The following is a 42,851-nucleotide window of genomic DNA, read 5'->3' on the forward strand; positions in this document are numbered from 1 at the left end:
AGCTCTGGAAAGGAGGTGATCCAGCCGCACCTTCCGATACGGCTACCTTGTTACGACTTCACCCCAGTCATGAATCCTACCGTGGTGACCGTCCTCCTTGCGGTTAGACTAGCCACTTCTGGTAAAACCCACTCCCATGGTGTGACGGGCGGTGTGTACAAGACCCGGGAACGTATTCACCGCGGCATGCTGATCCGCGATTACTAGCGATTCCAGCTTCATGCACTCGAGTTGCAGAGTGCAATCCGGACTACGATCGGTTTTCTGGGATTAGCTCCCCCTCGCGGGTTGGCAACCCTCTGTTCCGACCATTGTATGACGTGTGAAGCCCTACCCATAAGGGCCATGAGGACTTGACGTCATCCCCACCTTCCTCCGGTTTGTCACCGGCAGTCTCCTTAGAGTGCTCTTGCGTAGCAACTAAGGACAAGGGTTGCGCTCGTTGCGGGACTTAACCCAACATCTCACGACACGAGCTGACGACAGCCATGCAGCACCTGTGCGCCGGTTCTCTTTCGAGCACTCCCACCTCTCAGCAGGATTCCGACCATGTCAAGGGTAGGTAAGGTTTTTCGCGTTGCATCGAATTAATCCACATCATCCACCGCTTGTGCGGGTCCCCGTCAATTCCTTTGAGTTTTAATCTTGCGACCGTACTCCCCAGGCGGTCAACTTCACGCGTTAGCTACGTTACTAAGGAAATGAATCCCCAACAACTAGTTGACATCGTTTAGGGCGTGGACTACCAGGGTATCTAATCCTGTTTGCTCCCCACGCTTTCGTGCATGAGCGTCAGTATTGGCCCAGGGGGCTGCCTTCGCCATCGGTATTCCTCCACATCTCTACGCATTTCACTGCTACACGTGGAATTCTACCCCCCTCTGCCATACTCTAGCCTGCCAGTCACCAATGCAGTTCCCAGGTTGAGCCCGGGGATTTCACATCGGTCTTAGCAAACCGCCTGCGCACGCTTTACGCCCAGTAATTCCGATTAACGCTTGCACCCTACGTATTACCGCGGCTGCTGGCACGTAGTTAGCCGGTGCTTATTCTTCCGGTACCGTCATCCCCCGACTGTATTAGAGCCAAGGATTTCTTTCCGGACAAAAGTGCTTTACAACCCGAAGGCCTTCTTCACACACGCGGCATTGCTGGATCAGGCTTTCGCCCATTGTCCAAAATTCCCCACTGCTGCCTCCCGTAGGAGTCTGGGCCGTGTCTCAGTCCCAGTGTGGCTGGTCGTCCTCTCAGACCAGCTACTGATCGTCGCCTTGGTAGGCCTTTACCCCACCAACTAGCTAATCAGCCATCGGCCAACCCTATAGCGCGAGGCCCGAAGGTCCCCCGCTTTCATCCGTAGATCGTATGCGGTATTAATCCGGCTTTCGCCGGGCTATCCCCCACTACAGGACATGTTCCGATGTATTACTCACCCGTTCGCCACTCGCCACCAGGTGCAAGCACCCGTGCTGCCGTTCGACTTGCATGTGTAAGGCATGCCGCCAGCGTTCAATCTGAGCCAGGATCAAACTCTTCAGTTTAAACCTGTTACTGTTTTCGGTTCGGTTAAGAACCGGTCGCTCACTCAAAGCTGACAGGAATATGAATCACTTCATAAACCTGACTTACTTTAGTGTGAGACTCTTGATACTTTTGCTATCTGATCCGAAGATCAGCTCGCTTCCATCAAGCGCCCACACTTATCGGCTGTTAATTTTTAAAGAGCAATCTGCGAGGAACTTCGCGTTTCTCAGCAGCGCTGCGTTTTCAGCAGCAGAGAAGCGAGATTATTAACCGTTTTTTAAAACTCGTCAACAACTTTTTTAACTACTTCGTTGCGACGACTACGGTTTAATTTCGTATGTACTGGAGTTGCTAAAACCAACTTCAACAGCACCGCTTCCCTTCTTCCCCCGCGCTGCGTTTCCGTTAGCGCGAAAGAGGCGTGATTCTAAGCACCTGCCCCCGTCTCCGCAACCCCTTTCGTGAAATATTTTTGACATGCTATGCCGGGAGTAGCCGAGCCTACCCAGTGGTCATATATAAGCGGCACGGCAAGAGCAGCCCCGGTCGCCCGTGTACCGCCCCGCCGCCGCGAACTCAACCTTCCGTCAGTTACCGCCCCACCATCGCCCTCACCACACCGTCCCGCCGAATCAGTCCGTGATACAGCGCCGCCGCAAAGTGCGCAAGGAACGTCAGGAAGAACAGATAGGCCAGCACGCGATGCGCGACCCTCAGCCAGGCGAACGTCACCGGATCAGCCGACACCAGCGCCGGCAGCTGCACGCCGCCGCCCAACGTCACCGGATACCCGCCCGCCGACAACATCGCCCACCCGATCAGCGGCATCGCGACCATCAGCGCATACAGCACGAGATGCGATCCGTGCGCGGCCACCTTCTGCCACCACGGCAGATCCTCGGGTAACGCCGGCGGCTTCGACAACACCCGCACCACGATCCGCACGCACACCAGCACCAGCACGGCCACACCCAGCGGCTTGTGAATCGCCACCAGAACCTCATGCCGCCCGGAAACGGACGCCACCATCCCCACCCCGATGAACAGCATCGCGATGATCATCGCGGCCATCACCCAGTGCAGCACCCTCGCGGGCAAACCAAACGTCGCAGAAGTCTTCATCACCGTCCCTCCGAACTCAACCTGGCCACACCCGCCACACCGGCCTCTTCACTCGTCCTGCGCAGATACGAATCCGCATAAGCAGCCGAGCGCGCCGCCAGCAACGGATCCCCCGACACCTGGATCCCCTGCGGCAGCACCGTCGGGTCGTAATTCACATCCCGGCACGGCCCGCTGTCCTGCGCCTCCACGCGGTCGAGCACGAGCGTGCCCGCGTCGATCGTCGTGCGCTGCGCGGGCCAGACCTTCGTGGCGTCGTCCACCGGATCGCCGGGCTCCGCCAGCGTGACCAGCAGCTTCCACTTCTGCGCACCCGCCGCGATGCGCTGCGTCACGTCCTGCTGCAACACGTTCGGGTCCGCCGCCGTCGCGACGTCGCCGGCGCCGGCCGTCTGCTCCGGCACGACGCGCCACCGCACCGCCTGGCGCTTGCCGGCCGCGTCGACGAAGTAGAACGCGTTCAATCCGTAATAGCTTTCGGTGACGTAGCTCGCGCTCGGCTTCGCACCCTTCACCCATTGCAGGAACGCGCCCGCCTCCGGGTGCGCGCCGAAAAACGCCTTTACCTTCGCCGGGTCGGGCTTGCCCGTCTTCGGATCGGGCCGGGTCGCCATCAATTGCGCGTAGAACGCCTGCGGCGTCGCCACCGGAAACACGGGCATCGCGTTCATCCCGGTTCGCCATTGCTCGCCATCGGGCGCGGTGAGCTTCAGCGCGAGGCTGCGGATCGGCACGCTGCTGTCGGGCGCGTACGGGTTCCCGCCCGGCAACGCGAAGCGCCCGACCACCGGCGTGCGCACCGCCTTGAAGAACGGCGCGACCGAATATGCGCTCGCGGCGCCGTTGCCTTCGAAGTAACCGGTCACGCACACGCCCTTCGCGTGATTGCGCCGGAAGCCCGGGTGAATGCCGCCGCCGGCCGTCTGCAATGCGTCGACGATCCGGTGCGGGGTCAGACGCGCCGGCGCGAGCCATCCGCCGACATACCCGAACGCCACGGCCACGCCGGCCACCGCGCCGCCGATCGCGGCCCAGCGCCACCACCCGCGCCCGGGCTCGCGCTGCGGCGAAGAAGAGGAAGAAGATCGCTCCATGAATGTGCTCCCGACCATCAGGTCATTGTCGAACCCGCGTAGGACGCCACCCGCGCCGCTTTATTCCACGAAAATTTTTTTCCTATGCTGGTGGAATACGCGGCGCCCACCGGCGTCCTACGCTGCATCCCGACCCATTCGGCAACCGGCCCGGCCATGCCCTCTACCGCCCTCGACGACGATGTACTGCGCGAACTCATCCCCAGGCTGCGACGCTTCGCGCTCTGGCTCGCGCGCGACGTCCACGCGGCCGACGATCTCGTCCAGTCGACGCTCGAGCGCGCACTGTCGCGCTGGACGAGCCGCCGCGACGACGCGTCGCTGCGCAGCTGGCTCTTCACGATCCTGTACCGGCAGTTTCTCGACGGCAAACGCAGCGCGAAGCGCTACGCGTGGCTGCTCGGGCGCATCCGCGACGACGACGAAGCGCACTGGCCGTCCGCCGAACGCGAATTCGCGGCGCGCGCGACGCTCGAAGCGTTCGGCCGGCTCTCCGACGAACAGCGCAGCCTGCTGCTGCTCGTCGCGGTCGAGGGCTTCACCTATCAGGAAGTCGCCGACCTGCTCGAGGTGCCGATCGGCACCGTGATGTCGCGGCTCTCCCGCGCGCGCCAGGCGCTGCGCCAGCTCAGCGACGGCGAGCTTCCTGCTCCTTCTTTGCGATTGATGAAGAAATGAACACGCCTCCGAACGAACACGACCTCCAGGCCTACGTCGACGGCCAGCTCGACGACGATGCGCGCGCCGCGGTCGAGCGTTATCTCGCGCTGCATCCGGCGCGCGCGGAACAGGTGAAGCAATGGCAGCAGGATGCGCAGCGGTTGCGGGCCGCGCTGGAAAGCGTGCGGATGCCGGCGGATAACCTTGCGCTGGATCCTGCCGCCATTCGCGGCAGGCAGGCGGAGCGCACACGGATGCGGTTCGCGATCGCGGCTTCGTTCGTATTCTGCGTCGGGCTGGGGACATTCGGCGGATGGCAGGCGCGCGGATGGAACGCGGCGCCGCCCATCGCACCGATGAGCGATGCAGTCGAGGCTTACCGGATGATGGTGGTCGATCAGACGGCGAAGGTGGATTACCGGCCGACCGGTGCGGGCGATTTGCAGGGGTGGCTCACCCGGCGCGTCGGGGCATCGGCGCGGCTGCCGGATCTGAGCGCTGCGGGGTTCAGGCCGGTCGGTGGGCGGTTGTTCACGACGGACAGCGGGGCCACGGCTGCGATGGTGCTCTATGAAGACGAGGCCGGGCGGACGCTGAGCTTCTATCTGCGGCCGGCAGAATCGAAACATCGCCTGCTGCCGGCCGGGCAACGTGTGGATGGCGCGTTGCTCGCGCGGTACGGGTCGGTGAACGGGCTCAACTATGCGGTGGTCGGGCCGGCCGGGAGCCTCGCGGAGAAAGCGGTCGTGCAGGCGCTCGATCGGCAGACTTGAAGTAGCAGGATGCGCGCCCGGTTGGCGGTTGGGGGCGGCCGCCAGCGCGTTTTGTGTTTTGTGGCGCGGCCCCGCGGGCTTGAACGGGCGCACGCTCACCGCTCGCTTGCACAGTGTTTCGACTGACTTTCCCTGGCTGTTATTCACATCGAAGCCGCTCCGGTGCCCTCACCTTTGGGAATCACAGGGTTTCGAGTCGCTGCGGAGCAGGATGTCCACATCGATCACGGGTAAGCGATCCGGCTTCCAAGGAAGGCTACGATCCTGTCCGTCCAGGTAGAGTCGCCACCGAGACCTGGCTGCCGGCAAGCATCTTGTTCGCTCGACGTACGAACACCCAGTGCCAAACCCAGAGGAAAACTGCAACGCCACCGGCGATGGAGCCAAGGGTATCGGGTATCAACGAAACAACCTGCGCAAGACACCACCCGATGCCACTGATCCGGCCGAACGAGCGCAGACCCGACAGCGCCGGATTGATACGAGACTCCGCTTCCAGGGACTTCGCAACGTTGGAAATAATGAAGAAATCCTCGATGAAGTTGTACGGCAAGAGGAACATGAGCCAGACGCTGTCGGGTTTGGCCGCACGCGATCCTTGGTTGACCGATTTCAGGGTAGTCCTCAGGTCGCTCGCGTAGGCATAGACCAGAGCCAGGAAAACCGTGATGACGACGATGCCGCCGATTGTCCCAAGCCTCTCCATTTCGCCGAGAACGCCACCGTCTTCTGAAGGATGGATAAGGGGATAGGCGAGCCCAAAGGCAATGGGGAGGCTCAGCATGGCTTTGAGAATGATCCGCGCAGTTGCGCTCATGTGTATCCGATGGATAGGTGCGTTGTCACCGGCAGCATAGCGAACGATCATCCTCGCCGTGCGACTTTGTCCTGGTATATGCCGCCTTCTCTCGCGACGCCAGTCGAGTCGGTGTCTGAACCGCACCGGGAATCGTGGAGGCCGGTCAGCTTGATCGTGGTGACGCTACATGCTGATATCGTTCGGTTCGCTCACCTTGGGTCTGCACAGCGTTTCGAGTTGCGTGGATGCGTGATATCCACAACCCGGGAGGTGACGCAAACATCCTCACCACATTCGCGTACCCTCACCCGTTGAATGCACAGGATTTCGAGTGTCCTGGCTGCTCGATATCCACATGGCACTCGATCACGGCGGATCGCGCGAACATTCTCCCCATCACCTGCTCCATTCCGGAAAAACCCTGTCCAACAAGGCATTCGGGCTGATTCACACGGTCGAGTGCATGGCGCTCACCTGTCCGAGGCACAGCGATTCGACTGGTTGAGCGTGAAGGTTGTCCACATGCGGCACGTCGGCAAGCGCACGAACGTGATGCTCTTTCCCCCGCGCTCGCATCGTGGAGCCGGCATTTCTGCACTCAGTCGCGGGCTCACGTATCCGGATCGGCTTGTCACGGTCAGAATTCGCCGGGATCCGCCCTCCGCTTGCGATCCGAGCGCATGCTCACCTATTGCTCGCACAGCATTTCACGTCATTTGCGCCGCGGTTACCCACATACGAAGGCTGACCACCTTCACCGCCGCCCAGGTCACTTGGTCAGATGAACCTTGAGAATCTCGCCGGTCTCCGGGGAGATGACGTATCCCATCGACGTTCCGAGCGGACTCGCATTGCCGAGCCCGCGCATGCCGGGAGGCATCTTCGCCAGAAACGTCACGCCGATGACGTGGTCGTCCGGTTTCGGATCGACTGTCGCGGCACTTTCGTCCGTGATCCAGATCTCGAAGTTGCGCGGATCCTGCCCGGTTTGCGCGAAGTCGTCATAGGCGGCCTTCAGGCCGAGCAGCGTCGCGGTATTGAGCCGGACGGAACATCGATCGACCTCGCCGAAATTCAGCTTGCTCATGGCGTTCTCCGGATATCACGGGTTCGGGCTCGCCTGCGGCGCTTGCCGCGGCTCGAGGAAATACTGCGATTCGTCGGGAATGACGCCGTTCACGTAACGCCGGTCTTCCCATAACAATCGCCAGCACGTCGGGATGAACAATCCCGGGAATTCGTCCGTCAGGTGCGGCGCACGCGTGCCCCGAGTGAAGTAATTGAAGCAACCTCCATTACGCAAACCGGGCATGACGATCGGCACGAGGCCCGGCCGCCTCGACCATTTGACGACGACAGGCTCCCAGATGCCGTCGCAAGGCACTTTCCGGCCGGTCCAGATGACCGGGCCCACCGCTTCTGGAACCGCGGGCAGCTCCTCCGGAAACACCGGGTACGAAAGCGTGTGGAAGTTGCGCTCATGGGCATCCGGGGACAACAGCTGTCTTGCCGAGCGCAGACGCGCGAGGTTGCCGATTCGATCGTCCGAATCGAACGGCGCATACTCCATCTGGTATTCCGATGCGTGCAGCAGTCGGGCCAGCGCGTCGATCTTCGGCGGGTATGGGGCAATCTGCCCACCGCGATCCCAGTAATCGGGATTAGGGTAGAAATACGCGTCCAGAAGGCGGTATTGCCGGTACACGTGCTTGAACGGCCCACCGCTCCGCCAGCCAATCCGGTTCCCTCGAGCCAGCTCGGTCAGCCCTCGATCGTAAGCCGCGAGAATGTCGGCGATGATCGGAAAGTGCTTGTCATGAATGCCATCCGGATCGTCATCGGGCCACGTGTTCACTGCATGCTCGTACGCGTTCGCGAAGCGCTCGAATGCCTCGCGCTTGCGCGTCCAGAGCGACAGGCTCGTCAGGCGTTGCAGCAGCCAGAAAATCTTGCGCCGGGTAGCGTCGTCCGTCATGTCGTACTGCTCGATCGCAAACGGCGCCGGTTGCCTGCCCGTCATGCCCTCTCCTTTGCGTTCACGCCGGCGCAGCGTCATCGCCCAGGCCGCTGCGTTTCAACACCTCCCGCAGGCACACCGGACACACATACTCACCGGCGTCCCGCAGCCGCACGAACATGGCCGGGTCGTCGATCCGGAACGTCGAATCGACGATGTCGATATCCGGCCCGAGCACCTTGCGCAAAAAGGCTTCGTCGAACCAATACTTGGGCTCGTGCTTCACACGGGCATCGATCACCCGCACGACGTGACAATCACGGATTACATCGATCGTGAGAATCGCCGTTTCGATATCCGGCGACGACCGCGTCGGCCGGATCAGCCCGTGAAGTTCGCATCGCGCGAAATCGCTCGGCCACTTTGCATTCGCCGCGACGACGGACGTATCGAACGCCTGCTCTTTCGTCGTCGGTTGATGAGGCACCTCGCCGGAACGCACGAGCAGTTCGTCCAGACACGCCAGACAGACATAGGCGCGCAAGCGCTCCAATGCCGCGATCTTCGGAAATGCCCTCACGTGCGCGACCCGATCGACGAAGATCGCATCGACCTCGTGCTCGTCGAGCTCCGCGCGCAACATCCACATCTCCCGGCTGTATCTCGGCCGGTCGAGCGAGACCTTCACGAGTTCGCCGGGCACACACTGTGCGCGCAGCCTGATGCGTGCGTCCACACCCTTCGACGTTGTCGCCGTGGAAGCGCGTCCGTGTCGATGGCAAACGATCGGTCCCATTACTCACTCCAGTTGCGAGCGCCGCTTGCGTCGCCCTGTTCTTTCTTCGGTTTCGTCGCACCGTGGAAGACATCGAGCGATCGCACACCGCATTCATCGCGTTTCGATGACGCACTGTCTCGGCCCGCGCCAGGCGATCGCACATTCCCCGCGACGGGATTGCCGAGCGAAGCCCAATCGTGCCAGCCCATCGGCGACGGCGACCACCTCGGTCACGACAACCGCAACACGGCCGGCAATCTCCGTCACCAGCATTTCGTCGACAGGTGCCTTCATCGATCGCTTTGTCCTTCGTCGTTCGTCGCGCGCCAGTCAATCCACTCGACCGCGAGCGCGAGGAGTTCCGGCAAATTGCCCGGGCCGCCGTAGCCGGCGAATTCAGCGCTGGTCGCGCGCACGGATATCCAGTCCGACTCGTCGCGCTCGATCGACAGATCGATCACCTTGCCGGACGTCGCGCCGTCGAGCTTTACCTTCCATCCCGGATTGTCCAGCGTGACGACCTCGATGCCGTGCGCGTGTTCCCAGACGCCATCGCAACGCGATTCGTACCAGCGCTGCAGCGCAGTCAAAGAATCAATCATGTGCCTGTGCCTCTCGTCATCCGGTTCACACCGTTGCGAGCCATCCGACGATGTCTTCGATGTCTTGGCGAGACAGCTTTCCGACGCGATCGACAAACACCCCGTAGCCGAGATCGAACTTCACGTTGAATCGCTCGCCTTTGTAGCGGCAGCACAGGACGTCGGCTTCCGGGATCGACACGCGTTGCTCGAACACGATGTCGCCCGGATGTTGCTGCATTCGATGTACGACTGTGTCGATGTCGAGCGTGTCGAGCCTGGACAACGAAGAATCGGTCATGTGTCGTGAGCCTGTCCGCCGGGTCTTTGCATCCTCGATGCCGGCGATTCTACAGACATGACGGTTCGCACATCACCCACGCGCTTCACAGCTTCCCGATTCGTTCTTCTGTTCGCCGCACGCAGTGCATATCCCGGGCGGATCACAGTCGACGGACTGTGCTTATCCAAAGGTGTTAACAGGGTTCGTATATATACGTAGTGATAGTTAACAAGCGCTGTGCCTCACAGTGGATAACCTCCGTAACGCACTGAATTTTCAGCGCGAAGCGGGATGCATAACCATGGGTGTCGCACGTGAACAGCTCCGCGCAGCACAGAACAACTTTTCGTCGATTCACAGACTCGCCGACATATCCTCAATCGTTCCACTGTGAATCCAGAGGCTTGCCGGACGGTTATCCAGAGGGCAATGTGGATAACATCACCGCGCATCGACACGTTTTGCTGTGATGCGAAGCGGTGAAGGCGACGTGCCCGGCATCGCCAGGCACCGTCGATCGTTTGCCCCCGCACGCGCCGATTCAAAAAATTTTCACGAAAGGGCTTGTGCTCCTCAAAAACCCTCTCTATAATTCGCGGCTTCTTAGGCTCGTAGCTCAGTTGGTTAGAGCACCACCTTGACATGGTGGGGGTCGTTGGTTCGAATCCAATCGAGCCTACCAACGAACAAAATGAAGGGGTCCGGCAGCGCAAATTGCCTACAGGCAACGCGGCTCGCCAAACATACAAACGCCACGCGGCAACCTCGCGTGGCGTTTTTCTTTTTCCGGCCGAAACAACGCGAAACGACGCATATCGCCCCGATGCGTTGCGCGATCCACGGCATCGCATCTCCACCGACATCCTGGCCCGTGACGCTACGACCTGCGCTGCACGGCGGGTAGAATCGTGTGCGACCGAAGCGGCTGCTCCGTTCGATTTTCACCGCACCCGACCACATCAAAACAACAACGCGCGACCCGCGCGACTGAGAGCACCCGACCATGTCCGACGTCACGACCGCCGCATCGCTAGCGAGCAACGACGAAATCGCCGCTTATGTCGGCAAGAAGGCTGCCTGGTTCGAGCGGAAATGGACGATCGCCGCGTCGCGCAAGAACCGGCAGTCGTGGAACTGGGCAGCCTGTTTCCTGGGCCCGGTCTGGATGGCGTATCGATGCATGTACTGGCAGGCCGCGGCTGTCCTCGGCGCGTCGCTCGCGATCACGCTGGTCGAGCTGCTGTTCTTCCCGACATACTTCGAATCGAGCACGCTCGACCCGGTCACGATCGGGATCGCGGTTTCGCTCGGCTGGTACGGGAACGGCCTCTACAAGGCGCACGTCGAGCGCCGGATCGACAAGCTGCGCCCGAACGCGACGTCGCGCGAATCGTTTCTCGCGTTGCTGGAAGCGCAGGGCGGCACGAACTGGCTCGCGGCGACCGGTTTCGCGATCGCGACGCCGTTGCTCGGCTTCCTGATGATCGTGATCCGCAACGTCGTGGTCGGCACGTATTGATCGCACGAGTACGAGCGCGAGCACGAACCGGCGGCCGGTAAAGCAGGGCGGCAGGACGGTGAACAGCGCGCATCGCGGCCGTGCTTGCGCACGGCACCCGACGCGCAATCCCGCCGCCCTCAATGCAGGTGCTTCAACTTGTCAGGATTGCGCACGACATAGATCGCGACGATCTTTCCGTCCTCGATCTCGAGCGCCGTGGTCTGCAGCTCGCCATCGGATTCCAGCGTGACGAAACCCGGCAGCCCGTTGACGAACCCGGCACGCACGAGCTTCGATGCATGTGTCGCAAACAGCTCGGCCAGATACTCGTGCACCTTCATCACGCGTTCGAAGCCGAACACCGGCTTGCCCGCCGCCGAGCGCTTGCCGCCACCGTCCGAATGCAGGCTCACGTCCTCGGCGAGCATCGCGCCGAGCGTGCGCATGTCGCCGCTGCGTGACGCGGCAAAAAACGCTTCCGCCAATTCGATCCCGCGCTGTTTCTCGACATGAAAGCGCGGCCGCGCCTCGCGCACATGCGTGCGGGCCCGCGCGGCGAGCTGCCGGCACGCGGCCGGGTCGCGCTGGATCGTCGTGGCCACTTCGTCGAACTCGAGGCCGAACACGTCGTGCAGCAGGAACGCCGCGCGTTCGAGCGGCGAGAGCCGTTCGAGCGCGAGCAGCAGCGGCAGCGTGACGTCTTCCTGTTCGTCTTCCTCGACGACCGGCTCGGGCAGCCACGGGCCGATATAGGTCTCGCGCTGGTGCCGTGCGGACTTCAGCTGGTCGAGGCACATGCGCATCACCATGCGGCGCAGGAACGCCTCGGGCACGCGCACCTCGGTACGGTCGACGTCCATCCAGCGGATGAACGCTTCCTGCACCATGTCCTCGGCATCCGCGACGGAACCGAGCATCCGGTACGCAACGCGGATCAGCGTGCGACGCAGCGGGTCGAAGCTCGCCGCCGCGTCGGCCTGTGCTTCGGCGCTGCCCCTGGCCGGGTCGAGGGTCGCCATCAGGCCACCATCTTCGCGGCGGCGGCCTTCGCGTCGGCCGGGTCGATCCACAGCCCGAAGCCGACGGCGAGCCGGTTCCAGCCGTTGATCACGTTGATCATCAGCGTGAGCTTCACCTGTTCCTCCTGGCTGAAGTGGTCGTTCAGCGCCGCGTAGGCTGCTTCGTGTGCGGCGTGGCCCTCCGACAGCCGCGTGAGCGCTTCGGTCCAGCCGAGCGCCGCGCGTTCGCGGTCGGTGTAGCAGGGCGCTTCGCGCCACGCGGCAAGCAGATAGATGCGCTGCTCGGTCTCGCCTTGCTCGCGCGCCTCGGCCGTGTGCATGTTAATGCAGTTCGCGCACGCGTTGATCTGCGATGCGCGGATCTTGACGAGCTCGATCAGCGTCGGCTCGAGGCTCCCGGCAGCGGCGACCGATACGGTCATCCAGTTCTTCATCAGTGCGGGGGCGGCGGCAAACGGATTGAGTTTCGCAGTCATGGTCCTTCTCCTTTCGTGTGGGTTCCGGTGACATGACGAGCGAGCCCCCCGCGTGTGTGACATCGGCGAAAAATTTTTTCGAAGCGCGTTTGGCCGCGGACCCGGACGAAGGGCGGGGCGGTTCATCGTCGTGCCGGTCGCGGCGCACGCACACGTTCGTCAGACAAATCCGGGCATCTCGGGGCATTCACTCACGATCGCTGCGCGGATGTCATGGGGCGTCAGCAGCCCGCCTGCGCGGACCAGCGCGTCGCGCACGGCGTTTACGCCCGAACCGGCAGGCCTGCCCGGCGTGTCACGCGTGCGACACGCGCGCAGCCAACACTTTCATTTCTCTTTCGTTCGCGTTTCACTGGCATCCCGATTCGCAGCATTCACATTTCTGGACCATACTGTTCTGCACGGGCAGATGAAGTGACGCCGCATTCGCGGCCCGGCGCGCGCGCCGGCTGCCCGTCGACGCAGCAGCAGGTTGCACGTCAGCCGCGCGCATCATGCGCAAGGCTTTCCCTTTTCCGGCAACGCAACGCAGCGAATCGCGACGTGGACGGTAAACCGATGAGCCTCCTTGCATCACAGCTTCAGCGCCGTTACCAGGACGTGCGCACCCATAGCGTCGCGTTGACCGCGACGCTGTCCGCCGAAGACCAGGCCGTGCAGTCGATGCCCGACGCGAGTCCGACGAAATGGCATCTCGCGCATACGACCTGGTTCTTCGAAACCGTCGTGCTGATGCGCCGCGTGCCCGGCTACGCGCCGTTCGACGACGCATTCCAGTTCCTCTTCAATTCCTATTACGAAGCGCTCGGCCCGCGCCATCCGCGGCCGCAGCGCGGGCTGCTCACGCGCCCGTCGCTCGACGAGGTGCATGCGTACCGGCAATACGTCGACGACGCGATGCTGCGCGCGCTCGCCGGTGCCGATGCGGCGCTGCTCGATACGATCGCGCCCGAGATCGTGCTCGGCCTGCATCACGAGCAGCAGCACCAGGAACTGATCGTCACCGACATGCTGCACGCGTTCTCGTGCAACCCGCTGAAGCCGGCGTTCCGGCCGCGCAACGGGGCGGACGCGGACGCGATGGCCGCGGGCGATGCGGGCGCGCTGCACTGGCTTCACCAGCCGGGCGGGCTCGTCGAGATCGGCCACGACGGCGATGCGTTCTCGTTCGACAACGAACGGCCGCGTCATACGGCGCTCGTGCGGCCGTACGAGATCGCGAACCGCCTCGTGACGAACGCGGAGTTCGCGGCGTTCGTCGCCGACGGCGGCTACACCCGCCCCGAGTTCTGGCTGTCCGACGGCTGGGCCACGGTGCAGCGGGAAGGGTGGCAAGGGCCCGCGTACTGGCTGCCCGACGACGACGATGCGGCCGCCACGCGCGTCCGTCGCACGTTCGGCCTGCACGGCATCGAACCGCTCGCGCCCGACGCACCGGTGTGCCACGTGAGCTTCTACGAAGCGGCCGCGTACGCGGAATGGGCCGGCGCCCGCCTGCCGACCGAATTCGAATGGGAAGCCGCGTTCCCCGCCGAAGGCATCCGGCAGATGCTCGGGCACGTGTGGCAATGGACGCGTTCGTCCTACGAGCCGTACCCGGGCTTTCGGCCGCTCGCGGGCGTCGCGGCCGAATACAACGGCAAGTTCATGGTCGGCCAGCAGGTCCTGCGCGGCAGCAGCATCGCGACGCCGCCCGGGCACGAACGGCCGACGTACCGCAATTTCTTTCCGCCGGCCGCGCGCTGGCAATTCACGGGGGTGCGACTTGCGCGAGACGTCTGACCAGACGGCCACGAGCGGTGGCCAGCAACCCGCCCGCGATTCGCGGCCGAGCGCGTTCGAGCGCGACCTGATCGACGGACTGTCGCGCACGCCGCGCAGCATTCCGCCGAAATACTTCTACGATACGGCCGGCTCCGCGCTGTTCGATCGCATCTGCGAACTGCCGGAGTATTACCCGACCCGTACCGAGCTCGGCATCCTGCGCGATCGCGCGGCCGAGATCGTGCGGCGCGTCGGCCCGCATGCGGAACTCGTCGAATTCGGCGCCGGCTCGCTCGAGAAGATCCGCGTGCTGCTCGACGCGTTCGCGGGCAACTATGCGAACGCGCCGGCGCGCTACGTGCCGGTCGACATCTCGGCGGACTACCTGCATGGCGCGGCCGCGCGGCTGCGGTCGGCCTATCCGTGGCTCGACGTCGCGCCGATCGCCGCCGACTACACGAAGGCCGAGCAACTGGCCGCGCTGACCGCGACACCGGCGCGGCGCATCGGTTTCTTTCCGGGCTCGACGATCGGCAATTTCTCGCGGGACGAAGCCGACGCATTCCTGCGCGATGCCGCACGGCTGCTGCGCGGCGGCGGCCTGCTGGTCGGCGCCGATCTCGTGAAGGACGCGCGCACGCTGCACGACGCGTACAACGATGCGCAGGGCGTCACCGCGCAGTTCAACCTGAACCTGCTGGTGCGCGCGAACGCGGAGCTCGGCGCGGATTTCGACGTCGACGCGTTCTCGCATTGCGCGTTCTACGACAGCGAGCGGCAGCGCATCGAGATGCATCTCGTCAGCGATGTCGCGCAGACGGTGCACGTGCGCGGCCACACGTTCCGCTTCGAAGCCGGCGAGCGCATCCATACGGAGAATTCGCACAAGTTCACGATCGACGGCTTCCATGCGATCGCGCGCCGCGCGGGATTCGCGCCCGATACCGTGTGGACCGACGCGGACAACCTGTTCAGCGTGCACTGGCTGCGCAGCGTCGACGATATCCGCGCGTAACGCCTGCTGTTGCGAACCGCTCGCGCCGCGCGGTGCGGGCGGTTCGCGTCCCGCGCACGCCGGCGAGCTCGATCGAATCGCCCGGTTTCGTGCCGAAACGCCCTTTTTACCGGCCCGATGCATTGCCGCAACGGTGTTTCGAGTACGGCCTCTCCCTTGTCCCGCAAGGCTTTGCAGGCATCCGTAAACGTCCGTTACCTGTCTCGCATACCCGTTTCACCTGTGTCTGTGTCCGGTGCCTAGACTCCGAACCGTATTCACATGACGCACGACACGTGCAGGGAGTCGCGAGATGAGCAAGAAACTTATTCTCGGTGCAGTTCTCGGTGTAGCGGCGCTGGCAGCCTCGGGCGTCGCGTCGGCCCACGTCGACCTGTCGGTCGGCATCGGCGTGCCGGGCGTCTACGCGGCGCCGGCACCGGTCTACGTCGCGCCGCCGCCGCCTGTCATGTACGCGCCGGTCGGCTACCGCGATGACGGCTGGCGTGGCGATGGCTGGCGTCGGCGCGAATGGCGCGAACACGAATGGCGCCGCCGTGAATGGCGCGAGCACGAGTGGCGCGACCATGGCGGCTGGCGCGGCGGCCGCTGGGACTAAGCGGCCCGGCTGATCACCACGAGAGGAGAGTGACAACATGATGCCCATTCGTCACATCAGGCTGTGTGCCGCCGCCGCTGTCGTGGCGCTCGCAACGATCGGCAGCGCGCATGCGGCGGGCTGCATGAAGGGTGCGGTGGTCGGCGGGGTCGCCGGCCACTACGCGGGGCACCACGCGGTCGTCGGTGCGGTCGGCGGCTGTATCGTCGGCCACCACATGGCGAAGAAGCAGGCGCAGGAGCAGGCCGCGCAGCACAAGGCCGCCGCGCAGGGCATGCAGCCCACGCAGTAAGCACTTCACCACCGGGGCGGCGCCCACGCGCCGCCACCGCCTGCTTCGTTCCCCGTTCATGCAACACCCGGATTGATCCGACGAATGTGCACCGCGCGCACCGTTACGATCATTTACAACGTCGTGTGGCGCAAATTTGGCGCGTTCATAGAATGCAGTCACACGAACGCGCTCCAGGGAGCACAAGATGAAACAGCAACGATATCTGTCCGTATTGACGGCCGCGCTGCTCGCGCTCGGCTCGGTGTCCGCCTACGCGGCGGCCGGCGGCAATGGCGGTGGCAACGGTGGCGGTCATGGCGCAGGCGGCTCGGGCGGCAACGCGGGCGGCATGTCCGGCGGCCACATGAGCGGCCAGGCGCTGAGCAACTCGAACGGCATGCACGCGGGGGACCGCGACAAGGGCCTGTCGCGCGCAGCCGACCGCTCGGATACGATCGCCGATCGCGCCGGCGTGCAGCCGGGTCATGGTCACACGCATGGGCATGCGCATGGCCATGCCACGCATGCGTCGACATCCACGCATCGTTCGCATCACAACGCATTCGGCCGCACGCTGTAAGCGCGGCGCACGCATGCGGGAGAAGGGCGCTTCGGCGCCCTTTTTTCATCGAGGCAACGCATCGCCGCCGTCGCGCGGAAACGTCGTGCCGACCCGATTTGCAACCAGCCGTAACCGCGTCGTACTCGCGCAGGAACACGGATCGCCTTCACGCGGATGACGGAAGAGAAACCGGCGCGTGAAGAGGGCGCCGAGAGGGTGTCCGGCACGCTCACCAACGCAGAAAAAAGGGCGGCTCATCGCCGCCCTTCGTATCACCGCCCGGCGCCTGCCAGCGGCACCGCAGGTTCGAACAACGCATCGGCCAGCCTGACGCGCACGAAGCGCGCCGCGCCGTCGCCGTCCACCAGTGCACGGAAATGCGCTTCGCCGCACGCGAGCTTCGCACGCTCGTGCTCGCTCGGCACATGGCCGTCCGTATTCGGCGTATCGACGACGAAGTACAGCCGCTCGCCGCCGTCCTGCTCCGCGAGCACGGCCCAGTCCGGGTGATAGCTGCCGAGCGGTGTCTGCACGCGGAACCACGCGGGCAGCTTCGCGTACAGCTTCACGCCGTCGTGTGCCTCGAGCGCATCGGCGAACGCGCGCTCCGCGTCCGTCTCGCACACGACCGCTTCGTGGATCGACTTCTGCGCGTCGGGCCGCAGGTTGCGCAGGTAACCCGTCAGCGCCTCGCTTTCGAACGATTCGAGCGCATGCACATGGCGCTCGCCGAGCTTGCGATACGCGATGCCCGCGACGAGCGCGAGCCGCTTGCAGCGGTTGATCGCATCGGCCGCGACCGCGATGAACTGCTGCGGATTCACGCGAAAATCGTCGAGCCGGCCGCTGTCGGCCAGGATCGTCGCAAGCGAACGGCGCGTGAGCTGCGTGCGGTCCTGCAGCTCGGTGAGCAGGTCGGGCAGCGGCAGCTCGCCTTCGTCGAGCAGCACCGTGCCGGCGCCGGCCACCTCGATCGCCTCGATGCCGGCCTTGCCGATATCGATCTCGGCCTTGCGCCACTGCAGCCGGGCGCGCGCGATGTCCGGCGCGTCGTGCAGCGCGGCCGCGCAGTCGCGCACGAGCTTCGCGTTGTCGAACTCGACGCGGTACACGGTGCGATGACGGATGCGGTCCCACAACGCGCGGAAATCCTCGCCGAACACGACGGCCTTGCCCGACGCATCGCGCCGCAGCGCGATCGCACGGCGCTCGTCCGCGTTGCGCACGGCAAAACGGCCCGACAGCTTGCGCAGCGTCGCGACGATCGGCGCGCGCAGCATCTCGAACGCCTCGGGCAGCACCAGCGCGCTCTGGCGCAGCGCATCCTTCAGCCGGTCGAGCACCTTGCCCTGCGCATCGACGTAACCCTGCTCGTGCAGATGATTCCACAGCACGCGCGACAGCTCGATGCCGAGCGCATGCGCGGGCGCGTCGCCTTCCTGGACGGGCAGCGCCGCGAACTGGTGTTCCTCGACGATCCCGAAACGGATGCCCGTATCGGCCTCGATTTCCTTCTGCAGGTTCTCCGCGAACGACTCGTAGCGCTCGGTCGCGATCACGGTGAGCGTGTTTACGCCCGGGTCGCGCACGCGTTCGCCGTCCTGGTCGACGGCGAGGCGCAACCCGCGGCCGAGCGTCTGGCGGCGCTCGCGCTCGGTCTGGATGTCGCGCAGCGTGCAGATCTGGAACACGTTCGGGTTGTCCCAGCCTTCCTTCAGCGCCGAGTGCGAGAAGATGAACTTCAGCGGCGTGTCGAACGACAGCAGCGCTTCCTTCTCGCGCATGATCAGGCCGTACGCGCGTTCCGCGTTCTCGCGGGCCGCCGCGCTGCTTTCGCTCGTGTCGGTCCAGCCGCCCTTGCGGTCGATCGAGAAGTAGCCGTTGTGCGCACGCTCGACTTCGAGTGCGACGTCGACGCCGTCGAACAGCGCACGGTAGGCCGGCACGCGCGCCGCGCGCGCATATTCCTCTTCGAAGATCAGCGCGTAGTCGCCCTTCACGGGCACACCGTTCTCGTCGTAGCGGCGATAACGCTCGACCGAATCGACGAAGAACAGCGACAGCACCTTCACGCCGCGCTCCGCGAGGCGCAGTTCCTTGTCGAGATGCTCGCGGATCGTGCGGCGGATCATCTCGCGCTGCACGGCGAGCGTATCGATGTCGCCGAACGCCTCGCCGAGCGACAGGAACGCCTCGCCTTCCGGATGGCGCAGCTCGACGTACTCGGCGCCCTTCACCGCATGCACCTCGCCGATCCGCAGCCCCGCATACAGCGCGCGCCGGGTCAGGCGTTCGAGATCGTCGCCGTCGGTGGCCGTCACGATCTGGCGCTTCACGCCGGCCGCCGTCGCGACGTCGAGCTCGACGCGCGCGCTGATCGCGCCGCGCCGGTTCGACACGCCGACGAGCCGCACATACGGCTTGTTGTGCGCATCCTCGACGATCGCCGACGCGATCTCGATCTGCTTCACGAGCTTGCGTTCGTAAGCGTCGACCGCGTCGAGCCGGTACACCATGTGATGGCGATCGACGTGCGTGGCCGAATAGCGCAGCGTGCAGAGCGGCGCCATCGCGGCGAGCGCTTCGCGCCCGCGCCCCTCGAGCCCGCCGTCGACGCTTTGCGGCTCGTCGACGATCACGATCGGCCGCGTCGCACGGATCAGGTCGATCGGCTTCTCGCCGCCGGTCTTCTCGCTGTCCTTGTAGAGGTTGTTGATTTCCTTCTTGTTGATCGCGGCAACCGTCATCACCATGATCTGGATCGCCGCGCTCGCCGCGAAGTGGCGCACCTGGCCGAGCTTCGCGGAGTCGTACAGGAAGTAGTCGTACGGCACGCCCGCGTACAGCGCGCGGAAGTGATCCTCGGTGATGGAAAGCGTCTTGTGCACGCCTTCCTTGATCGCGATCGACGGCACGACGATCACGAACTTCGTGAAGCCGTAGCGGCGGTTGAGCTCGAAGATCGTGCGCAGGTACACGTAGGTCTTGCCGGTGCCGGTCTCCATCTCGACGGTGAAGTCGCGCGAGCCGGGCAGGCCGGACGGCGGCAGCCCGCCGCGCAGCTGCACGTCGGCGAGATTGCGCGCGAGCGCGTCGTCGGTCAGCGACAGCCGGTTGCCGACGCCCTGTTCCGACACCGCGAAGCCGAGCGAGCCTTGCGCGGCGGCCGTCGTGCCGGGCGCGGCGTTCGCGAGCACGCTGAAGTCGCCGCGATACGATTCCTGGCCGCGAAACAGGTCGCAGACGGCGTCGATCGCCTCGCGCTGGTAGTCGAGATCCGCTTCGAAATGCAGCCGCATCACAGGCTCCGCACGCGCTTCACGCCGTGCTGTTCGAGCAGCGCGGCGAGATTGAGCTTCGCAACGTCGTCGACGAAGCCGTTGTCGCGGAACAGGCACGTGACGTCGTGCGTCGTGCCGGTCGCGTCGAGCAGGTCGACGATGCCGTCGGCGAGCGGGCCCGCGTCGTCGCGCGTGATGCGCGCATCGAAGCACGCGACGATCGCGCGGCCGATCAGGTGCACGGTCTTGCCCGCCACCTGGTGATGCTCGACCGGCGTGCACAGGTCGAGGCCAAGCTTCAGCGTCAGTTCGGCGAGCAGGTCGTCTTCGGTGCGGCCGGTCTTCACGTGCTCGACGGATGCGAAGAGCGCGTGATCGAAGTCGTCGCGGCGCGGATCCCACTCGATCACGTTGGTCGTGTCGAGCCGGTACACGCGGAAACCGAGGTCGCCATAGCTTTCCGGGTAATCGCGCGCGACCTGCTGCGCGGCGCGGCGCAGGCGTTCCTTGGTGATTTCGGCGAGCGTCAGCGGCTTTTTCAGCTTCGCGCAGAAATCGGCGGCCGCCAGCTGCGTCTTGTCGCGGCGGTCGAGCGCCTCGGGCAACTGCACGAGGATGTAACGGCGCGCGCCGCCGTCGGTCGCGTTCACCTGCATCACCGCGTGGCCGGTCGAGCCGGAGCCCGCGAAGCAGTCGAGCACGATGTCGTCGCCGCGCGTGCACCAGCCGATCACGGCCGCCGCGAAATCGACCGGCTTCGGCAGGTCGAACGGGATGCCGAGCGTCTTCAGGAGCGCGTCGTCGGAGCCGGCGAACGGCAGCACCGACGGCACGTTCTCGTACATGTTCTCGTCGAGGTAGTAGATCCGCTGCGGCTGCGTGGTTTCATCCGCGCCGAACTCGATCTGGCCGCGCTCGATCAGCGCCTGCATCGTCGCGGGCGGGTTGCGCCAGCCGCGCGCCGGCATCGCGCACGGCTTGCCGGTGACCGGGTGGATCAGCGGCGTGAAATACTCTTCGGGCGCCTTCTTCTTGTTCGGCCAGGCCATCGACACGAGACGGTACACGCGCCCGTCGGCCGACAGCCGGTCGTACATCACCTCGCCGCCCGACAGGTTGGTCTGCGCCTTCATCCACGCGCGGTACGCCTTTTGCGCGTCCTTCGCGTTGCCGCTGCGGTACACAGCGTCGTGCGCGGCGTCGAGCATGCGCTGCGCATTGCGCTTCGGGCGCTTGAGCGGGGCCCGTTCGAGCAGCGTCTCGGCATTGCGCGCGAACAGCACCAGCGATTCGTGCTGGTACGCGACGCCGCGTGCGTCGCCCTTCGGGTTGCGCTTGTCCCACACGGCGACGCCCAGTTCGTTCTCCTCGCCGAAGATCTCGCGCAGCATCAGCACCAGCGCGTGCACTTCGTGCTCGTCGATGTGCACCGCGATCAGCCCTTCGTCGGACAGCAGCGCGTGCGCGAGCTTCAGCCGCGGATACATCATGTTCAGCCAGTCGGTGTGGAACCGGCCGTTCGCCTCGGTGTTGGTGCTGCGCTTCACGCCGCCCTGGGTCTGCCCCGTCATCGCCAGGTAGTGGCGGATGCTGTCGCTGAAGTCGTCCGGATAGACGAAATCGCTGCCGGTGTTGTACGGCGGGTCGATGTAGACGAGCTTCACCTTGCCGGCGTAACTCTTGTGCAGCAGCTTCATCACGTCGAGGTTGTCGCCCTCGATCACGAGATGGCGCGTGTCGTCCCATGCGACGCTGTCGTCGGGGCAGGGCCGCAGCGTGCCGGTCGACGGCGTGAGCGCGGCCTGGCGCGCGCTGCGCTTGCCATGCCAGTGGAAGCCGTAGCGTTCTTCGGCGTCGCCGACCGTGCGATCGCCGACCAGCGCCTTCAGCACGTCGATGTCGACCGACGCGCCGCCGGGGCCTTCGGTCACGAGTTCGGGGAACAGCGCCTTCAGGCGCGCGACGTTGTCGGCGGTGAAATCGGTCGACATCGCCTGCGGGCTGGCCGCATCGAGTTTCTGCATCGTCTTTTCCATCGGAGCCCGGCCGCGCGCGCCAGGACGTCGGGCGCGCTCACGGCACCGGCGGCAATGGCCACCCGGGCAAACCCGAAACGCTATCGAGTCGACCGGCCGAGGTCAAGCGCCGATGTGGGCCGAGCGTGCGCGCATCGGCCGCGATCGCCCGCCCCACGGGCCGCAAGCGGCTTCGGGCCGGTTGTCGCACGGGCGGCCGGCGGCCGTTGTCCGGGCACCCCGGAGCGCCGCGGAAAGGACGAAAAAAAGGGCACGGTCGGCGCGAAGCGCCGGCGTGCCCGTATGGAGACATCCCGGAGGGAGGGAAAGGCGGGATACCGCAAGCCCCGCCCGGATGGCCGGCCCGCAGGTCAGAAACGCGTGCGGATGCCCGACGTCAGTTCGAGCTGGTTCTTCGCGCCGAACGTCGACGACACCGTGTAGCCGCCGTGCAGCTTCATGTAGTCGCCGGCCAGGTACACCTCGGTGCGCTTGCTCAGGTGATAGAACACCGACCCGTAGATCGTCTCCTTGAAGCCGTTGGCGACGCCGTTGGTCAGGCTGAACGCGCCGAGGTTCGCGTTCGGCGTGAAGCCGTCGGCGTTGTTCGCGGCGTTCTTGATGCGCATCTGCTGGTAGCCGAGCTCGTAGTCGAGCGCGCCCTTCGGCGCGATCTTCATCGACACCGTCCACGAATCGTCGTGACGCTGGCCGAGCGGGCCCTGGTCGCCGTTGTAGCGGAAGTAGCCGGCGTTCAGGCGCACGATGTCGAACGTGTAGTTGCCGCCGACCGAGAACGTCTGGTTCCTGAAGCCGTTGTGGTTCACGTGGTTGTAGAAGCCCGACACGTTGAACGGGCCGCCGTTGTAGCCGAGCGCGGCCTGATACGCGGAGCCGGTCGCGAACGAGGTCGAGTTGCTGAACTGGTAGCCGGCGCTCGCGAAGATGCCGTTGCTGAACAGCTTCTTCCACGCGACGCCGTTGTTGTAGCGCGTGCCGGTCGGGCCGGCCGCGTAGAAGATCATCTGCTTGAAGTTGTTCGAGTTGGTCCAGCCGCCTTCCTCGGTCGACAGCCTCGCGGAGCCGTACGCATCGCCGTAGATCGCCGCCGAGTCGCGCGCGATCGTGTTCTGGAAGCCGGCCGTCAGCTTGCCGAAGCGCTCGTCCTCGACGCCCACCCATGCGTCGCGGTCGAAGATCTGGCCTTCGTCTTCCATCTGGCCGTTCGCGACCACGAATTCGCTTTCGAGGCGGAAGATGATCTTCGTGCCGCCGCCGATGTCTTCGGCGCCGCGCAGGCCCCAGCGGCTGCCGCTGAACCACGGCTCGCCTTCGTTGCCCATCCCGATCACATGCTTGCCGTTCGCGTCGGCGTGGGTCCGGTAGGTCGGAAAGCTCAGGTCCATCAGGCCGTAGAGCTGCACGCTCGACTGCGCTTGCGCGTGGGTACCGGCGCACAGGCCTGCCGCCGCGATGGAAAGGGCAAGGGTTTTTCGTTTCAAGATCGTCTCCTCCGAGCTGCCGCATTGAAATCTGTTCGTTGGCAGTACGCAATGTATGCCGGATGTTGACGGCCACAGCGAGGGGGCCGACATCTAGCATCGTAGAGGGGGCAATCCTTCACGCCGCTTTCCCGGACTCGGGAATCGGATCGGTGAAAACACCGAACGCGCAACGATCACGGCGCGGGCAGGCGTGCGCAAGCGGGCCTGCCGGGTGTCCGGCTGGCCTGGCCAACCTTTCGTGCTACGAATCGACGTCCGGTGCGGCGGGTGCGTGCCCGTCAGTCGTGCGCGCTCTTCATGCGCAGGATGTAACCCAGCCCGCGCAGCGTGATGATCTCGGCCGTGCTGCCCGCGAGATGCTTGCGCAGCCGGTGAATATAGATGTCGATCGCGTCGGCGCTCGGCTCGTCGTCGAGCGCGAACACGCTGTCCATCAGCCGCGCCTTCGATACCGTCTTGTTCTGCTGCAGCATCAGCGTCTCGAGGATCGCGTGCTCGCGGCGGCGCAGCGTGAGCACCGTTTCGCCGCAGCGGAATTCGCGCGTGCCGAATGCATAGACGAGATCGCCGCACACGAGCTGCGTCGTGCCGACGCCGGCCTGCCGGCGGATCAGCGCGCGAATCCGTGCGACCAGTTCGCGCGATTCGAACGGCTTCACGACGTAGTCGTCGGCGCCTGCGCCGAAACAGTCGACCTTGTCGTCGACCGAGCCGTGCGCGGTCAGCATCAGCACCGGCACGTTGTCGTTGCGGCGGCGCAGCCGCGCGAGCACTTCCTTGCCGCTGATGCCCGGCAGGCGCATGTCGAGCAGCACCGCGTCGTAGCGTTCGGTCTTCAGCACCGTGTCGGCGCGCTCGCCGTCGCCGACGGAATCGACCGCGAAGTCCTCGCCGCGCAGCAGGTTCACGATCCAGTGCGCGAGTTCGGCGTTGTCTTCGACCAGCAGGAGTTTCATGGCGACTTCTCTTCAGGCGTAGGCGGGCAGCCGCACGGTCACGACGATACCGCGATTGCCGGCCCCCGGCGCGAGCGACGCGCTGCCGCCGTGCGCCTGCGCGATTTCACGGACGATCGCGAGCCCGAGGCCCGAGCCTTCGGTGTCGGCCGACACGCGGTAGAACCGCTTGAACACGTGCGGCCGCGCTTCGGCCGGGATGCCGGGGCCGTTGTCGATCACGTCGAGCACGATCGCGTCACCGTCGCGGCGTGCGGCCACCGTCACGCAGCCGCCGGGCTGCGTGTAGCGCACCGCGTTGTCGACGAGGTTCATCACCAGCGCGGTCAGCAGGCTGTCGCTGCCCGCGACGTCGAGCCGCTCGCCGAGATCGGCGCCGAGATCGATATGGCGCCGCTGCGCGAGCACGATCGTTTCCTCGAGCACGCTCGATACGACGGCCGCGAGATCGACGCGCTGGGTCAGCAGCGTCGACGGCGTGGCCTCCGCATGCGCGAGCAACAGCAGCTTGTCGGTCACGTCGGCCATCTTGCGGCTGCTGCGCTGCATGCTGTCGAGCACCGACGCGAGTTCCGGATCGTCGTGCCCGCGCCGCTGCGCGTACTGGATCTGCGTGTCGAGCACCGCGATCGGCGTGCGCAACTGGTGTGCGGCATCCGCGATGAAGCGGCGCTGCGTGGCCGTGTGCATGTTCAGCCGCGCGATGCACTGGTTGATCGCATCGACGATCGGCCGCAGCTCGTTCTGCAGCCGCTCGGGGCGGATCGGCTCCAGCTCCATCGGCCCGCGGTCGGCCACGTCGTCCTTCAGCTTCATCAGCGGGCGCATCTCGAAGGTGAGGCCGAGGTACACGAGCCCCATCGCGAGCATCAGCATCAGCGACAGGCGCACGAGCTGCGGCCGCCAGATCGTGGCGACCATCGCGCGATGCGAGCGCGTCGTCTTCGCGACGACCACCGTGACCGTCTCGACCTGCCCTTCGTCGTACAGCTGGCGATCGTAGGCCACCGCGCGCAGCGGCACGCCGTCGAGCGACGTGTCGTACAGCGTCGGCTCGACGCCGTGCTGCGCGGGCACGTCGAGTGCCGGCGTGCCCGCGAGCAGGCGGCCGTGCCCGTCGATCACCTTGTAGAACACCGAATCGCGCGACGGCGATTCGAAGATCTCCAGCGCGGCCGGCGGCACGTCGGCGACCGGCAGCCCGTTGCGCCATTCGACGTCCTCGCCGATCGTGCGCGCGGATGCGACGAGCGCGCTGTCCTGCACGAGCGCGGCCGTGGTCCGCGCGGTGTCGTACGACATCGCGCCCGCGATCAGTACGAACACCGCGAGCGGCAGCAGCAGCCACCACAGCAATCGCCCGCGCAGGCTGTGCGCCATCCTGTTGCGCTCCTTTTCCGGAATGCCGAACCGCGCCGGGAGCGCCGGCGCGGTCGGAAGTGTCATGTCAGGCGTGCGCCGGCGGCGTTCAGAACGCCGCGGGCCGCCACTTCAGCAGCCGCTTCTCGAGCCAGGTCAGCAGGTAGTCGGCGGCCAGCGCGACCACGGCCAGCACGATCATCGCCGCGAACACGCCGCTCGCGTTGAACGCGCCTTGGGCGGTGGAGATTAGCAAACCGATGCCCTGCTTGGAACCCAGGAATTCGCCGACGACCGCGCCGACCAGCGCGAAACCGAAGCTCACGTGCAGGCTCGCGAGAATCCACGAGAGCGCGGACGGGATCACGACCGACGTCGTGATCTGCCGGCGCGACGCGCCGAGGATCTGCGCGTTCGCGATCAGGTAGCGGTCGGCTTCGCGCACGCCCTGGAACGCGTTGCCGAACACGACGAAGAACACCATCACGACGGCCAGCGCGATCTTCGACGCCATCCCGAGGCCGAGCGCGATCACGAAGATCGAGCCGAGCACGACGCGCGGGATCGAGTTCGCGATCTGGATGTACAGGCCGAACACGTCGGCCATCAGCTTGTTGCGGCCGAGCACGATCCCGCAGATCACGCCGGCCACCGAGCCGATCAGGAAGCCGATCGTGGTTTCCTCGAGCGTCACCCACACCTGCGTGAGCAGCGGCCCTTGCGACGTGCCGTTGACGAACCAGTCCTGGATCTGCGCGAAGATCAGCGTCGGCTGCGAGAAGAAGAACGGGTCGATCCACTTGAGCCGCGCGGCGAGTTCCCAGCCGCCGAGCACGACGACGAGCACCGCGATCCGCAGGCCGATGATCAGTTGCCGGCGGCGGCGCAGCCGGGTTTGCGCGGCGCGCGACTCGTCGTCGAGCGACTTCGCCGGGATGGCGGTGGGGGGAAGCGTCATGTCGGTCATGCTCCTGTCCTTGCTGTCCTTGCCGTGCGGCGTATGCGTCAGCCGATCTGCACTTCTTCGCGCAGGTCGTGCCAGATGTCCTTGGAAATTTCGATGAAGCGCGTGTCGTAGCGGATCTCCGACGTGACGCGCGGGCGCGGCAGGTCGATCTCGTACACGCGCTTGAGCGTCGCGGGGCGCGCGGTCAGCACGAACACGCGGTCGGCGAGCGCGATCGCCTCCTCGAGGTCGTGCGTGACGAACACGACCGAGCCCTTGTTCGCGGACCAGAGCTGCAGCAGCTCGTCCTGCATCAGCGTGCGCGTCTGCATGTCGAGCGCGGAGAACGGCTCGTCCATCAGCAGGATTTCCGGCTGGTTGATGAAGGTCTGCGCGAGCGCGACGCGCTTCCTCATCCCGCCGGAGAGCTGGTGCGGGTAGTGCTTCGTGAACTTGTCGAGGCCGACCTTGCGGATCCATTCCTCGGCCTGCGCATACGCGACGTCCTTCGAGCGGCCGCGAAACAGCGGGCCCGCCGCGACGTTGTCGATCACGTTGCGCCACGGGAACACCGCGTCGGCCTGGAACACGAAGCCGATGCGCGGGTCGATCCCGTCGACCGGGCGGCCCATCACGCGCACTTCGCCCGACGCGGGCTTGAGCAGCCCGGTGATCAGGTTAAGCGTCGTCGACTTGCCGCACCCGGTCGGCCCGACGATCGCGATGAACTCGCCGCGCGCGACGCTCATGCTGAAGTCGCGCAGCGCGACGGTGGCCTTGCCTTCCGGCGAAATGAAGCGGCACGACACGTTGCGAAACTCGATCGCCGGTGTGCTCGGGGAGACTGCCTGGTTCATCGCATTAGTCCTGCGGGTGAGGAGGGCGCCGCACCGTGGCGACGCCGGGCCGGTCAACCGGGCCGGAACGGGGCGCGCAAGGCGGCGGGATCGCCGCCGCCCGCGCCGCTATCGGGATCGATCACTTCGCGTTCACGAAATCGTTCGTGTAGGTGCGCGCCAGGTCGATATGCTTGCCCTTCACCGACGGGTTGAACGCCGACAACACCTTCAGCACGGTGGCCGGGCCGTCGGCCGGCATCCTGCCGTCGGCGGTGTACATCGGCAGCGACGCCTTCAGCGCGCTCACGTACAGCGCCTTGTCCTTCTGATAGTCGGCCGGCATCTTCGCGGCGATTTCCTCGGCGCTGTGCGTGTGGATGAACTGCATCGTCTTCGCGAACGCATGCGCCAGCCTGGTCGCCTGCGCCTTGTGCGAATCGGCCCAGGCCGACTGCACGTACAGGCTCGCAGCCGGATAGGTGCCGCCGAGCGCCGCGCGCGTGCCTTCCAGCGTGCGCAGGTCGACCAGCACCTTCGCGTCGCCCATCTTCTCGAGCGCGGATACCGTCGGCTCGGTCGTCATGCCGGCGTCGATGCGGCCCTGCTTGATCGCGGCGATGAAGCTCGCGTCGGCGCCGACCGGCAGCATCGTGTACTGCGTCGACGGCACGCCGTGCTGCAGCGCGAGATATTGCGTGAGGAAGCTGGTCGACGAGCCGAGGCCCGTCACGCCGAGCGTCTTGCCCTTCGAATCGGCCATCGACTTGAAGGTCGGCGCGGCCTTGGTCGACACCATCTCGACTTCGCCCGGCACCTGGCCGAACACGGCGATCGCCTTCACGTCCTTGCCCTTGCTCTGCAGGTCGATCGTGTGGTCGTAGAAGCCGACGACGCCCTGCACCGCGCCCGCGAGCAACTCGTTTTCCGCGTCGACGCCGGCCGGCTGCGACAGCAGCTCGACGTCGAGCCCTTCGTCCTTGAAGTAGCCGAGTTCCTGCGTGAGCCGCGCGGGCAGGTAGATGAGCTTCGCGATCCCGCCGACCATGATCGTGATCTTGCCGCCGTCATCGGCGAGGGCGGGGTGGGCGGCAAGCGCGCAGCTCAGGCTGGCTGCCACGGCGAGGGTGCGCAGGATGGGTCGCATCGGGTTGTCTCCGTTCGTTGTATTCGTCAGGCGCGATGCTTGCTGCATCGTTGCGACGAGTATAGGGACGTGAAACCTTCCGCAACCTTTCGCGGGACGGTGGAACCTTTAGGGGTTTTCCAGCAACGGGGGGCCGGAACAGGCAGCCAACGGGGGCGGGATGCGCTCAGCGCCAGCCGGTCAGCACGCGCCCCATCGCATCGATCCCCATGTCGAACAGGTGCGACACGAACGGCACGAGGTTCGGCACCATCAGCTGCACGAGCAACAGCCCGACGAGCATCGTGACGGGAAAGCCGATCTGGAACACGCCGATCTGCGGTGCCGCGCGGTTCAGGATGCCGAGCGCGAGGTTCGTGATCAGGAGCGCCGCGACCACCGGCAGGGAGAGCAGCAGCCCCATCTCGAATACCGTCGTGCCGAACGCGGCGAGCGTGCGCCAGCCGGGCGCGTGCAGCAGGTCGGCCGACACCGGCAGCGACTGGAACGACGCGGTGAGCGCGGCGAACACCTGCAGGTGGCCGTCCACCGCGAGGAATGCGAGCATCGCGACCGCGTTCAGGAAGCGGCCCATCACGGGCGTCGCGCCGCTCGTGTGCGGATCGAAGAAGGTGGCGAAGCCGAGCCCCATCGACAACCCGATGAAGTCGCCGGCCGCCTCGACGGCCGCGAACACGATCTGCATCGTGAAGCCCATCGCGACGCCGATCAGGAACTGCGTGACGAGGATCCAGATGCCCTGCGCGGAAAACACGGTGACGTCCGGCATCGCGCCGAGCGTCGGCGCGACGACCAGCGCCATGAACGCGGCCAGGCCGATCTTCACGCGCGCGGGCACCGATGCGTGGCCCACGACGGGCGCGGTCGCGACGAGCGCGAGCATCCGCACGAACGGCCACAGGAACGCCGTGAGCCAGCCGTTGAGCTGCGCGTAGGTAACCGAGAACATCGCCGCCGGATCGTGCGCGCGCGGCTCAGCCGACGCCGAGCGTCGCGACGTGCAGCAGCGTCTGCCGCAGGTAGTCGAGCATCGTCGTCATCATCCACGGACCGGCGATCACGAGCGTCGCGGCCACCGCGAGCAGCTTCGGGATGAACGACAGCGTCGCTTCGTTGATCTGCGTCGCGGCCTGGAACAGGCTCACGACGAGGCCGACCGCGAGCGCGACCAGCAGCAGCGGGGCGGAGAGCAGCAGGCCGACCATCATGGCCTGGTGCGCGAGGGTCATCACCTGTTCGGGCGTCATCGTGCGTTTCCTCCGCGGCTTACGTGAAGCTCTGCGCGAGCGAGCCGATCAGCAGCTGCCAGCCGTCGACCAGCACGAACAGCATCAGCTTGAACGGCAGCGACACGGTGGACGGCGACACCATCATCATCCCCATCGACATCAGCACGCTCGCGACGACCATGTCGATGATCAGGAACGGGATGAAGACCGTGAAGCCGATCTGGAAACCGGTCTTCAGCTCGCTCGTGACGAACGCGGGCACCAGCAGCGACAGCGGCACGTCTTCCGGGCCCTGCATCGGCGCGGCCTTCGAGATCTTCGCGAACAGCGCGAGATCGGTCTCGCGGGTCTGCTTCAGCATGAAGGTCTTGAACGGCGCGACGCCGCGCTGCACGGCCTGCTCCATCGGCATCGAGCCGTCGGAAAACGGCTTGTAGCCGTCGTTGTAGGCCCGGTCGAGCACCGGCGACATCACGAAGAAGGTGAGGAACATCGCGAGGCCGACGAGCACCTGGTTCGGCGGCGTCGTCGCGGTGCCGAGCGCCTGGCGCAGCAGCGACAGCACGATGATGATGCGCGTGAAGCTCGTCATCATCAGCAGCATCGCCGGCAGGAACGACAGCATCGTGAGCAGCAGCATCGTCTGCACGCTCAGCGAATAGGTGGTGCCGCCGTGCGGGCCCGGGCTCGCGTTGAACGCGGGCAGGCCGTTCGCCTGCGCGCACGCGAGCGCGGGGGCGAGGCAGAGGATCAGCACGGGCGCGAAGCGCGCCGCGCGATGCAGGAATGCGTGTTTCATCGAAATGCGGGGTCGGAAAGAGGGCGCGGCGCCATGTCAGCGGTCCTTGCCGCGACCGAGGCGCTTCGCGGCTTCGCCCGCGAGCGCGTCGCGAAACCGCGAGCCGAACGTGCCGGGCAGGCCGCCTTCGGACGGTGCGGCGCCGGAAGGTGCGCCGGTCGAGGCGGTCGCCGTACCGGCCGGCAGCGCATGCAGCAGCCGCACGTTGCCCGGCGCGACGCCGAGCACGAGCCAGGTGTCGCCGATCTCGACGATCGTCGCGCTTTCCTTGGCGCCCACCGCGACGCTCGACACGACCTTCAGCGGGCCGCCGCGGCGCACGTGCTGGAAGCCGAAGCGGCGCGCGAGCCACGCGCACGCGAACACGAGACCGATCACGACCGCGAGCCCGACGAGGGTCTGCAGCACCGCGCCGATGCCCAGTGTCGGCGCAGCCGAACCGACGGTCACGCTCGATGCGATCGCCCCGGCGTTGTTCACCGCGTTCATGTCGGCGGCACCGGCCGGTGCGCACGCGAGCGACGCCGCGATGGCCGCGACAGCCGCCACCGCGCTCGCGACGCGCGCACGGCGGCCGGGCTTCGCCACGTTCATCGATTCAGCTTCCGGATGCGTTCGGCCGGCGTGATGATGTCGGTCAGGCGGATGCCGAACTTGTCGTTGACGACCACCACCTCGCCCTGCGCGATCAGGCAGCCGTTCACGAGCACGTCCATCGGCTCGCCGGCCATGCCGTCCAGCTCGACGACCGAACCCTGCGCGAGCTGCAGCAGGTTGCGGATCGCGATCTTCGTGCGGCCGAGCTCCACGGTCATCTTGACCGGGATGTCGAGGATCATCTCGATGTCGTTGTGCGTCGAGCTGGCCGCGGCCTTCGACAGCGGCTGGAACACGCCGGCGCCCGTCGCGCCCGGCTGCACCGGCTGCTGGTTCTGCTCGGCGAGCGCGGCGGCCCAGTCGTCCATGCCCGGATCTTCCTCCGCTGCGGCCGGCGCCGCCTGCGCGGCGGCGGCCGAGGCCGCGAGGGCCGCGTCGGCCATCGCTTGCGCGTCGTCCTCGGGCGTCTGGTTCAGCTCACTCATATCCACCTTCCTTCATCGAGTCGCCCGCGCTGATCATCTTCTGCACGCGCAACGCATATTGACCATTGAAAATTCCGTAGCCGCATTCCATCACCGGCACGCCGTCGACCTTCGCGGTGATCGTGTCCTCGATCTCCAGCGGCAGCACGTCGCCCGCGCGCAGGTTCAGGATCTTCTCGAAGGTCGACGAGATCTCGGCGAGATTCGCGGTCAGCTCGACCTCGGCGGCCTGCACCTGCTGCGACAGCACGCGCACCCAGCGGCGGTCGACTTCGAGCGCCTCGCCCTGGATCGGCGATGCGAGCACGTCGCGGATCGGCTCGACCATCGAGTACGGCATGCAGATGTGCAGCGTGCCGCCCGTCGGCCCGAACTCGATCGAGAACTGCGTGACGATCACGATCTCGTTCGGCGTCGCGACGTTCGCGAACTGCGTGTGCATCTCCGAGCGCACGAATTCGAACTGCAGCGGCCGCACGCTCTTCCACGCGGTCGTGTAGTGCTCGAACACCAGGTTCAACAGCTTGCCGATGATCCGCTGCTCGGTGGCCGTGAAATCGCGGCCCTCGACGCGCGTGTGGAAGCGCCCGTCGCCGCCGAACAGGTTGTCGACGACGAAGAACACGAGGTTCGGGTCGAACACGAACAGCGACGTGCCGCGCAGCGGCTTCACGTGCACGAGGTTCAGGTTCGTCGGGATCGGCAGGTTGCGGGTGAACTCGCTGTACTTCTGCACCTTCACCTGGCTGACGGAGATTTCCGCCGTGCGCCGCATGAAGTTGAAGATGCCGATCCGCAACAGGCGCGCGAAGCGGTCGTTGATGATCTCGAGGCCGGGCATCCGGCCGCGGACGATCCGCTCCTGCGTCGCGATGTTGTAGGGGCGGACGCCCGACGTGTCGCGCTGCTCGTCGACTGAATCGGTTTCGCCCGTGACGCCCTTGAGGAGGGCATCGACCTCCTCCTGGGACATGAACTCCTGGTGGCCCATACGCGCTCCTTTCGCGGCCGCGTTACTGGACGACGAATTCGGTGAACAGCACGTCGTCGACCTTCGCGCGCTGGTTGCCCGGCTGCGTCGGCTGTTCGATCAGTTCCCGCAGTTCCTTCGCGAGCGAACGTTTGCCGTCCGGCGTCGCCAGATCCTCGGGATGCTTGTTCGACAGCGCGAGCAGGATCCGGCTGCGGATCTCCGGCATCCGCGCGGTCAGCTGCTCCTGCGCCTTCGGGTCGGTGAGCTTCAGCGACAGGCCGACACGCAGGTAGTGCTGCGCGCCGTCGTCGGACTGCAGGTTCACGGTCAGCGGGTCGAGCGGGAAGAACACCGGCGCGGCGAGGGGCGCCGGCTCGGCGGGCGCGCTCGCATGGCCGACGCCTTCCTTGCTCAGGAACACGTACATGCCGCCGGCTGCGGCGGCCGCCGCGCCCAGCGCGATGACGGCGATGAGCGCGATGCGCTTGAACTTGCCGGATGAAGCCGGCTTGTCGGCGGTCGGGTTTGCGGTCGTGGAGGCCATGTGGATGCGTGCGTGATGTCTCGTAGCATGCATTGTTCGGCATCCGGGCCGAGCCTGATGGGCGGAAAAGAGGGGGGATTTGCGGCTATCTCAGCCGATTGTCGGCCGGCGCGGCTCGATGCAGGGCAGGAACGGCGGGGGAAACCGGCCGGGGGCGGCGGGCCGGCGCTCCGTCAGGCGGGAAAGGCGAGGGGCGGTGGGGAGGGCGAGCCGTGGCGCCCGCCCGGACAACGTCAGATCGGCAACAGCGACAGCAGCGGCGCGATCAGCACCATCGCGACGCCCGCGATCATCATCGTGAGGCTCGACACGACGCCTTCCTCGCTGCCGATCTCGCGTGCCTTCGCGGTGCCCACGCCGTGGGCGGCCGCGCCGAACAGCGCACCGCGCGCGAGCCGCGTGCGCATCGGCACCAGCGCGAGCACGATCTCGCCGAGCAGCATCCCGCAGATGCCGGTCGCGATCACGAAGAGGGCGGTGAGGTCCTTCGGCGCATGGATCTTGTCGGAGACGGCGAGCGCGAACGGGGTCGAGACCGAGCGCGTCATCAGCGAGCGCTGCAGCTCGGGCGACAGGTGCAGCAGCTTCGCGAGCAGCAGCGAGCCGCACACGCCCGCGCCGATCCCGACCGCGACGCCGACCGACAGCGACAGCCAGTGGCGGCGGATCAGGTCGCGATAGTCGTAAATCGGCACCGCGAACGCGATCGTCGCCGGGCCGAGCAGCCACATCAGCCAGCGCGTGTCGCGGAAGTAGACCGAATACGGGATGCCGGTCAGCAGCACGAGCAGCACCAGCACGCCCGGCACGAACACGAGCGGCGAGAACAGCAGTGTCTTCCTGTACGCGTAGAGCCGCTTCGACGCGAAATACAGCGCGACCGTCAGCACGAAGCAGCCGACGGAGATCGCGGTATTCACCTGGTCGACGGACAGGCTCGACAGCAGCGGCAACATGGCAGGCTCCGGCTCAGTGGGCGGACACGGTGGCGAGGCGCGCGCGGCGGCGTTCGGCGAACACGCGCTGCGCGGCGAGCCGGCGCTCGAGCTTTGCGGCGAGGTCGACCGCGACGGCCACCGCGACCATCACGAACGCGGTGCCGGCGAGCATCACCAGCGCGATGCGCCAGCCGTCCTCGCGGAACAACCCGCCGTACTGCACGGCCGCGACGGCGGCCGGCACGAAGAACAGCAGCATGTCGGACAGCAGCCAGTTCGCGCCGTCCTTCACCCACGCGGGCGCGACGCGGCCCGAGAACAGCAGCACGAGGAGCACCGCGAGGCCGATCACGCCGGACGGAATCGGCAGCCCGATCCTGCGCACGGCCCAGTCGACCGCCATCCACAGCACGCCGAGCGCGGCGGCCTGCAGCACGATCCGGCCCGTGTGCGCGATGCTGCCCGAAGCGGCGGGGCGGGCGGCGGTAGCGGTCGTCTTGGTCATGGCAGGCTCCATACAGATATTGCGTCGATGGGAGGAGTATAGGGTTTCCCCTAACCATAAATAAAATGACTTGTCTCTATCCTTATCATTCCAATTCGGAATTCTGATTGAGTTTGTTGCACCAATCTGGGGAGTGATCGATGGAATTGCGCGCACTGCGGTACTTCGTCGAGGTGGTTCGCCAGCAGAGCTTCACGGCGGCCGCCGACAGGCTGTTCGTGACCCAGCCGACCATCAGCAAGATGGTGAAGGCGCTGGAGGACGAGATCGGTTCGCCGCTGCTGCTGCGGGACGGCCGGCAGATGGTGCTGACCGACGCCGGGCGGATCGTGTTCCAGCGCGGCCAGGACGTGCTCGCCGCGCAGGCGCAGCTGCAGTCGGAGCTGAACGATCTCGGCACGCTCGGGCGCGGCGAGCTGACGATCGGCATCCCGCCGCTCGGCGGCTCGCTGTTCACGCCGATCATCGCCGCGTACAAGCAGCGCTACCCGAACATCGAGCTGAAGCTGTTCGAGCAGGGCGCGCGGATGATCGAGGCCGCGCTGACGTCCGGTGAACTGGAACTCGGCGGGCTGCTGGAGCCGGTGGATCCCGGCACCTTCGAGCGGCTGCCGATGGTGCGTGCGCCGTTGTGGCTCGTCGCGCCGCGCGAGTCGCGCTGGGAGGATCACGCGGCCGTGCCGCTCGCGGATCTCGCGCGCGAGTCGTTCGTGTTCTACGCGGAAAGCCTCGCGCTGCACGACGCGGTGCTGGACGCGTGCCGGCAGGCCGGCTTCACGCCGTCGATCGTGAGCCGCAGCGGCCACTGGGATTTCATGGCCGCGCTCGTGCATGCGGGGGTCGGCATCGCGCTGCTGCCCGAGCCGTATTGCCGGCGGCTCGACGCGGGCCAGTTCACGTGCCGGCCGATCGTCGAGCCGGAAATCACGTGGGCGATCGCGCTCGGCTGGCTGAAGAAGGGGTATCTGTCGCACGCGGCGCGCGCGTGGCTCGACGTCGCGCGGGCGACGCTGCCCATCGCGCCCGGCGACGATCTGGCGTTCGGCGGGTTGCGGGCGAGGGCGTGACGGCCGGGCGATGCCCGGCGCACTCGGACGTGCCTGATCGGGCCCGGATAGCGGGCGACGGCAGGGTCGTGCGTAAGCAGCGTAATGCCTTCCGAGATCGCCTGCGCGACCAGGAGACGGTCAAACGGATTTCGATGGATCGACGGCAGTTGTTCGACTGCAAGTGCGTGTGCGCTCGTGATCGGCAATTCCACGTAGCCGACATCGAGGAGATTGCGACGGAGCACGTTTGGATCCACCTGGAAATCGTCGCGATCCAGGCCACGCTTGGTGACGATCTCCCAGAGGCTCGCGACGCTGAAATGCGGTGTACAGGCGGGATCCTCGATGAGCGCACCGGCGCGGGCGGGCAGCTCGGCCGCACCGGCTGCCGCCCGAAGAAGCAGGCGTGTATCGAGCAGCAACTTCATGCGTCACCCTCGAACCGCTTGCCGATTTCAATGCCCCATCGCCGGCCCCGCCCCCTTCCTCGGCTTCGTGATCCACACGAGCGCCGCGAGCGCGCCGAACATGAAGGCGGACAGCAGGAAGAAGTCGTTGGTCGCCATCATGAAGCCCTGCTGCGTGACGAGCTGGTTGAGCTGCGCGTTGGCCGTCTGGCCGACGATGCCGAGCTGCGACAGCGCGCCCTGGTAGTCGGTCGTGCTCTGCGCATACACGCTCACCGATTCCGACAGCCGCGCGTGGTGGTAGATCGCGTCGTTCTCCCAGAACGTCGAACTGGCCGCGGTGCCGATCGCGCCCGACAGCGTGCGCAGGAAGTTCGACAGCCCCGACGCGCTCGCGAGCCGCTCGTCGGAGATGCTCGACAGCGTGATCGTCGTCATCGGCACGAAGAAGCACGCCACGCCGATCCCCTGCACGAGACGCGGCAGGATCACATGGTTGAACGGCACGTCGAGCGTAAACGTCGAGTTCCAGATCGACACGCCGGCGAATACGATGAACGCGAAGCTCGCGACCATCCGCAGGTCGAGCCGGTGCATGTTGCGGCCGATCAGCGGCGACAGCACGAGCGCGAGCAGCCCGACCGGCGCGGTCGCGAGGCCGGCCTTGCCCGCCGTGTAGCCCATCACCGTCTGCAGCCACAGCGGGAAGATCACGACCGAGCCGAAGAACGCCATGAAGCCGAACGAGATGATCAGCGCGCCGAGCGCGAAGTTGCGGTCCTTGAAGAGCGACAGGTCGACCACCGGCTCCTTCTCGGTCGCCTCCCACACGAGCATGAACGCGAGCGACACGACCGCGATCAGCGCGAGTGCGACGATGAACGTCGAGTTGAACCAGTCGCGGTCCTTGCCGAGGTCGAGCATCATCTGCAGGCACGACACGCCGATCACGAGCAGCGCGAGGCCGATCGCGTCGATCCGCTGCTTCGTCGTCTTCGTCTCGCGGCCGCGCAGCAGGAAATACGCGCAGGTCGCCGAGAAGATGCCGATCGGCAGGTTGATGTAGAAGATCCACGGCCACGTGTAGTTGTCGCTGATCCAGCCGCCCAGCAGCGGGCCGAAAATCGGCGCGACGATCACCGTCATCGCCCATAACCCGAGTGCGAGCCCGCGCTTCGCGGGCGGGTAGCTGCGCATCAGGATCGTCTGCGACAGCGGCACCATCGGCCCCGACACGAGGCCCTGCAGCAGCCGGAACGCGATCAGCGTCTCGAAGTTGGTCGCGAGGCCGCACAGCGCCGACGCGATCGTGAACGCGAGCACCGACAGCGTGAACAGCCGCACCTCGCCGACGCGCCGCGCGAGCCAGCCGGTAAGCGGCACCGCGATCGCGGACGCGACCGAGTACGACGAGATCACCCAGGTGCCTTCGCTCGTCGCGACGCCGAGGCTGCCCGAGATGGTCGGCACCGCGACGTTCGCGATCGACGTGTCGAGCACTTCCATGAAGGTGCCGAGCGCCAGCCCGACGGTGAGCAGCGCGAGTGCGCCGCCGGACAGCGGTGCGGGTTCGGCGGCGGGGGAGGCGGCGGATGCCGTGGTGGCGGACATCGAAATCTCCTAGACGCGGCGCGCGCGACGCGCCGGCACAACGCACGGGTGTGCGCCGCAGCGCAGCCCGGCCGGGTGGAACGGATAAAGGGAAAAGGGGAGCGCGTGCCCTGTCATCTTCTGCCCAGACAGATAAATAAGCGAACGCTTAACCTAGACATGGGGCCTCCGCGCACATCAGCAGTCCGCTTCGTCGTCGGGTTTCGGGCAGCCGGCCGTGCCGGGCCCGTTGGCGATGAAGCGTTGCAGCAGGCCGGTGAGCGTCGCAAGCTCGTCGGCCGAGAAACCATCGAGCTGCGCGTTGAGCGCGGTCGCGATCAGCGACGGCAGCGCACGGGCGGCTTCGGCGCCGCGTTCGGTCAGCGTCAGCTCGATCATCCGGCGGTCCTGCTCGCTGCGCGAACGGGCAATCAGCCCCTTGCGTTCGAGCCGGTCGAGCATTCGGGTCATCGAGCCGCTGTCGTACGACATCTTGCGGGACAGCTCGAACGGTGTACGCGCATAACCGCGCGCCAGCAGCAGGATCACGCCGATCTGCTGCGCGGTGAGGTCGAGCGGCTCGAGCGCGCGATCCATCCGCTCGACGAGCGCCTGCTTCGCCTTCGACAGGTAATAGCCGAGGCTCGTTTCCAGCGTGATGTTCTCGGGATCGTAGAGGCCGCCGGTCATGCGATTGCGCGCGCAGCAATAGTGCGTTTCGGATTTGGACGCGCCCAGTATCTTGAAAATTGATTGCTTAGTCAATATTATTCGAGACTACCAGTTACGACGTGCATGTTGCACTGCCGGAGACTATGTTCTGACCGATTCGCCCGCGCTGCCGGGCACCCGAGGATGTTCGCGATGCTGTTCCTGAAAAATGCCGCCGGCGCGCTGCGCCGCAACCTGACCGATACCGCTCACCATGTGTTTTCCGGGCCGCACCGCGGCTGGAAGATCGCGCTGTACGTGACGATGCTGGTGGTGCCGGGCGGCTCGCTCGCGGCGCTCGGGGTGGCATGGTTCGATCATCGCCGGCAGCGCAACGCGAAAGACGGTGCGCGCCGCACGGGCCAGCCGGCCGCGACGGAGCCGTCGACATGGCGGCCCGCCGCCGAACCGCTCCCGCTGCCCGCGCGCTGCCACTGACGGCGCGCCCTCCCGCCTGTCTTCCTGACTGTTTCGTCCGGGTTCCGTCCGAACCCCGGCCGCGCTCCGCACGGCCGGCATCGCCCGCCCGTCTTCCGGCCAGCGAGCCGTAATGGCCGGTAAACCGGCCGCTCGCGCCGGTAACACATTCCTGTCGCCGCGCACCGTACCCTTTGGGCTGCGCAGCTATCCCGCCGTCAGTTACCATTTGTCCGCCAGCGGCACGACGACCGCATCGCGCGACGCCGCTCGCCGGACGTCGCGCCCAGACAGGAATATCACCATGCCGTACGCCTCCCTCCCGCGCGCCCTTCGCCCGCTGAGCGCCGCCGTCGCCGTCGCGACGGCCGTGCTGCTCGCCGGCTGCGCCGTCGGGCCCGACTATCACCGGCCCGACACGTCGATCCCCGCCGCATACAAGGAAGCGCCGGCCGGCTGGAAGGTCGCGCAACCCGCCGACCGCACCGATCGCGGCCCGTGGTGGACGGTCTACAACGATCCGCAGCTCGATGCGCTGATCGGCAAGCTCAACGCCTCGAACCAGACCATCGCGCAATCGGCGGCCGCTTACCGGCAGGCGCGCGCGCTCGTCACCGAGGCGCGTGCCGCGTATTTCCCGACCGTCGGGCTGACCGCGTCGGGCTCGCGCGCCCGCACGCCGCGCACGTCGATATCGTCGGGTTCGTCGTCGGGTTTCGGCAGCGGTTCGTCCGGTTCGATCAACAACAGCTACAGCGTCGGCCTCGACGCGAGCTGGGAACCCGACCTGTGGGGCAAGGTGAGCCGTACCGTCAGCGCGCAGCGCGCCGGCGAAGCGGCCGCCGCGGCCGATCTCGCGAACGCGCGGCTGTCGCAGCAGGCGCTGCTCGCGCAAACCTATTACCAGCTGCGCACGTCCGATGCGCTGCAGAAGCTGCTCGACGACACCGTGAAGTCGTACCAGCGGTCGCTGACGCTCACGCAGAACCAGTACGCGCAGGGCGTCGCCGCGCGCGCGGACGTGATCCAGGCGCAGACGCAACTGCAGAGCGCGCAGGCGGCGTCGATCGATAATGGCGTCGCACGCGCGCAGTACGAGCATGCGATCGCGACGCTGATCGGCGAACCGGCGTCGACCTTCTCGCTGCCGCCGAATCCGCTCGCAGCCGAGCCGCCGATCACGCCGGTCGACGTGCCGTCCGCGATCCTCGAGCGCCGGCCCGACATCGCGGCGGCCGAGCGCCGTGCGGCGGCCGCGAACGAGCAGATCGGCGTCGCGATCTCGGCGTTCTTCCCGACCCTCACGCTGTCGGCCACCGGCGGCGTCCAGAGCTCGGTGTGGTCGCAGCTGTTCACGCTGCCGGCCCGCTTCTGGACGGTCGGCCCGCAGCTCGCGGCCACGCTGTTCGACGCAGGGCTGCGCGCCGCGCAGACCGACGCCGCGCGTGCAACCTACGACCAGGACGTCGCCGCATACCGCCTCGCGGTGCTCACCGCATTCCAGGACGTCGAGGACAACCTCGCGTCGCAACGCATCCTCGCGCAGGAAATCGACGTGCAGCGGCAGGCCGTCGACAGCGCCGAGCACGCGCTCGCGATCGTCACGAACCAGTACAAGGCCGGCACGGTCGCCTACCTGAACGTGCTGACCGCGCAGACCACCGCGTTCACCGCGCAGCAGAAGCTCGCGACGATCGCCGGGCAGCGGATGGTGTCGTCGGTCGGGCTCGTGAAGGCGCTCGGCGGCGGGTGGAACGTCGCGGAGATGGCGCGCGAGAACGGCGACATGGCCGCGCCCGCACCCGTGCCGGCGTCCGGTGCGGCCGCGCCGGCGGCCACCGCACCGTCGGTCGCCGCGCCGCTCGCGCAGAAGTAGGAAGGAAAGGGCGACGCGCGCGTCAGCGCTGCGCGTCGCCGAAGATCAGCGAAACCTCGTTGTTCCCGATCGGGTGGCCGAGCAGGTTCAGGAGCCCGGCGAGGTTCGCCTGCTGCTCGGGCGCCGAATGCGCGGTGCCGCGGAACGATCCCTGGCCGGGGCCGAAGTTGCCGTGGCCGTCGAGAAACAGCGGGCCCTGCGTCGTCGACAGGTCGAGATCGGCGCCGGCCCCCTTCGCCTGCAGCACCGCGCGGTACGAACCGAGCGGCTTCACGCGCGAGATGCGCGAACTCATCGAGTCGATCGTCACCGTCAGCTGGCCGAACGCGTTGTTGCCGATCAGGCGCCAGTCGCTCCAGCCGAGCCGCACGTCGCCTTGCAGGTCGAGCGTGTTGAACGGCGTGCCGAGCCCCGCGAGCAGCGACGCCGGCACGGCCATCGTGCCCGCCGACAACACCGCGCCGCGCCACGTCGCATCGAGCGTGACCGCATCCGGCATCGCCTCGGTCTGCCGCATGCGCATCTGCACGCGCCCGGTCAGGAGCGGCCAGAAGCCCGTGGTCCATTCGACCCGGCCCGGCAGCAGCGTCGCCGCGCTCTGGTCGGCCCCCGGCGCGAGCATCAGCGTGCCCGAACCGTGCCACAGCGACCCGTCCGGATCGACGAGATTCACGTGCCCGCCGGTCGCGCGCGCGAACTGCGGCGCGATCCACGCGGCCGGCGCGAGCGCGACGAGCGTCACCGCCGTCGCCAGTCCGCCCGCCAGTACCCACGGCAATGCGGTGGCGAGCCGCTTCATCCCCGGCCTCATCGGCCGACCGCCACTTGCGTCATCCACTGCGTCATTTCTGCGTAGACGGTTGCATCACGGCCGTCAGGTCGACCTGGCCGTCGTCCTTCAGCGCGGTGGCATGCGCCTCGCCGACCTGCACCTTGAACTGCCGGCGCGCATCGTCGAGCCACTGCGTCCACGCCGGGAACGACACGTTCTTCATCTGGATCTGCACGCCGTTGCCGACGATCTGCACCTGCGCACCCTGCATCCCGTGATCGGACAGCGACGCGGTCAGCGCATCCTTCAGCGCGAGGCCGGTCGGTGCCACGCCTTGCGCGGCGGCCGCCAGCGACTTCGCCTCGTTCGCCTGCGCGGTCATCTGCGCAAGCTCGCGGCGCATCGTCGGCAGCTCGCGCTGGATCCGCGCGCGGCCTTCCTGCGCGGGCGACCACAGCACCGAATACGCGATCGCGACCGCCAGCACGGCGCCGCCCCAGCCGAGCAGCATTTTTTCGCGCGGCGAGCGCTCGCCCCAGAACTGGGCCAGCGTCTGGTTCAGTTGTTCCGTCTTCATGAGCGGCTCCGGATCGTCCATTTGCCCGTGTTGCTGTCGACTTCGCCGGACAGTCCGTTACGCGCGAGGCGCTGCGTGAAATCGGGATCGACCTTGACCTCCGGCTTGAAGCCGACGTCGAGCCGCCGGTCGTGATAGTCGAGCGACGCGATGCCGTTCAGCGGCAGCGCACCCATCGATCGCGACAGCCCGCTCGACAGCGCGAGGAAATCGTTCGGCGACAGCTCGCCGGCCGCCACGCGCAACTGGTCGAGCTGGCGCTGCATCTGCGCGGGCGGATCGAGCACCGTCGTCGTCTTCGGGAATGCGGACAGCAGCGTTTCGGTGATCTGTGCCGACAGCGCATCGCGCTCGCGCGACAGCTTCCACCAGTGCAGGTTCATCCCGATCACCGCCACGCCGAGCGTCGCCGCGGCGAGTGCGAGCGGCACGCGCAGGCGCTTCACCGTCGCGCGGTCGAAGCGCCACGGCTGCGATTCGAATTCGAACTGGCACAGGTCGAACTTCTCGGTCAGCGCGCGCCGCGCGAACGCGTCGAACGACAGCGGCGCGGCACC

The 42,851-nt window shown here is 66.4% G+C and carries 45 protein-coding genes, 1 tRNA gene, 1 rRNA gene and 1 pseudogene; 13 read left to right on the top strand and 35 right to left on the bottom strand.

Features of this window, described 5'->3' with window-relative positions; genetic code table 11:
* Window positions 1-8: 8 nt before the first annotated feature.
* From ABY44_RS32525 to ABY44_RS32535, 3 genes are all read right to left on the bottom strand, one after another.
* Window positions 9-1,541 (bottom strand): 16S ribosomal RNA (locus ABY44_RS32525).
* Window positions 1,542-2,115: 574 nt separating this feature from the next.
* Window positions 2,116-2,646, bottom strand: a complete 531-nt coding sequence (locus ABY44_RS32530; RefSeq protein WP_175757937.1) for a cytochrome b — start codon at window positions 2,644-2,646, stop codon at window positions 2,116-2,118.
* A complete protein-coding gene (locus tag ABY44_RS32535; RefSeq protein ID WP_059694508.1) occupies window positions 2,646-3,740 on the bottom strand; it encodes a catalase family peroxidase in 1,095 nt (364 codons plus the stop codon). Before ABY44_RS32535 ends, ABY44_RS32530 begins: the two co-directional genes overlap by 1 nt.
* Before the next feature lie 156 nt (window positions 3,741-3,896).
* Here ABY44_RS32535 and ABY44_RS32540 point away from each other — a divergent pair, with 156 nt between their 5' ends.
* Window positions 3,897-4,418, top strand: coding sequence for a sigma-70 family RNA polymerase sigma factor (locus ABY44_RS32540; protein WP_027788777.1), 522 nt, complete (start codon window positions 3,897-3,899; stop codon window positions 4,416-4,418).
* Window positions 4,415-5,173 (top strand): anti-sigma factor family protein, encoded by a 759-nt coding sequence (locus tag ABY44_RS32545; RefSeq protein WP_060174923.1) that lies wholly within the window; start codon window positions 4,415-4,417, stop codon window positions 5,171-5,173. Before ABY44_RS32540 ends, ABY44_RS32545 begins: the two co-directional genes overlap by 4 nt.
* Before the next feature lie 256 nt (window positions 5,174-5,429).
* Here ABY44_RS32545 and ABY44_RS32550 read toward each other — a convergent pair whose 3' ends face one another.
* A complete protein-coding gene (locus ABY44_RS32550) occupies window positions 5,430-5,990 on the bottom strand; it encodes a hypothetical protein (protein WP_060174924.1) in 561 nt (186 codons plus the stop codon).
* Between the two features lie 313 nt (window positions 5,991-6,303).
* Here ABY44_RS32550 and ABY44_RS32555 point away from each other — a divergent pair, with 313 nt between their 5' ends.
* Complete coding sequence (locus ABY44_RS32555; protein WP_155638026.1) at window positions 6,304-6,477, top strand: hypothetical protein; 174 nt, start codon at window positions 6,304-6,306, stop codon at window positions 6,475-6,477.
* A 264-nt stretch (window positions 6,478-6,741) separates the two neighbouring features.
* On the opposite strand, the gene ABY44_RS32560 is transcribed toward ABY44_RS32555, so the two are convergent.
* The 6 genes from ABY44_RS32560 to ABY44_RS32585 all read right to left on the bottom strand — a co-directional run bounded on the left by ABY44_RS32560 (window position 6,742) and on the right by ABY44_RS32585 (window position 9,589).
* A complete protein-coding gene (locus ABY44_RS32560) occupies window positions 6,742-7,059 on the bottom strand; it encodes a hypothetical protein (RefSeq protein ID WP_060174925.1) in 318 nt (105 codons plus the stop codon).
* Between the two features lie 15 nt (window positions 7,060-7,074).
* Window positions 7,075-7,992, bottom strand: coding sequence for an Imm72 family immunity protein (locus tag ABY44_RS32565; RefSeq protein WP_060174926.1), 918 nt, complete (start codon window positions 7,990-7,992; stop codon window positions 7,075-7,077).
* Window positions 7,993-8,008: 16 nt separating this feature from the next.
* On the bottom strand, window positions 8,009-8,725 hold the full coding sequence (locus tag ABY44_RS32570; protein ID WP_124533432.1) for a hypothetical protein: 717 nt from the start codon (window positions 8,723-8,725) through the stop codon (window positions 8,009-8,011).
* Between the two features lie 93 nt (window positions 8,726-8,818).
* Window positions 8,819-9,001, bottom strand: coding sequence for a hypothetical protein (locus ABY44_RS32575; RefSeq protein WP_060174928.1), 183 nt, complete (start codon window positions 8,999-9,001; stop codon window positions 8,819-8,821).
* Complete coding sequence (locus ABY44_RS32580) at window positions 8,998-9,309, bottom strand: immunity 53 family protein (RefSeq protein ID WP_063809894.1); 312 nt, start codon at window positions 9,307-9,309, stop codon at window positions 8,998-9,000. The genes ABY44_RS32575 and ABY44_RS32580 overlap by 4 nt, the downstream gene beginning before the upstream one ends.
* A 25-nt stretch (window positions 9,310-9,334) precedes the next feature.
* Complete coding sequence (locus tag ABY44_RS32585) at window positions 9,335-9,589, bottom strand: hypothetical protein (protein WP_060174930.1); 255 nt, start codon at window positions 9,587-9,589, stop codon at window positions 9,335-9,337.
* Window positions 9,590-10,176: 587 nt separating this feature from the next.
* Between ABY44_RS32585 and ABY44_RS32590 the strand changes: the two genes are divergently transcribed.
* Both ABY44_RS32590 and ABY44_RS32595 read left to right on the top strand, forming a co-directional pair.
* Window positions 10,177-10,253, top strand: a tRNA-Val gene (locus ABY44_RS32590).
* A 321-nt stretch (window positions 10,254-10,574) separates the two neighbouring features.
* Window positions 10,575-11,090, top strand: a complete 516-nt coding sequence (locus tag ABY44_RS32595; protein ID WP_060174931.1) for a DUF2628 domain-containing protein — start codon at window positions 10,575-10,577, stop codon at window positions 11,088-11,090.
* 119 nt (window positions 11,091-11,209) lie between these two features.
* On the opposite strand, the gene ABY44_RS32600 is transcribed toward ABY44_RS32595, so the two are convergent.
* Window positions 11,210-12,091 carry a sigma-70 family RNA polymerase sigma factor gene (locus tag ABY44_RS32600; protein WP_027788770.1) on the bottom strand — a complete coding sequence of 294 codons (882 nt, stop codon included), beginning with the start codon at window positions 12,089-12,091 and terminating at the stop codon, window positions 11,210-11,212.
* Window positions 12,091-12,567 carry a carboxymuconolactone decarboxylase family protein gene (locus tag ABY44_RS32605; RefSeq protein ID WP_060084386.1) on the bottom strand — a complete coding sequence of 159 codons (477 nt, stop codon included), beginning with the start codon at window positions 12,565-12,567 and terminating at the stop codon, window positions 12,091-12,093. The genes ABY44_RS32600 and ABY44_RS32605 overlap by 1 nt, the downstream gene beginning before the upstream one ends.
* Before the next feature lie 558 nt (window positions 12,568-13,125).
* Here ABY44_RS32605 and egtB point away from each other — a divergent pair.
* The 5 genes from egtB (at window position 13,126) to ABY44_RS32630 (ending at window position 16,798) form a co-directional block, all read left to right on the top strand.
* Window positions 13,126-14,349, top strand: a complete 1,224-nt coding sequence (gene egtB / locus ABY44_RS32610) for an ergothioneine biosynthesis protein EgtB (protein WP_060174932.1) — start codon at window positions 13,126-13,128, stop codon at window positions 14,347-14,349.
* Window positions 14,333-15,346 carry an L-histidine N(alpha)-methyltransferase gene (egtD, locus tag ABY44_RS32615; RefSeq protein ID WP_060174933.1) on the top strand — a complete coding sequence of 338 codons (1,014 nt, stop codon included), beginning with the start codon at window positions 14,333-14,335 and terminating at the stop codon, window positions 15,344-15,346. The genes egtB and egtD overlap by 17 nt, the downstream gene beginning before the upstream one ends.
* A 292-nt stretch (window positions 15,347-15,638) precedes the next feature.
* Window positions 15,639-15,944, top strand: a complete 306-nt coding sequence (locus ABY44_RS32620) for a hypothetical protein (RefSeq protein ID WP_060174934.1) — start codon at window positions 15,639-15,641, stop codon at window positions 15,942-15,944.
* Between the two features lie 37 nt (window positions 15,945-15,981).
* Window positions 15,982-16,236, top strand: coding sequence for a hypothetical protein (locus tag ABY44_RS32625; protein ID WP_059687937.1), 255 nt, complete (start codon window positions 15,982-15,984; stop codon window positions 16,234-16,236).
* 187 nt (window positions 16,237-16,423) lie between these two features.
* Entirely contained in the window at window positions 16,424-16,798 is a 375-nt protein-coding gene (locus tag ABY44_RS32630; protein WP_060174935.1) for a hypothetical protein, read from the top strand.
* A gap of 254 nt (window positions 16,799-17,052) precedes the next feature.
* Here the strand turns inward: ABY44_RS32630 and ABY44_RS32635 are convergent, their stop codons facing one another.
* From ABY44_RS32635 to ABY44_RS32715, 17 genes are all read right to left on the bottom strand, one after another.
* Entirely contained in the window at window positions 17,053-20,079 is a 3,027-nt protein-coding gene (locus ABY44_RS32635; protein ID WP_060174936.1) for a type III restriction-modification system endonuclease, read from the bottom strand.
* Window positions 20,079-22,097, bottom strand: a complete 2,019-nt coding sequence (locus ABY44_RS32640; protein WP_060174937.1) for a site-specific DNA-methyltransferase — start codon at window positions 22,095-22,097, stop codon at window positions 20,079-20,081. Before ABY44_RS32640 ends, ABY44_RS32635 begins: the two co-directional genes overlap by 1 nt.
* A gap of 350 nt (window positions 22,098-22,447) precedes the next feature.
* A complete protein-coding gene (locus ABY44_RS32645) occupies window positions 22,448-23,578 on the bottom strand; it encodes a porin (protein ID WP_060174938.1) in 1,131 nt (376 codons plus the stop codon).
* A 281-nt stretch (window positions 23,579-23,859) separates the two neighbouring features.
* The gene (locus ABY44_RS32650; protein ID WP_060174939.1) at window positions 23,860-24,537 is read right to left on the bottom strand and encodes a response regulator; all 678 of its coding nucleotides are present in this window, start codon (window positions 24,535-24,537) and stop codon (window positions 23,860-23,862) included.
* Between the two features lie 12 nt (window positions 24,538-24,549).
* Entirely contained in the window at window positions 24,550-25,917 is a 1,368-nt protein-coding gene (locus ABY44_RS32655) for a sensor histidine kinase (protein ID WP_060175014.1), read from the bottom strand.
* Between the two features lie 88 nt (window positions 25,918-26,005).
* A complete protein-coding gene (locus ABY44_RS32660) occupies window positions 26,006-26,863 on the bottom strand; it encodes an ABC transporter permease (RefSeq protein WP_088611334.1) in 858 nt (285 codons plus the stop codon).
* Between the two features lie 38 nt (window positions 26,864-26,901).
* The gene (locus ABY44_RS32665; protein ID WP_027788757.1) at window positions 26,902-27,699 is read right to left on the bottom strand and encodes an ABC transporter ATP-binding protein; all 798 of its coding nucleotides are present in this window, start codon (window positions 27,697-27,699) and stop codon (window positions 26,902-26,904) included.
* Between the two features lie 121 nt (window positions 27,700-27,820).
* Window positions 27,821-28,825 (bottom strand): ABC transporter substrate-binding protein, encoded by a 1,005-nt coding sequence (locus ABY44_RS32670; RefSeq protein ID WP_060084498.1) that lies wholly within the window; start codon window positions 28,823-28,825, stop codon window positions 27,821-27,823.
* A 166-nt stretch (window positions 28,826-28,991) separates the two neighbouring features.
* On the bottom strand, window positions 28,992-29,774 hold the full coding sequence (gene fliR, locus ABY44_RS32675) for a flagellar biosynthetic protein FliR (RefSeq protein ID WP_060174940.1): 783 nt from the start codon (window positions 29,772-29,774) through the stop codon (window positions 28,992-28,994).
* Window positions 29,775-29,799: 25 nt separating this feature from the next.
* The gene (gene fliQ, locus ABY44_RS32680) at window positions 29,800-30,072 is read right to left on the bottom strand and encodes a flagellar biosynthesis protein FliQ (protein ID WP_021162238.1); all 273 of its coding nucleotides are present in this window, start codon (window positions 30,070-30,072) and stop codon (window positions 29,800-29,802) included.
* A 19-nt stretch (window positions 30,073-30,091) separates the two neighbouring features.
* Window positions 30,092-30,853 carry a flagellar type III secretion system pore protein FliP gene (gene fliP / locus ABY44_RS32685; RefSeq protein ID WP_027788754.1) on the bottom strand — a complete coding sequence of 254 codons (762 nt, stop codon included), beginning with the start codon at window positions 30,851-30,853 and terminating at the stop codon, window positions 30,092-30,094.
* 36 nt (window positions 30,854-30,889) lie between these two features.
* Window positions 30,890-31,447, bottom strand: a complete 558-nt coding sequence (fliO, locus tag ABY44_RS32690; protein ID WP_060174941.1) for a flagellar biosynthetic protein FliO — start codon at window positions 31,445-31,447, stop codon at window positions 30,890-30,892.
* Entirely contained in the window at window positions 31,444-31,935 is a 492-nt protein-coding gene (fliN, locus tag ABY44_RS32695; RefSeq protein ID WP_021162235.1) for a flagellar motor switch protein FliN, read from the bottom strand. The genes fliO and fliN overlap by 4 nt, the downstream gene beginning before the upstream one ends.
* The gene (gene fliM / locus ABY44_RS32700; RefSeq protein ID WP_059687930.1) at window positions 31,928-32,926 is read right to left on the bottom strand and encodes a flagellar motor switch protein FliM; all 999 of its coding nucleotides are present in this window, start codon (window positions 32,924-32,926) and stop codon (window positions 31,928-31,930) included. Before fliM ends, fliN begins: the two co-directional genes overlap by 8 nt.
* Window positions 32,927-32,948: 22 nt before the next feature.
* Window positions 32,949-33,485: a flagellar basal body-associated protein FliL gene (gene fliL, locus ABY44_RS32705; RefSeq protein WP_049097223.1), complete on the bottom strand. Its 537-nt coding sequence runs from the start codon at window positions 33,483-33,485 to the stop codon at window positions 32,949-32,951.
* Window positions 33,486-33,685: 200 nt separating this feature from the next.
* Window positions 33,686-34,408, bottom strand: a complete 723-nt coding sequence (locus tag ABY44_RS32710) for an LrgB family protein (protein WP_027788751.1) — start codon at window positions 34,406-34,408, stop codon at window positions 33,686-33,688.
* A 13-nt stretch (window positions 34,409-34,421) separates the two neighbouring features.
* Window positions 34,422-34,895, bottom strand: a complete 474-nt coding sequence (locus ABY44_RS32715) for a CidA/LrgA family protein (RefSeq protein WP_059694491.1) — start codon at window positions 34,893-34,895, stop codon at window positions 34,422-34,424.
* Between the two features lie 140 nt (window positions 34,896-35,035).
* Between ABY44_RS32715 and ABY44_RS32720 the strand changes: the two genes are divergently transcribed.
* Window positions 35,036-35,962: a LysR family transcriptional regulator gene (locus tag ABY44_RS32720; protein WP_027788749.1), complete on the top strand. Its 927-nt coding sequence runs from the start codon at window positions 35,036-35,038 to the stop codon at window positions 35,960-35,962.
* Window positions 35,963-35,988: 26 nt separating this feature from the next.
* Here the strand turns inward: ABY44_RS32720 and ABY44_RS32725 are convergent.
* The 3 genes and pseudogenes from ABY44_RS32725 to ABY44_RS32735 all read right to left on the bottom strand — a co-directional run.
* Window positions 35,989-36,372, bottom strand: a pseudogene (locus ABY44_RS32725) (type II toxin-antitoxin system VapC family toxin); the annotation flags it as partial.
* 27 nt (window positions 36,373-36,399) lie between these two features.
* The gene (locus ABY44_RS32730) at window positions 36,400-37,962 is read right to left on the bottom strand and encodes a DHA2 family efflux MFS transporter permease subunit (RefSeq protein ID WP_027788746.1); all 1,563 of its coding nucleotides are present in this window, start codon (window positions 37,960-37,962) and stop codon (window positions 36,400-36,402) included.
* A 177-nt stretch (window positions 37,963-38,139) separates the two neighbouring features.
* Window positions 38,140-38,631: a MarR family winged helix-turn-helix transcriptional regulator gene (locus ABY44_RS32735; protein WP_027788745.1), complete on the bottom strand. Its 492-nt coding sequence runs from the start codon at window positions 38,629-38,631 to the stop codon at window positions 38,140-38,142.
* Between the two features lie 174 nt (window positions 38,632-38,805).
* Here ABY44_RS32735 and ABY44_RS32740 point away from each other — a divergent pair, with 174 nt between their 5' ends.
* Together ABY44_RS32740 and ABY44_RS32745 are read left to right on the top strand one after the other, a co-directional pair.
* Window positions 38,806-39,090, top strand: coding sequence for a hypothetical protein (locus tag ABY44_RS32740; RefSeq protein ID WP_048023998.1), 285 nt, complete (start codon window positions 38,806-38,808; stop codon window positions 39,088-39,090).
* A 283-nt stretch (window positions 39,091-39,373) separates the two neighbouring features.
* A complete protein-coding gene (locus tag ABY44_RS32745; RefSeq protein WP_027788744.1) occupies window positions 39,374-40,945 on the top strand; it encodes an efflux transporter outer membrane subunit in 1,572 nt (523 codons plus the stop codon).
* A 22-nt stretch (window positions 40,946-40,967) separates the two neighbouring features.
* Here the strand turns inward: ABY44_RS32745 and ABY44_RS32750 are convergent, their stop codons facing one another.
* The 3 genes from ABY44_RS32750 to gspL form a co-directional block, all read right to left on the bottom strand.
* Entirely contained in the window at window positions 40,968-41,756 is a 789-nt protein-coding gene (locus tag ABY44_RS32750) for a type II secretion system protein N (protein WP_027788743.1), read from the bottom strand.
* Window positions 41,757-41,787: 31 nt separating this feature from the next.
* Entirely contained in the window at window positions 41,788-42,294 is a 507-nt protein-coding gene (gene gspM, locus ABY44_RS32755; protein WP_021162223.1) for a type II secretion system protein GspM, read from the bottom strand.
* Window positions 42,291-42,851: type II secretion system protein GspL (gene gspL, locus ABY44_RS32760; protein ID WP_431643316.1), on the bottom strand; the 561-nt coding region annotated here is incomplete at its 5' end. The genes gspL and gspM, both read right to left, overlap by 4 nt.

This window comes from Burkholderia sp. ZZQ-2, from assembly GCF_050768715.1.
In the GTDB taxonomy this organism is placed as follows: domain Bacteria; phylum Pseudomonadota; class Gammaproteobacteria; order Burkholderiales; family Burkholderiaceae; genus Burkholderia; species Burkholderia cepacia.

Coding starts and splice junctions, on each gene's coding strand:
- ABY44_RS32530 (WP_175757937.1), bottom strand. CDS start 2,646: ATGAAGACTTCTGCGACGTTTGGTTTGCCCGCGAGGGTGCTGCACTGG.
- ABY44_RS32535 (WP_059694508.1), bottom strand. CDS start 3,740: ATGGAGCGATCTTCTTCCTCTTCTTCGCCGCAGCGCGAGCCCGGGCGC.
- ABY44_RS32540 (WP_027788777.1), top strand. CDS start 3,897: ATGCCCTCTACCGCCCTCGACGACGATGTACTGCGCGAACTCATCCCC.
- ABY44_RS32545 (WP_060174923.1), top strand. CDS start 4,415: ATGAACACGCCTCCGAACGAACACGACCTCCAGGCCTACGTCGACGGC.
- ABY44_RS32550 (WP_060174924.1), bottom strand. CDS start 5,990: ATGAGCGCAACTGCGCGGATCATTCTCAAAGCCATGCTGAGCCTCCCC.
- ABY44_RS32560 (WP_060174925.1), bottom strand. CDS start 7,059: ATGAGCAAGCTGAATTTCGGCGAGGTCGATCGATGTTCCGTCCGGCTC.
- ABY44_RS32565 (WP_060174926.1), bottom strand. CDS start 7,992: ATGACGGGCAGGCAACCGGCGCCGTTTGCGATCGAGCAGTACGACATG.
- ABY44_RS32570 (WP_124533432.1), bottom strand. CDS start 8,725: ATGGGACCGATCGTTTGCCATCGACACGGACGCGCTTCCACGGCGACA.
- ABY44_RS32575 (WP_060174928.1), bottom strand. CDS start 9,001: ATGAAGGCACCTGTCGACGAAATGCTGGTGACGGAGATTGCCGGCCGT.
- ABY44_RS32580 (WP_063809894.1), bottom strand. CDS start 9,309: ATGATTGATTCTTTGACTGCGCTGCAGCGCTGGTACGAATCGCGTTGC.
- ABY44_RS32585 (WP_060174930.1), bottom strand. CDS start 9,589: ATGACCGATTCTTCGTTGTCCAGGCTCGACACGCTCGACATCGACACA.
- ABY44_RS32595 (WP_060174931.1), top strand. CDS start 10,575: ATGTCCGACGTCACGACCGCCGCATCGCTAGCGAGCAACGACGAAATC.
- ABY44_RS32600 (WP_027788770.1), bottom strand. CDS start 12,091: ATGGCGACCCTCGACCCGGCCAGGGGCAGCGCCGAAGCACAGGCCGAC.
- ABY44_RS32605 (WP_060084386.1), bottom strand. CDS start 12,567: ATGACTGCGAAACTCAATCCGTTTGCCGCCGCCCCCGCACTGATGAAG.
- egtB (WP_060174932.1), top strand. CDS start 13,126: ATGAGCCTCCTTGCATCACAGCTTCAGCGCCGTTACCAGGACGTGCGC.
- ABY44_RS32620 (WP_060174934.1), top strand. CDS start 15,639: ATGAGCAAGAAACTTATTCTCGGTGCAGTTCTCGGTGTAGCGGCGCTG.
- ABY44_RS32625 (WP_059687937.1), top strand. CDS start 15,982: ATGATGCCCATTCGTCACATCAGGCTGTGTGCCGCCGCCGCTGTCGTG.
- ABY44_RS32630 (WP_060174935.1), top strand. CDS start 16,424: ATGAAACAGCAACGATATCTGTCCGTATTGACGGCCGCGCTGCTCGCG.
- ABY44_RS32635 (WP_060174936.1), bottom strand. CDS start 20,079: ATGCGGCTGCATTTCGAAGCGGATCTCGACTACCAGCGCGAGGCGATC.
- ABY44_RS32640 (WP_060174937.1), bottom strand. CDS start 22,097: ATGGAAAAGACGATGCAGAAACTCGATGCGGCCAGCCCGCAGGCGATG.
- ABY44_RS32650 (WP_060174939.1), bottom strand. CDS start 24,537: ATGAAACTCCTGCTGGTCGAAGACAACGCCGAACTCGCGCACTGGATC.
- ABY44_RS32655 (WP_060175014.1), bottom strand. CDS start 25,917: ATGGCGCACAGCCTGCGCGGGCGATTGCTGTGGTGGCTGCTGCTGCCG.
- ABY44_RS32660 (WP_088611334.1), bottom strand. CDS start 26,863: ATGACCGACATGACGCTTCCCCCCACCGCCATCCCGGCGAAGTCGCTC.
- ABY44_RS32665 (WP_027788757.1), bottom strand. CDS start 27,699: ATGAACCAGGCAGTCTCCCCGAGCACACCGGCGATCGAGTTTCGCAAC.
- ABY44_RS32670 (WP_060084498.1), bottom strand. CDS start 28,825: ATGCGACCCATCCTGCGCACCCTCGCCGTGGCAGCCAGCCTGAGCTGC.
- fliR (WP_060174940.1), bottom strand. CDS start 29,774: ATGTTCTCGGTTACCTACGCGCAGCTCAACGGCTGGCTCACGGCGTTC.
- fliQ (WP_021162238.1), bottom strand. CDS start 30,072: ATGACGCCCGAACAGGTGATGACCCTCGCGCACCAGGCCATGATGGTC.
- fliP (WP_027788754.1), bottom strand. CDS start 30,853: ATGAAACACGCATTCCTGCATCGCGCGGCGCGCTTCGCGCCCGTGCTG.
- fliO (WP_060174941.1), bottom strand. CDS start 31,447: ATGAACGTGGCGAAGCCCGGCCGCCGTGCGCGCGTCGCGAGCGCGGTG.
- fliN (WP_021162235.1), bottom strand. CDS start 31,935: ATGAGTGAGCTGAACCAGACGCCCGAGGACGACGCGCAAGCGATGGCC.
- fliM (WP_059687930.1), bottom strand. CDS start 32,926: ATGGGCCACCAGGAGTTCATGTCCCAGGAGGAGGTCGATGCCCTCCTC.
- fliL (WP_049097223.1), bottom strand. CDS start 33,485: ATGCATGCTACGAGACATCACGCACGCATCCACATGGCCTCCACGACC.
- ABY44_RS32710 (WP_027788751.1), bottom strand. CDS start 34,408: ATGTTGCCGCTGCTGTCGAGCCTGTCCGTCGACCAGGTGAATACCGCG.
- ABY44_RS32715 (WP_059694491.1), bottom strand. CDS start 34,895: ATGACCAAGACGACCGCTACCGCCGCCCGCCCCGCCGCTTCGGGCAGC.
- ABY44_RS32720 (WP_027788749.1), top strand. CDS start 35,036: ATGGAATTGCGCGCACTGCGGTACTTCGTCGAGGTGGTTCGCCAGCAG.
- ABY44_RS32730 (WP_027788746.1), bottom strand. CDS start 37,962: ATGTCCGCCACCACGGCATCCGCCGCCTCCCCCGCCGCCGAACCCGCA.
- ABY44_RS32735 (WP_027788745.1), bottom strand. CDS start 38,631: ATGACCGGCGGCCTCTACGATCCCGAGAACATCACGCTGGAAACGAGC.
- ABY44_RS32740 (WP_048023998.1), top strand. CDS start 38,806: ATGCTGTTCCTGAAAAATGCCGCCGGCGCGCTGCGCCGCAACCTGACC.
- ABY44_RS32745 (WP_027788744.1), top strand. CDS start 39,374: ATGCCGTACGCCTCCCTCCCGCGCGCCCTTCGCCCGCTGAGCGCCGCC.
- ABY44_RS32750 (WP_027788743.1), bottom strand. CDS start 41,756: ATGAGGCCGGGGATGAAGCGGCTCGCCACCGCATTGCCGTGGGTACTG.
- gspM (WP_021162223.1), bottom strand. CDS start 42,294: ATGAAGACGGAACAACTGAACCAGACGCTGGCCCAGTTCTGGGGCGAG.